Source organism: Variovorax palleresanus, from assembly GCF_051144945.1.
Lineage (GTDB): Bacteria > Pseudomonadota > Gammaproteobacteria > Burkholderiales > Burkholderiaceae_C > Variovorax > Variovorax paradoxus_S.
On the sequence record NZ_JBJNVP010000001.1, the window covers coordinates 279,106 to 334,279 of the forward strand.

A 55,174-nucleotide genomic window follows, 5' to 3' on the forward strand; every position below is an offset into this window, starting at 1 on the left:
CATCCTGCGCAACGTCAAGGTGCCGGCCCGCCTGCACTTCGGCACCATGGGCCTTGCGCCGTCGGAATCCGACTTCGTGAGTTCCATTCCGCCCAGCTACACCGGCGGGAACATTGATGACTGGCGGGTTGGCAAGGGCGCGCGCATGTACTACCCGGTGGCCGTGCCCGGCGCCTTCTTCTCGGTGGGCGACCCGCACGCCGCGCAGGGCGACAGCGAGCTTGGCGGCACCGCGATCGAGACCTCGCTGACGGGCGACTTCGAGTTCATCCTGCACAAGCAGTCCGGGTTGGGCGGCACCTTGCTCGAGGGCCTCGACCACCCGCTGCTGGAAACCGAAGAGCTGTGGTCGGTCTACGGCTTCACCTACCCCAACTACCTGGCTGCCCTCGGGCCGGACGCGCAGACGGTGATTGCCGGCAAGTCGTCGCTCGACCCGGCCATGCGAGATGCCTTTCGCAAGCTGCGCCGATTCCTGATGACCGTGCACCGCCTCAGTGAAGACGAGGCGATCGCGTTGCTGTCGGTGGCGGCCGACTTCGGCGTGACGCAGGTGGTTGATGCCAACTGGGGCGTCCATGGTTCGATCCGCAAGAGCATCTTCACGAACCGCTGACTGCGGGGTTCGGCTTACCGCGAACGCGACCGACATGAATACTTAGGTCGGCCACAGGCGATCGCGCTTTTCGCAAGGATTTCAGAGCGCTCGCCGCCAAGTATCGCGAGGATCCGAAGTAGGAGCCCACCGGCGGAATGCGGCCAACAGTAGACCTTCGACACCGCCTCCAGTTCAACGCAACCGCATGTCCGCAGGAACGCAGTTGTCCAGGCCCAAACCTCGCCCATGCTGAGCGTCAAGCCGGTGCGTAGGCACCTGTGCCTCCTGGCCAGGCCGTGAGCACTTCATATCCCCCGGGCGTCACAGCGACCATGTGTTCCCACTGCGCGGACAGAGACCTGTCCTTGGTTACGACGGTCCACCCGTCGGGCAGTTGCCTGGTTTCGCGCTTGCCGGCGTTGAGCATCGGTTCGATGGTGAAGACCATCCCCGGCTCCAACTCGAGGCCTTCCCCGCGCCGCCCGTAGTGCAGCACTTGCGGTTCATCGTGATAGACCTGCCCGATGCCGTGACCGCAGTATTCGTGCACCACGCTGAAATGCTCCCGCTGGGCGACCGTCTGGATGGCATGGCCAACATCGCCCAGCGTCGCACCAGGCTTGACCTGCCGGATGCCGGCCAGCATGGCTTCGTATGTCGTCTCCACCAAGCGCCGCGCCAGCACGCTGGGGGCTCCGACGAAGTACATGCGACTGGTGTCACCGAACCAGCCATCCTTGATGACCGCGACATCGATGTTGATGATGTCGCCCTTCTTCAGAATCTTGGTCAGAGAGGGGATGCCGTGGCAAACCACCTGATTGACGGAGGTGAGGATGGTCTTCGGATACCCCTGATACCCTACGTTGGCAGGAATGGCGCCCTGGACATTCACGATGTGGTCGTGGCAGATGCGGTCGAGTGCCTCCGTGCTCACCCCCGGCACGACGTAGGGCTCGACCATACCTAGAACCTCTGCGGCAAGGACGGCGGCCCGCCGCGCCATCTCGAGTTCCTCGGTGGACCTGATGGGAACACCGTGAGCCATCAGTGCTTCCCCGTCGAGGATGCGCGAGGCTTGCCAGGATCGGGCGTGACAGCCACGGTGATGTCCAGGCCCCCCGCGAGTTCGGCTCGTATCAACAGTTGGCAGATTTCCCGGTGGTCTAACTCCGGGTGCATTTCGGTCAGCATGCCGACGCGCATCCAGTGCTCTGCCTGCGCATTGATGGACCTGCTGAGCGCGTTCCCAGCCACGCGCAGGTTCTCGTGCATCAGGTCCGAAATTTTTACGATACCCATCAGTGATCTCTATATGAAATGTATATGAAGTATATACGTTTCGTATGGCGCAGCGCTAACAGTCGGTCCCAGGTAGGCATCAGTACAGCAAATTGCATCTACCCATCAAAGCGTCCATTCCAGGCCGTACACGATGCCTCGCCGGCGGGCCCTCGTAGCAATCATTGTTGGTCGAGGGCCGACGTCTGCATGGCCGGAGACGGGGCGGCAAGCACAAGGTGCTCAACCGTTCATGACCCGCGCAAAGATGGCCTGATGCAGCCATCGCGGTGTCGCCGATACCATCGCCACCGCGGCCTTGTTGTTGAAGCCTGGAACGACGCTCATGCGGCCGGTGTGCAGCGCATGAATCCCCGCCCGCACCACCGGCTCCGGCTTCATCATCAGCAGCTTGAGTCCCCAAGTAATCTTCTGCTTGGCGGCCTGCGCAAAGCCAGTGTCGGACATGCCGGGGCACAGCGAGGTAACAGTCACGCCGTCGCGCTTGAACTCACGGTGCAACGCATCGCCGAGGCGCAGCACGTAGGCCTTGGCTGCGCCATAGACGGCCATGTTTTCCACCCCAAAGTGAGCCAGCATGCTGGCGACGAGCAATATCTTTCCGTGGCCCCGCTCGCGCATGTCCTCGCCGAAGAGTCGCGTCATGACCGTCAGGCTCGCAATGTCCAGCTGCAACATGTCTAAGGCGCTTTGCATGGGCGTGTCGAGGAAGGGGCCTTGCAAGCCGTGGCCTGCGTTGTTGATCAGGATCTCAACCGCGATCGCGCGCTCGCGAAGACTGGCTTGCAACTCGTGGACGGCGGCCATGTCCGAGAGATTGACCTGCTGCACGATGACTTGGACCTTGTACTCCTGTTGCAGCGCTGCAGCCAAGGCTTGCAGCCGGTCGAGCCGACGTGCGATCAGAATGAGCGGGTGGCCCCTGGCCGCGTATTGCCTGGCGAATTCTTCGCCAAAACCACTGGACGCTCCAGTGATGAGAACCCAGGAGTCGACGGTGGTCGCCATGATGTTTTGCCTTTGTTGAAGTCGAGGTGAAGCAGAAGGTGGCCGGCACCCTTGCTTTCAGGCAAGATTGGAGACCGATGGTCTGTAATTTAGCAGACCAACGGTCTTTTAGCAAATGGAACGTGATCACCGCATGAATTCCCCCAGCTCATACGTACGCGCTCGATCCGCCGAGCAGAAGGAAGAGCGGCGCCGCCACCTGCTGGCCACAGCTCGAGAAATGCTGCGCCAGGACCCGGCCGCCCTCGATTTGGGGATCAACGAGCTAGCGCGCCAGGCGCAGATGACCAAGTCGAACGTCTACCGGTATTTCGAGAGCAGCGAGGCCGTCTTGATGGACTTGCTCGTCGAAGAATATGCAAGCTGGCATGCCGAGCTGAGCACGGCGCTGGCGCGCGGCGGCAAGGCCGGCGCTAGCGTCGAACACATTGCTCGCGTCTTCGCCTCGACGATTGCTACCCGGCCGTTGCTTTGCCGGCTGACCAGCATCCTGCCGTCCATCCTTGAGCGCAAGGTGTCGTTCGAACGCATGGTCGACTTCAAAGGCAACCTGCTGGCGGTTCGGCAACGGGCAGCGCAAGACTTCCATGCCCGCGTGCCCGGCATGCCGGTGCAAGCCTTCGAACTGGTGGTGAAGCATGCGGTGCCGCTGATCATCGGGCTCTGGCCGCTCAGCAACCCCGCAGAGATGGCCGCGCAAGTGGTCGAGCTGCCCGAGTTGGAGAGTCTGCGATACGACTTTGAGCAGGACCTCGAACATGCCCTGCTGATATTGATGCGGGGGTTGGCCACAGCGTAGAAGGCGTTCTCGAGCCTGGAATGTCACTGTTCGTTACTTCGCTGGACTGCTACGCCGGTGACTGGTCTTCGAAAACACCATGCATACCGGACTGCCGCAACTCGTGACTTCGCCGGTCGCCGAAAGGATTCCATCGAACTGTGAGACTTCCAAGGCGACGATGCTGTCGCTATCTTCATTGAGCACGAACAGCGTTTGCCCGTTCGGAGCGAGCGCGAGATACCTCGGAGTTCGCCCCTGTGACGGAAACGCACCGATGAATGCAAGGTGGCCCGATTCACCGTCGATACTGAAGACCGCAATGCTGTCGAAGCCACGGTTCGACGCGTACAGGAGCCTGTCGTTCGCATCCACAGCAATCTCCGACGCCCTGCTGTTTCCCGTGAACGTGTCGGGCAACGTTGAGAGAACTTGTCGCGGGACCAGGCCACCCCTCTTGGGATCGAACAGATACGTTGTGACCGTGGAGTCAAGTTCGTTGACGACGTATGCAAATGGCTTGGTGCCGTGGAACGCGACATGCCGCGGCCCAGAACCCGCGCGCGCGTCGACATATGGCGTTTCGGTCGGCTCTAGCCGACCATTCCGGAATCGAAAAATGAAGACGCGATCGAGGCCTTTGTCTGGTATTACAACGAAGTGCCCGCTCGGATCGAAAGGGTTGAAGTGTGGCTTTGAGAACGGCTGCTCTACGCGGTGTGGTCCCGGCTCACCCGGCAGTGCTATCAACTGGTTGAAATGCCCAATCGAGCCGTCCTCGAGAATTGGGAGCACTGCGGCCGTCCCGCTCAGGTGATTGGATACGACCATGAAGCGGCCTTTTGGGTCGAGCGCGAGATGCACCGGGTTCTTGCCGCCACACGTCCGCCGGTTGAGGAGTTCCAGTTCCCCGTCCGCAATGTTCACCCGAAACGATGAGACCTCATGCTCATCGCCGTGGACGGCGTAGAGCACATCGCCCGCCCGGTTCAGCGCCAGGAAAGATGGATTGACCAAGTCGCCGAGAACTTGGATCAACTCCAGCCTCCGCTGGTGACTGTCCAGGCGATAAACGCTGATCCCCTCGCCGCGCGCGTTGCGCATCCGGGTAGTGCGCGATCCAACGTATGCGTACATGCTTGAACGAGCGACTTACTGCGAAGATGAAAGCTGGATTGCCGCAGCCCAGCGCGCGGCCATGGCCGGCGAGTTGAAGCAGGTCGTGTCTTGGGTCGCCGTGCTTACGGCGCGCTCAAGCAACTGGATGTCTGCCTCGTGCTGGCGAGCCACATGTGGATCCTCGAAGAAGATGACCTTGCTACAGGTGCGATTGAGTACGAGTTCTGCGATCTGCGCATCGCCACCCATCGGACCGCTCCGGTAGCGTGTGACCCAAGGGCGATCCGTTGGCCAACCGCGGGCCAAGGCCATGTCGTTGAGTAGCCCGCCCGTCGTTCCGGTGCCCACGCGGGACGAAAACCGTGAGAGCAGATCAAAATGGGCGGCGGCGAACTCCACCATCTGATCCTTGAACGCATCGTGCGCGATCAGCGCGACGGTTTGACTTGCGACAGAACTCCCGAAGCCGGCGTCACCGGTTCCTGCATGGGCCAACTCGACCGCGATCCACTCCGCGGCGCCGGCAGCCGTCGATACGAACGGCTTGCCGTGAATCACGCACTGACGCTTCAGCGCCTGGGTCTCCGGGTAGAGGGACGATGGATCCACAGGGTCCACCAGGTAGATCACGCCATCGAGTTCGCTCTCCGTGGTCAGTCCTCCGGCGATGCACGACGCCAGGCGCATCACGCCGCCTTCGACACCGGAGGGAAGGCGAACCAGCGACCCGCTATTGCTGAGCACGCCCTCGCGGGCGAGCGCGTCGTAGGTGCCGCCTACTGCGTGCAGCTTGAGATTCAGCGAACGAATACTGTCTTCGTAGGCCTTCGCCCAGCGAAGCAGTGCGCCATCGACACTTTGTCGATGCAGCCGATTGGCGACGAGACCGAATCGCATGCGTTTTACCTATGCGCGCCGAACGTGGTGCGCAGCGAGTCAATATGTGCGTCAGGCAACGCCGACGCTTTCTGACCGCTCAGCATCCACAGACGCGCGGTCTCTTCGAGTTCCTCAAGCGTTGCCATGGCCCCCGCAGGTGTCTCGTGCCAGACGTTTGGGCCGAGTCGCTCTAGCATCACTGCCCGAATAGGGGTCGAATCAGAAAGCCGCCGCCGCTTTCATCCGAAAGCCGCACGCTGATGTTGCCCACCATCACATGGGCATAGCCGCGTTCGAAAAGGCTGCGGCCGACACGGCAGATTTCTTCACGTGCCGCGCTGTCGTTCATCGGCCGTTCCAATCTTGGTGATGCGCGCCGTGTTCAGGTGCTGGCGCAGGTACTGGGAGGCTTCCATCCGTTCGCCCTTGACGAGCAGATCGATCAGCACGAGATGCTCTTCGCATTGGCGATGCAGCCTGTTGCGGTCCAAGCGGGTGCCGTACTCGACTACGCGCCGCATCTGGTTCAAGGTGCGAAGCGAATCGAGCAAGAAGCGATTGTTTGCGCCGGCGATCACGGTCTCGTGAAAGTGCACGCCCGCACGGAACAGCTCGGCCGGCGTGCAGCGCTCGATACCGCCGGCCAGCAATTCGATCTGCTCGCGACGGCATTTTTCCAGCTCTGCCAGGTCGACCTCGTAGCCCGGCTCGAGAATGGCCGCCGGTTCGATGATCATGCGGTAGCGGTAACTTTCGCGGTGCGACTCCACGCTGCTGAGCAGCGGCCGGAAGATCCAGCCGCGGCCCGGTTTGCGGTCGATCATGCTTTCCCGAGCCATGCGGTTCAGGATGCGCTGGACCTGCAGGCGCGGGAGGCCATAGCGCTCCATCAGGTCGTTCTCGGCAACTTCATCCGGCAGCTCGCCATGGATGCGGTCGCTGGCGATGCGCATGTACAGCACCTCTTCGGACGCCGGGTTGGGCGCGAACTCCAGCTCGCCCAACTCGGACGGCATCTTCGCGACCTGAAAGCCACGGTTCGGCTCGGATGTCACCGCCCCGACGCCCTGCAGGTACTGCAGCGCCTTGCGCACCGGGGAGCGCGACACATCCAGTTCCTCGCACAGCGCCTGCTCGGTCAGCCGGTGGCCGACCGGGTAGCCCTCGCGGCGGATCATTTCGATGATTCTGCGGGCGAGCGTGGGCGTGAGCGCGCTGACGTTGGCTGGCGAGGCAGGCTTGGACATGGGCGGAGCAAGGTGTGGGAGATGCTGCACTTTACGACTCAATCGAGCAGACGAAACGCGCTGGTGAAGAAGTCGGTCGCCCCGAAGTTGCCCGATTTCAAGGCGATGTGCATCGTGCCCCCCTTTGCATGCCTGGATGCCGCTTGGCACCACGGCACGCCGGGAGCGATCTGTGGGCCGATGCGCATGCTGCGGATGTCCAGCGCCTGCACGCAAGCGCCGGAGCTCTCGCCGCCTGCCACGACCAGCTGGCCGACGCCGCGCTCGGCCAGGCCGCGGGCAATCGTCGCCAGGGCGTGCTCCACAATCTCGCCCGCGCGCGCGCTCCCCAGCTGCGCCTGTACCGCCTTGACGGTTTCGGGCCTGGCTGTGGCGTACACCAGCACCGGGCCTGCCGCGATCCGCGAGCTCGCCCAATCGAGCGCACGCGCCGCCACATCCACGCCTTCGGCAAGCTGGAGCGGATCGATGGCGAAGCCTTCGCCCCCGTTGGCGAGGAAATGCGCGACCTGGGCGTTCGTCGCCGTCGAGCAGCTGCCCGAGACAATGGCTCGCAGGCCGAGCGGCGGCGGCAGGCGCGCGGCATCGGCTGCCGGCGTGATGCCGAAGTTTTGCGGCAGCCCGATCGCAACGCCGGAGCCTGCCGTCAGCAGCGGCAGGTTCGCAGATGCGCGGCCCATGGCGATCAGATCGGCGTTGCTGATCGCATCGACGATGGCCATCGCCACGCCTTCGCTGCGCAACGCTGCGATGCGCTGGACGATGGCGGCTTCGCCCTGCGCCACCGTCCCTTGCTCGATCAGGCCGACCCGGCGTTGCGTTTGCGACTGCAGAACGCGCACGAGGTTGGCGTCGTGCATGGGCGTCAGCGGATGATTGCGCATGCCGGATTCGTGCAGCAGCTCGTCGCCCACGAAGAGATAGCCCTTGAACACCGTGCGCCCGGTCTCCGGGAACGCCGGACAGGCGATCGTGAAGTCCGCCCCGAGCGCATCCATCAGTGCATCCGTCACCGGACCGATGTTGCCTTCGGCCGTGGAGTCGAATGTCGAGCAGTACTTGAAGTAGAACTGCCGGCAACCTTCACCCTGGAGCCACCGAAGGGCTTGCAGGGACTGCTGCACGGCCTCGGCGGCGGCGATCGTGCGCGACTTCAGCGCGACCACGACCGCATCCGCCTCGTCATCCAGCGGCCCGGAGGGCACGCCGATGGTCTGCACCACGCGCATGCCGGCGCGCACCAGGTTGTTGGCCAGGTCGGTGGCGCCCGTGAAGTCGTCGGCAATGCAGCCCAGGACAGCTTGGCTCATGGTGGATCAGGCAGCGGCCACGGTCTTGACCACGGCCTCGGTGAAGGCCTTGCAACCGATGGTGCCGCCGATGTCCTTGGTGCGCGTGTCGGGGTTCTCCAGCACCTTGTCGACGGCGCGGACCATGGCGTCGCCCGCGTCCTGCAAGGCCTTGTTCTTCTGCTTGTCACCAACCCAGCGGACCATCATCGCCACCGACAGGATCATCGACGTGGGGTTGGCCAGGTCCTTGCCGGCGATGCTCGGCGCCGAGCCATGCTGGGCCTGGGCGCAGCACAGGTCGTCGCTGGCCATGACCGATCCCGCCAGACCCAGGCTGCCGGACAGTTCGCTGGCCAGGTCCGAGATGATGTCGCCGTAGAAGTTGGTCGCCACCAGCACGTCGAAACGCTCCGGCTCCTTGACCAAGTGCGCGGTCGAGGCATCGACCAGCAGATCGTCCAGCGCAACCTCTGGAAAGTCCTTGGCCACGTGGCGCACGGCTTCGAGGAACAGACCGTCGGTCATGTGGAAGCTGTTGGCCTTGTGGATCGCGGTGACCTTCTTGCGCCGCGTCATCGCCAGCTCGAAGGCGCGGCGCGCGATGCGCTCGCTGCAATGCCGCGTGATCTTGCGGACCGACAAGGCCATGTCCGGGCTGGGCATCATTTCGCCCCAGCCCCTGGACATGTTGCGATCGGGGTAGAAGCCTTCGGTCGCCTCTCGCATGATGACAAGGTCCATGCTGCGGCCTTCCCGCATGTTGGACTGCAGGTAGGGCCGCGTGCGGGCCGGACGCACGTTCGCGTACAGGTCCAGGCCGACGCGAAAGCCCGCGGACACATTGCGCCCGCCTTTTTCCGGCGCGGGGTAATCGGCATGCGACTGTGTGCCCAGGATGATGCCGTCATAGGTCCTGGCCTTGTCCAGCACCTCCTGGCGCAAGGTTGTGCCGTGTTTCTCCAGGCTCGTGAACCCGGCGTCTTCGTAGTCGTAGCTGATGTTGAGGTCGAAGCGCTTGTCAGCGGCTTTCAGCACTTCTACCGATGCGGCAACGATTTCCGGGCCAATGCCGTCACACGGCAGAACGATGAACTTCATGGGGTACTCCAGTGGTGGGTAGGGTGGTGTGAATCAACGATGCGAATCGGCCGGGGCCGTCGCGCAGAGACTTTTCAGAAGGCGAACAGCGCTGTCGGGGCTGGTAAGAACTGGCTTGCCAAGCGCGGCGTGGACCAATCGCTGGGCCCGCGCCATCGAGAACTGGCCGAGCATGACGACGTCGCAAGCTCGAAGGTCGGCCGCGCGCGAAGCAATCAGGCGGTCGTGCGCAGCGCCGTCTCCTTGTGCAAGGAGGCTCATCGCGTCCGGAACGAAGGCCGTCTTCAGTTCGATGGCGACGTCTTTCGCACGCGCGAGTTCGAGCAGTTCATCGGACATCGAGGCAACGGACGGTTCGAAGGTTGACAGGAGACCGATGCGCAAGACACCGGCAGCCGGTGTCGTCGAGATCGCTTCCAGAAACATCGCGTAGTTGGGCTTGTGCGTGGGAACTGCCACTGACGCGGCCGCCGCGTCGATCGCGGGCCCGAACGCCGAGCAGGTGAAAAGGATGGCGCGTGCCCCCGCTCGCTCGCTGTATTGCGCGAGTTGTACGAAACGCGTGACCAGCGCCTCGCCCAATTCGCCCGCAGCCGACAGGTCGGCAGACAGCGCGTCATCCAGCAAGTTGGCACGTTGCGCCTGCGGCCAAAGCCGTTCAAAGGCCTCGTGGACTGGTGCCATCGCCAAGGGCGTGGCGTGTATTAGGGAGATCCTTGGTGCAAGTATCTTTGTCATGGCTCATCTTGTAGGGGTTGATCCTGATTGTACTATGTATATGATGGATACAATCATGGAAAACCCGCCGCGACATGTTCGCCGCATCTTTTTGCCAACCCTGGAGACTCCATGAATCGCTTGCCGAACCGCCGCCAACCCCTCATTGCGGCCCTGTCCCTTGCCACGCTCGCCACCCTCCCGACCTTTGCCGCTGCACAGGGCGCAGCCGACTACCCGACGAAGACGATCACCTTCGTCGTCCCGTATGCAGCGGGCGGAAGCTCGGACATCCGCTCACGCCAGATCGCGCAAAAACTCTCGGTGTACTTCGGCAAGCCGGTCATCGTGGAGAACCGCCCGGGCGCGGGCGGAAACATCGGTACGGACTACATTGCCAAGGCCGCGCCGGATGGCCACGTGATCGGCCTGGGCAACTTTGCGCCACTGGCCGTCAACAAGGTACTGTTCGCAAAACTCCCGTTTGATCCGGCGACAGATCTGGTGCCGGTGGCAATGATCGAGCGTGGGCCGCTGGTTATGTCCGTCAGCCTCAACTCGCCCATGAATACGGCCCAGGATGTGGTCGCACGCGCCAAGGCCAAGCCCGGCACCATGACCTTCGCCTCCGGCGGCATCGGCGGCGCCCATCACCTAGCGGGAGAAGCCTTTCAGCAAAGCGCGAAGGTCGACATGGTGCATGTGGCCTACAAGGGCGGCGCGCCCGCGACCAACGACCTGATTGCCGGCAATGTCGACATCATGTTCGAGTGGATCTATGCGGTGATGCCGTACCTCAAGGGCGACTCGGCCAAGCTGCGCCCGCTCGCCATCACGAGCGACAAGCGCTCGCCGCTGCTGCCGGACGTGCCGACCTTCAACGAGATTGGCATCCAGGGCATGGAGATGTCCAACTGGTTTGGCGTCGTGGCGCCCAAGGGCACGCCACCGGCGGTCATCGCGAAGCTGAACCAGGCCATCAACAAGGCCATCCGCGAGCCTGACGTCGCCGAGAAGATCACCTCGCAAGGCAATGAAGTCGCCGGTGGCACGCCGGAGGCTTTTGCGACCTTCATCCGCTCCGAGTCGGACCGCTGGTCGAAGCTGGTGAAGTCGCACAACATCAAGCCCGAGTAAGCGTCCTCCGTTTCACGAGACGCCTCGAACATGAAGGGCTCATTCCTCCAGCGGCCGCTTGCCGGTCTTGCTATCGCCTGCGCGTTGGCAGCCCCCGCGTTGTCACCTGCTCAGACGCCAGCGGCATATCCTTCCAGACCCGTACGCCTCGTGGTGCCCTTTGCCGCGGGCGGACCCAACGACGTCATGGCGCGTGTGCTCGCGCAACGCCTGACGGCGGACACGGGCCAGCCTTTTGTCGTGGACAACAAGGCAGGGGCGGGCGGTGTGATCGGCACGGATGCCGTGGCCAAGGCGGCACCTGACGGATACACGCTCGGCTTCGTCAGTGCGCCGTTCACGATGTCACCGGCGTTGCAGGCCAAGATGCCTTACGACACCCAGAAGGACTTGGCGGCAGTGACCAAGGTCGCCGAATCGCCGATGCTGATGATGGTCCCGTCCGACTCGCGCTTCAAGAGCGCGGCCGAGCTCATCGAGTTCGCCAGCAAGAGTCCTGGCAAGCTCAACTACGGCTCCGGCGGCAACGGCAGCACACCCCACTTGACCACCGAGCTGCTCGCATCAGTGACGGGCGCAAAGTTCACCCACGTGCCCTACAAGGGTGGCGGCGAATCGATCAAGGCCCTGATGGGCGGCGAGGTGGATCTGCTGATCGATAGCATTACCAGCACCACGGCGCCCCTGGCGTCCGGCCGCGTCAAGGCCCTGGCCATCAGCGGAGCCAATCGATCGCCGCGAATGCCGAGCATCCCGACCTTTGAGGAGGCTGGCATCAAGAACTTCTCGATGACGCATTGGGTCGGCGTTGTAGCACCCGCCAAGACACCACCTGCCGTGCTGTCGTCGCTGCATGCGCAGATTGCAAAGGCTCTGCGCGCGCCGCAAGTGATTCAGAAGTACGCCGAACTGGGCGCCACGCCAGCGCCGACGTCGGCGCAGGATTTCCAGAAGTTCGTGAATGACGAAACAAAGAAGTGGCAGCAGGTCGTCAAGAGCGCCAACATCCACACGCAATAGAGATGCCGCCCTTCGAGTTGCCGCCGCTTGCGACGGACACGCATGTGCACCTGTTCGACCCCGCCAGCTTCCCCTACGCCGAGGGGCGTCGATACACACCACCGCCTGCGACCGTCGCCGACCTTCAGCAAGTGCATCGCGCGTTGGGGGTGGAGCGCGTCGTCCTTGTCCAGCCGAGCGTGTACGGCTTCGACAATGCCTGCCTGCTGGATGGACTTGCGCAACTTGGCGATCGCGCACGCGGCGTGGCTGTGATCAAGGAAGGCACCACGCGAGATGAACTTCTGCGCCTCTACCAAGTCGGTGTCAGAGGCGTTCGCTTGAATGTCGAGGTTGCAGGGAGAACAGACGCGCCCGCTTGCGCCGAAGCGCTGCGCACAATGGACGACGCCCTTGAGGACATTCCCATGCTGGTGCAGCTCTATGCCCCTGTCGAGGTCACGCTGGCATGCAGTGACGTCATTCGGGCCATGTCGCGTCCCGTGCTGATCGATCACTTCGGGCTTGTCCGAGCCTCCGTCGCCGGGCAGGTGAACTCATTGCCACAGCTCATCGAGTTGATGGGCGGCGCCAATGTCTGGATCAAGCTCTCCGGTCCCCATCAGATTTCCAGCGACACGCCGAACTACAGGGACGTTGCCCCTATTGCCCGAGCGTTCTGGGACGCAGCACCTGATCGCTCTGTCTGGGGATCAGACTGGCCCCATACGGGCGGGACATCTCGCCCCAAAGATGCACTAGCGGAGCAAGTCGAGTCCTTCAGACTTGTCGACGACCAACAGCAACTCGGCTTGGTTGCGCAGTGGGTGCCTGATGAATGGGCTCGCCGCGAGCTCATGGTGAGCAACCCGGAACGCCTGTTTGGATTCTAGAAAGCCTCGCATGCTCAGCTTTGCGAGGACCGCTTCGGATTTTGATCAGCGCGTAGTGGTTGACTCCAAAGTGACGCAGGGCTCATTCCTTCTGATAGTCAACACCCGGCGGCCGTTGCCGGCCGGCAAACAGCGACTTGCGGATGACCGCGTGCACGCCCCAGTTGCCGTCGACGACTTGCGTCACGCCAAAGTCGACAGCGACTGACATCAGGGAAATCGCCTCGTCCTCGGTCAGCCCCATCGCGGTCATCAGGAAGCGCCGGGTCTTGCGGAAGGCGTCGCGCATGGCCGGGTCGAGCGAAGACTTTTCGTAGATCGCGCTGCGTGCCTTGTCGCCGAATTCCTTTAAATAGTCCGCGTGGCTGAAGCCGTGGATCACCCACTCGTCGGCAGTTTCGACCAAGGGGTAGTCGATGTCGGCATAGGGTTCGCCCTGCAGCTGGTCCGCCTTGTGCAGGACGATTTGGAAAACGCCCGTCAGCGAGCATTCGATGGCCGTGCCGCACAGTTCGCTGTCGCCCTGCGAAGCGTGCGGATCGCCCACCGACAGCAGCCCGCCATCGACCCCGACACGCAGGTAGAGGGTGGCGCCCTTGGCAATGCGCCAGTTGTCGAGGTTGCCGCCAAAGCATGAGGGCGGCACCGAGTCGACGAGGCCCGTCTCGGCGGGCGCGACTGCGATCACGCCAAAGTGCGGTCGCACCGGAATGGTCACGCCCTGGAGCACGCCATGGTTCTCGACGATCGATGCGCGGTCGACCGGAATTCCGGGATAGTCGATGGTCGGGTGCAGCACGCCATTCGGATCGAGCTGCGGGGTCCAGCGAAAGTTGTAGACGGCATGAGCGCAGGCATCGCCCTGGCTGCAGTCGACCTCGTAGATCGTCACCACCTCGCGCTGCCTGGGCTCCTCGATCAGGTCGTCGTAATGGAAGCCCCACCACGCGGCGGCATTGCTGCCGAAGGCGCGTCCCTCGTACTTGGCATCTGCCGCCAGGCGCGGCGCGAGATCGAGGATGCGCACCTCCAGCACGTCGCCGGGCTGCGCGTCCTTCACGTAGATGGGGCCGGTGCAGATGTGCACCCCAAAGCCTTCGCCGCTGCCGCGGCCGTAGATCGATGCATCGGTGGGGCCCGCGCCGCGGCGGTCCACGGCCTTGTGCTCGCGCGTCCACTGGAAGACGCTCTCGGCGCCGGAGTCGCCCTTGATCATGCGCTCGTGGTCGTCGTAGGCGTGCTGCGTCAGCGTCTCGATCGTCACGATGTCGCCAGAGGCAATGGTCAGCACGGGCGGGATCGAGCGGCCAAAGTAGCCCCAGTGGATGGTCTGCGCGGTGGCCGGCAAGTGGTGATGGTGGCCGGCGAGGGCGCTGCTGACGTGCTGCGCGGCCGATGCCGCATGCGCGGTGGCCGCGGCGCCGTCATCGGCCACGGCCCGAGCGTTTACACGGGCGGTGGAAGCCACCGGGTCCTCGGCCGGCGTCTCGAAGTAGCCCGACGGCCAGCCCCGCCGGATGCGCTTGCGCAGCGACTGCTGGCTGGCCTCGTTGGCCTGCTGCCGGTATTGCCGCGGCGACATGCTGTAGCGGTCGCGAAAGCAATGGCTGAAATGCGCCGGATCGTTGAAGCCCCAGCGAAAGCAGATGTCCGAGATCGACAGGTGCCCGTACTGGCGGTTGGCGAGGTCGGCGCGGCAGCGTTCGAGGCGGCACTGGCGCACGTAGGCGGTGAAGGTCTGGCCGAGGCCCTCGAAGAGCTTTTGCACCAGCCGCTCCGACAGGCGCTCGTGCGCCGCCACGGCCGCCAGTGAGAGCGATGCATCGCTCAGATTGGCATCGACGTATTGGCACAGCCGGTGCACCGTGGCGGCGCGCGTGCTGCTGATGGCGGGCGAGGCCGGGTCCTGGTGAGCGGCCAGGCTTGTGGCAATGAACTCCGACAGGGCCGACTCGACTGGCGCCACGTCGTCATCGCTCAGGGTGTCGAAGGCGTCGGACAGGGCGGTCAGCGTGCCCGCAAACATGCGGCCCAAGCCCGCACGGCCCGACAGGTGGCCGAGCGCGAATCCTTGCCCGCCGGGCAGCCGCGCCTTCAGGCTGGCGCGCGGCATGGACACCATGAACTGCCGGAAGTTGGAGCGGAAATCCAGGCCCGCGCGCGCCTGGGCCGGTCCGAAGACGATGTCGCCGGGCGCCAGTTCGATGGTCCGCCGTCCGTCGTGCAGCGCCGCATCACCGCTCAGGTGCAGCGCGAGCCAGACGGCATCGGCTGCGTCGCCCAGCCGCTGGAGGGTCTGCGGCGACGAGGTGATGCGCGCCATGCCAACCCCGCGCGCAGTGCGCCCCGCGGTCAGCGTGCCATAAAGAGGTGCGGCCGCCAGCGCCATCTCGGGCCTGAGACGGTGCAGATGCAGGGCATCGCGCCAGGCGTGGGGCCGCTGGTGCACCGGGTAGGAGTCGGTCGAGAACTGTTCGAACTGCACGGCGGCGCTTTCTGGTTGCTTGCGCAGGGCGCGCAAGACACGTGCCACTTGCCGCGCCCCAGAAGAGTTGGCATGCAACTGGCTTGGCGTGATGCATGTCGAACTCCGTGGCCGGGCGGCAGCCGCGCCGACGCCGGCTCCCGCCTCGGCCTCAACTTGCCGCGATGTCTCCCATCTTTCACATGATCACCGGTGCACCAGAACCGGTCGCCCCGTTCAGCCACGCGGTCGAAGCTGACGGGTGGGTGTTCGTCACCGGACAGATGCCGTTCGTCGGCACCTCGCTGGACACGCCCTATCCCGAAGGCATCGAGGCGCAGACGCGGCAGGTGTTGAAGAACCTCCAGACGGTGCTGGCCGGTTGCGGCCTGGGCCTGGAGCATGTGCTGTCGGTGCGCGTGTACCTCACGCACTTCGACGAAGACTACGCGGCGATGAACGCGATCTACGCCCAACATTTTTCGGACGGAAGGCGGCCCGCTCGAACCTGCATTGGCGTGACCGGCCTGGCGAAGGGCGCCCGCATCGAGATCGATCTGGTCGCACGGCGCGGCGACGCGCCGTGCGCGACCGACCTGCCCGGCTGAAGCCAAGCCTCAGCCTTTGCTCCGATCAGCACTCAGGCGGCTGACCTGCGCGAGCAGCCACTCCGCGAGTTCAAACTCCACACCTTGCAGCTCGCTCGACCCCAACCATATCAATCCATATTGGCTGCCGTCAGGGTCAAAGCCGGCAGGTGCTGCCAAGCTTCCTCGTTCCACATCGTCAACGGCGAGTACGAGCGGACTCAGCGCTACACCCAGGCCTGCGGACGCAGCCTCGACAATCAGGGAGTGATGGTCGTAGTACCGAATCTCTGTGGGTCGGCGCGCCGAAGGATGGGTCTTCAGCCATTGCGCCCACGCGTCAGGTCGAGTCTTCGACCCGAGCGCGAGATAGTCACCGTGTTCGAACCTCGGCACCAGTTCCGGCCTCATGACGGGCCCGACCTTTTCGGGGAATAGGGCCCGGACGTTCCATGTCTCGGGCACAGCGAAGTCGAGCCGCCGAATTGCGAGATCGACGTGGTTCTTCCGAAAGTCCACGAGCCCTCCACCCACGGAGAGGTGGAGGGCAATGTCCGGATGCGCCGCTTGAAAACCGCCCAGCCGCGGAATGAGCCAGCGCATGGCCACTGAAGGCTCGCAGGAGAGCACCAGGGTAGTCTTGCCAGCACTGGTGGCACGCAGGCTCTGCACTGTGGCGGCCAGCTCACCAAAGAACCTGCTGAGGGTGAGATTGAGCGTCTCTCCGGCCGGTGTGAGCTTGAGGCCTCTCCCATTCTTTTCAAACAGCCTGACCCCGATGTCATTGGCAAGTTTGGTGATCCGGCGGCTGACGGCGCCGTGTGTGAGCGCAAGGGAGTCTGCTGCGAGGCGGACTGACCCCAGCCTCGCTGTTGCTTCGAACGCCCGCAGATCGTCGAGCGAAGGTATGTCTGATCGGTCCATTGGTGACAATGTATCACCGGTCATCTTCAGAAACTATCGCTTTTCATAGCTTGATGGGGTTCTGATAATTGATGCATGCGCACCGATCATCAACCCAACATAGCGGTCCTCGCCGATGACCTGACGAGTGCGGCGGATGGCGCGGCACCTTTCGTCGCTCGCGGCCTGACTGCGTCGATCGGAAGGGGCCAGCTTCCGCGCCAAGCGGTAGCGGTCGTCGCAGTCGATAGCGGTTCGCGGTCTGCCACTTCGTCGCAGGCATTCGAGCGGGTCGCTCGATTGACCGACCGGCTTGCCGGCTGTTCTGTGCTCTACAAAACGGTGGACTCCACGCTGCGCGGCCACATAGCGCAAGAGCTCGAGGCATGCTTTGCCGCGAGCGGCCGCACATCACTGGTGTTTGCGCCGGCATTCCCCCAGGCCGGGCGCACGACGGTAGGGGGAATTCAGTTCGTTGACGGCATTCCGGTTTCGCAGAGCGCGTATGCCCATGACCCCGTGCATCCCGCGCGGCATTCCGCGCTGGTCGACCTGGTCCCGAGCTCCATCAAGAATGTCACCTTCCTCGATGCGGTAACGCAGGAAGAACTCGACTCGCGGATTGCTTCAATAGAGGATCCAGAGTCGATCCTGTGGGTCGGCTCTCCCGGGATGGCTGCAGCCCTGTCGCGGCGTTTTGTGCCGGAGAAGACACCACCGTTATCGGTCGATGGCATCAGCAGCGATGTGCTGGTCGCCGTTGGAAGCGCGAATCTGCGCAGTCACATACAGGCCGATCAACTCCAGCAGGCCAGCGGCGTCATGCTGCTGCGCGGACCAAAGGCGCGAGAGCAGGATTCGGCGGCGGTGCTGCGCCGCATCGCAGAGGGGGCGGCGCTAGAGCTTCGCGACCCACGCTTCGGCGCATTGATCGCCACCGGCGGCGACACGATGGAAGCGATCCTGGATCTTCTCAACATCCGTGAGTTCGAGATTCTGCAAGAGCTCGATCCCGGATTCCCGCTGGGTCGCGCCAGGCTTGGCGATGGACGCTTGCTCCTGCTCGCCATGAAGGCCGGTGGCTTTGGCAGTGACGACGCTCTGGAGCGCGCTGTCGCGCGCATACGCGGAACAACTCAAACCTTGCGAACGGATTCACAGTGAAGAACATTTCTCCCCCGCTTGCCCTGACCATGGGTGATGCATCCGGCATTGGGCCGGAGATCGTGGCGAAGGTACTTGCGAAGGGCGGCGAACGCGTCGTCGTGTTCGGCAGCCATGTCGTCATGCAGAATATCGTGAGCCGGCTGGGGTTGAACATCGAGGTGCGACGTATCGATGCACCCGACGCGGCCCAGTTCCAGCCGCAGACCATCGAAGTCATCGAGACCACCCGGATTGCCGAGCTTCCACCCATCGGGCAGATCAGCGCGATCTCCGGGCAGGCGGCTTTCGATGCCATCGTTGCAGCGATCGCGGCAGCGAAGTCCGGAGAAGTGAGCGGTATCGTCACGGCGCCGATCAACAAAGAGGCGATGGCCAGTGCGGGAATCCGCTACCCCGGCCATACGGAAATCCTGGCGGACTTCGGCGGCGCCAAGCGCGTGGCGATGATGCTGGCGAATGACGATATCCGCACGGTGCTCGTCACGATCCACACGTCGCTGCGCAAAGCAATCGAACAAGGCGATTTCGACGCCCAGATGTCTGCCATACGCCTTGCCCACGAGGGTGGGAAGGCCCTGGGCTTCGCGGCCCCGCGCGTTGCCGTAGCGGGTCTCAACCCGCACGCAGGTGAAGGCGGCCTTTTCGGCGATGAGGAGATCAGGATCATCCGGCCCGCCATCGAAGCGGCCCGAGCCGAAGGCATCGATGCCAGCGGCCCTTACCCGGGCGATACGGTCTTCATGCAAGCACGTATGGGCCGGTTCGATGTTGTGGTGGCGCAGTACCACGATCAAGGGCTGATTCCTGTGAAGTATCTCGGGCTGGAAAAGGGCGTGAACATCACGCTGGGCCTGCCGTTCGTGCGCACCAGCCCGGATCACGGCACGGCATTCGACATCGCAGGCCGGGGGATCGCAGACCACGCAAGCCTGGAAACGGCGCTTGCCTATGCAAAGCGCCTTGTCGCTGCGCAAACCACGACGAACTAACTTCGAAAGGAACCAGCATCATGGGTCTACGTTTCATCTTCATGCTTACGCGCAACGACCGCACGGTTCCGGATGCGGCGCAGCAACTCCAGACTGCACTCGGCCTTGGCGTGCGGCACATTGGGTTCAAGGACATCGGCTTGCCGCTCGAGCAGCTGAAGGGTCTCAATGCGGCGATCAAGGCCGGCGGTGCAACCTCCTATCTGGAAGTGGTGTCGCTCGACCGTGAAAGCGAAATTGTTTCAGCAGGGGCAGCCGCCGAAATTGGCGTTGACATTCTTTTGGGTGGCACGCGGGTCGATGACGTGCTGCCCATCATCAAGGACACAGGCATTCAATACTTCCCGTTCCCTGGGCGGATTACCGGCCACCCGAGCGTGCTCGAGGGCACCATCGAAGAAATTGTCGAAAGTGCCCGGACGATTGCAGGGCGCGATGGCGTGCATGGCCTGGACCTGCTGGCATATCGTTCGGCCCAGAACGTACCCGAGTTGATGAAGGCCGTCTGCGCTGCGGTCTCGAAGCCTGTCTACGTTGCAGGCTCGATCGCCACCCCTGAACGAATTGCAGTCGTCCAGAGTGCTGGGGCAGCGGGTTTCACGATCGGGACTGCGGCACTGGACGGCAAATACCCGGCCCCTGGCAATGACGTGCCGAGCCAGCTCGCCGCAATCCTTCGCGACGTCGCTGCCCTGAACAAGCATCTTTCGACCATTCCCAAGAAGAATTTGTCGACTGCGTTTGCCGGCCAGGTCGAGGGGCAGGGCGACAACGTGCAAATCAAGGTCGCCAAGTTCGAGGGAGCCTCTCGCTGGTCATTCAGACAGCACGGCGATGAACTGTTCTTTGTTCATCGGGGGCGCCTGCTCATGAAATTTCGTGACCGCGAGGAGATCGTCGAGACCGGAGAGTTCATCGTCGTGCCGCATGGCGTTGAACATTGCGCAGTGGCTTTGGACGGGGAACCTTCCGAGGTGTTGCTGGCAACTGCGACTGCGTAGTTCCCGCCGGCGGTGGTTGCACACCGCATACCCTGGCAAACGCTCACGGTATCGGAACGCGGATTTATGCGGTCAAATACAGGTTTTGCCGCTCTTGATGCAGAACCGATATGAACTACCGCCAGATCGAGTGCTTCCGTGCCGTCATGCACACAGGCTCGATGACGCTTGCCGCGACGCAGTTGCACACGTCGCAGCCGAACGTGAGCCGTGCCATCGCGCTGCTGCAGGGCGAAACGCAGCTGAAGCTGTTCGAACGCGTCGGACAGCGCGTGGTCCCCACGCCTGAAGCGCACGCACTGCTGAAGGAAGTGGACCGCGTCTACGTCGGCCTGCAGTCCATCGGCGACGCGGCGGACCGCATCCGCACGCTGGGGGTCGAAGGCTTGCGCATCGCCGTATCACCGGGCATCGGCGTCAGCCCGGTGCCGCGCATATTGCAGGTCTTTCGCGGAATGCGCCCGCGCGTTCCGGTCGTGGTCCACACGGCCGATTCCGCGACCATCTGCAAGTGGGTGTCGTCCGGGTATTACGAACTCGGCCTGGTCGGCTATGTTGCGCTGCCGCAGGAGGTCGACACCACGCTCGTGCATTCGGATCGCGCGGTATGCATCGTGCCGCGGGGGCACCGCCTGGCGCGCAAGCGCAAGGTCGTTCCGGCGGACCTGGCCGGCGAGTCATTCATTTCGCATGCGTCTCCGGACGTGGTGCGTGCGGCCACCGACCGCGTCTTCGATCCCGAGGTGCGCAGGCTTGAGATCGAGACGACGCTGGGCACCACGATCTGCGCGATGGTGGCGCGTGGGCTGGGCGTGAGCATCGTGAATCCGGCGATGCTCAGCGAGCTTGCGCTCACGGGCGTGCATTCGCTGGCGTTCGAGCCTGCGATCCAGATCGAATGCCACTTGGTGCTTGCCCGCCAGCAGCCGGCGCAGGCGCTCGTCGCAGACTTCCTCGAGGCCATACGCGTCGTGACGCGCAGCCCCGACAACACAGAGCGCAAGAAGGTCAGCCGATTGCCTGCGTGACCAGTGCCCAGCCGCCGTGGGCAGGCCCGCGCTCCGGTACGCGACCGCGGACCATGACGGACCCTCCGCCGGCGCGTGGCAGCCCCAGGCTCTCCAGCCATTGGGCCAAGCCGCCCGTAGCGTGAACGTCAACGCGCATGAAGCCTTCGGCGTGACGGCAGCATTCGGCGATCAGCAGGCGTGCGGCATCGAGCTCGGGCGCTGCCACCGGTCCTACGGCATGGCCGCGGCCATAGCGGCGAAGCACCGCGAAGCCGGCGACATGGCCGCCTCGCTCGATGACGACTGTTTTCTCCTGAGAGAACAACCGGCAAAGCAGTTCGCCGCGGGCCATACCCGCGCCACGGGTGTCCATCGCGATCAGAGATTCGACGTCCGCAGCTGCTAGCGGCCGCAGCCGGTCGCCCTCGCGCTTGGCCAGCGCCGGAAAGGCCGCAAGCACGCCCTGGTGCTGGTCGATCTCCCCTGTGGCGACGAATCCCAGGCGCTCATACAGGCCACGGCCTGCTGCCGTCGCGTGCAGCAGCACATCTCGCGTGGCCAGGCGATCGAGCAGCGCCTCCATCATGCGGTTGCCGATGCGCTGACCCTGCAGTTCAGGCGCGACGATCACGAGGCCGATGGTGGCGTGTTTCGCGCCAAATTGCCACGACAACGCGGTTCCCAGCACTTTCCCGTCGCGTTCGGCGACCACGCCTTGCCCGAGCGACAGCGCGAACTGCCAGTCTTCGATCCGATGCGGCCAATTCAAGGTGCTGGACAACGCGTGCGCCGCCGGCAAATCGCTTGGTTCAAACGGGCGCAGTACGGCATCGGCCGTGACCGCCGTGGGCTCGACTGCGATTGTGGTGGAGGGGAACTTCATGCAGTCGAGTATGGGTATGGGGATGCATGCGGTCGAATAAAAATTCAGAGGTCGTTCATTCGGGTTTGATATGCAGGTCCGATGTACCGCAGACCCGCGACATGCGCGGTCACGCCTATCGGTGTGCAAGAGTGGTTCATATCAATGCTGTATGGATACCGCAAAAACTTGTATTTGACCGCATGTATCGGCCTTCCGATACTGCACGCACTAACTCGACTCCCCGCCATGACTTCAGCATTGCCCACGTCTGCCGCCCTAGTGGAAGGGGGCACGATCATTGAACGCTTCAGGCGCGCTGGCCACCTGGACCGCATCTTCATCGACGGCGAATGGGTGCTGCCCCAAGGGCAAGCTCGCGCCTCTGTCGTCGACCCGTCGAGCGAGGAGCCTGTCGCGGAAATCGCGCTGGGAACTGCCCAAGACGTGGCTACGGCGGTGGCTGCGGCACGGCGCGCTTTCACCACCTGGTCCGTGAGCCCCGCCCAGAACCGTGCCTTGCTGCTGGACCGCGTCCACACCCTGATCCTGGAACGCGCCGAACTGTTCGCCCAGGCCATCTCGCTGGAGATGGGCGCCGCCATCGGCTTCGCGCGCCTCACGCAGGTGCCCTCCGCGGCGGAGCACATCCGCGTGGCCAGTGACAATGCGCGCAGTTATGCGTTCGTCACCCATCGGGGAGACATGGCCCTCGTGCGCGAGGCCATCGGCGTGTGCGGCCTGATCACCCCCTGGAACTGGCCGCTCTACCAGATCACCGCCAAGGTCGGCGCCGCCCTGGCAGCGGGATGCACCGTCGTTTTGAAGCCCAGCGAGCTGTCGCCCCTGAGCGCCCTGCTCTTTGCCGAAGTGACGCACGACGCCGGCCTTCCGCCGGGTGTGTTCAACCTGGTGAACGGCAGCGGGCCGGAGGTCGGCGCCGCCTTGGCGGAGCATCCGGACGTGGACATGGTCTCGTTCACCGGTTCGACGAGGGCCGGCGTCCTGGTGGCCCAGGCGGCGGCCCCGACGGTGAAGCGCGTGGCCCAGGAGCTCGGCGGCAAATCGCCCAACCTCATCCTGCCGGATGCGGACCTGTCTGTGGCCATCCCCAAAGGCGTGGCGTCCGCCTTCCGCAACGTCGGCCAATCCTGCAGCGCACCGACACGCATGATCGTGCCGCGCGCGCGCCTGGCGGAGGTGGAACGGCTCGCGCGCGAAGCGGCCGCCGGCTTCGTCGTGGGCGATCCGCGCTCGCAGCAGACCACGCACGGCCCGGTGGCGAACCGCGCACAGTTCAACCGGGTGCAGGAAATGATCGATGTCGGCATCGCCGAAGGCGCGCAGCTTCTTTGCGGCGGCCTGGGACGGCCGGAGGGCCTGAGCCGCGGCTTCTACTGCCGCCCGACCATCTTCAGCGCAGTGCACTCCCAGATGCAGATCGCGCAGGAGGAGATCTTCGGGCCGGTGCTCGTGTTGATCCCCTACGACAGCGTGGACGAGGCAGTGGACATTGCCAACGACACCGTCTATGGCCTGGGCGCCCATGTGCAAGGCAAAGACCTTGGCGCGGCGCGCGCCGTCGCGGCGCGCATCCGCTCCGGGCAGGTGCACATCAACTATCCGGCCTGGAATCCCAACGCCCCCTTCGGTGGCTACAAGCGCTCCGGGAATGGCCGCGAATACGGCATCGAAGGCTTCGAGGAATATCTGGAAACCAAAGCCATTCTTGGCTTCAATGCTTAGGAGAAAAAATGACCGTGGCCATCGTGCTGCACCGTGCCAACGGCGCACCCGCTTCAACCGCTTTCCGCAGGGCGCCGTTCGGCAAAGACGATCCGTTTGCGCGGCATCGCGAGATCGCGTGGGAAGGAGCCCAATCGATGATCGCGGGCCGCACCAGCTTCATCGGCGAGCTCGACGTCGCAAGCTATCCCCATATCGAAACCATCGTCGTGTCGGAAGGCGAGCTGACCCTGATCGCGACCGGGGAGGCTCCGCTGGTGCTCGGTCCGCAAACAGGTGCCGTGATCGGATGCGGGACGTCGCTTCGCATCGCGGCTGCATCCCGCGTGCAGTTTTCTTTTTGCGCGGCCGCTTGCGACAAGCCGGCGAAGCGCGGCCTTGTCCCACTTCGCGCCGACGCCGACTTCAAGCCGTCCCGTTCACTACCGGCAGAGATGCTGCTAGGGCCGGCGCCGGAGTGTCGCAGCGACAACGTCTTCACGGACGACGCCGCGCAGTACAGCGCTGGCACGTGGGACTCGACCCCTTACCACCGGATCGTTCGCCCGCATCGCCAGAACGAGTTCATGCATCTCGTGGCCGGCAGCGTGCGGTTCGCAGCGCCGGATGGCAGCGTGCTGTCGATGGACACCGGCGACGCGCTTTTCGTGCCCCAGGGCGCGCCGATCGGATGGGAAAGCAGCGATCGCGTGGCGAAGTTCTACGTGGTCCAGGCCGTCCAAGCTTGAACGGGCGAGCGAGATTCATCATGTCCCCTCCGCTGAACCAGATTCAAACTTCCCCCACGCCGCCGGCTTCGGCGGACGTCGTCGTCATCGGCGGCGGCATCATCGGCGTCTTCACCGCCTACTACCTGGCCAAGCGCGGCCTTTCGGTTGCCTTGGTGGAAAAAGGCAGGATCGGCGCCGAGCAATCGAGCCGCAACTGGGGCTGGTGCCGGCAGCAGAACCGCGACGCCCGCGAACTTCCGTTGGCGACCAAGAGCCTCGACCTGTGGGAACAGTTTGCCGCGGAGACCGGTGAAGACACGGGCTTCCAACGCTGCGGGCTGCTGTATCTCAGCAACGACGAGGCTGAATTGTCTCAGTGGGCCGGCTGGCGCGATTTTGCGAAGACCGCCGGCGTGACGACCCACATGCTGAGCAGCCGCGAGGCCGCCGAGCGGGGGCAGGCGACCGGCCGCGCCTGGAAGGGCGGCGTCTTCTCGCCCAGCGACGGCACCGCCGATCCTGCCAAGGCCGCGCCCGCCGTGGCTGCTGCGCTCATCAAGCTCGGGGGCAGCGTCCACCAGAACTGCGCTGCCCGCGGCATCGAGACCGAAGCCGGACGCGTCAGCGGCGTCATCACGGAAGCGGGCGTCATCAAGACCCGGACGGTCGTGATGGCGGGTGGCGCCTGGGCGTCCTCGTTCTGCCGGCAGTTGGGCATCCGTTTTCCGCAGGCCTCGATCCGCCAATCCATCCTCAGTGTGTCCCCTGTGGAACATCGCTTGCCGGATGCTTTGGTTATCGCAGGCCTGTCCGCCACGCGCCGCAACGACGGACGCTATGCGCTGGCCATCAGCGGCCGTGCGCGCGTGGACCTGACGCCGCAGTTCATGCGCTTCGCGACGCAGTTCGTGCCCATGTTCGCCAAGCGCTGGCGCAGCCTTCTCCCGGGCGGCCTGGAAGGCATTCGTGGAGGCCATGAAACGCTGGGGCGGTGGCGGCTCGACGCGCCGACGCCCATGGAGCGCGTGCGCATCCTCGATCCGAAGCCCTGTTTGACCACGATCAGGGAGACCCACCGCCGCGCGGTCGAACTGCTGCCCCAACTTCGCGATGCAAAGATCACGCACGCCTGGGCTGGCTTCGTCGACAGCACACCGGACGGTGTTCCCGGCATCGGCGAGGTGCCGGGTCTGCCGGGATTCATTTTGGCCGCGGGCTTTTCCGGGCATGGTTTTGGCATCAGCCCCGGCGCGGGCCACCTGATCGCAGACCTTGCCAGTGGCGCCGAACCGATCATTGATCCCGTCCCATTCCGGCCTGGCCGATTCAGTGGCACTGCATGGGGCAAGGTCGCTGATTTTTAGATCCTGAACAGGAGATAACCATGAATGATCACAGCAGCAACTTGAAAGGTGGCGACATGAAGCGGACGAACAAGATTGGCGATGCCCCCATGGGCAGACTGACACGGCGAGACGCCGTATTTGCCGGCGCAGCCACCTTTGCCCTGGGTTCCCTGGGCTCCTTGGGTTTGGCGACGAGTGCTCGCGCTGCCGCGCCGGCCGCGAAGCCAACGGGCCAGGCCATCCTCGGCTTCTCGCAGGAAGTGACCGTCCTGCATCCGCTGATGACCGCCAACGAGGTGGACCAGGGCGTCTGGTGGAACCTCTTCAGTCCGCTGTGGATGCTTGATGCGGAAGGGAAGTTCGTGCCCCTGCTGGCGAAGTCGGTTCCCACCATCGAGAACGGCGGCATCTCGGCCGACGGCCTGACCTGGCGCGTCGAATTGCGCAACGACGTGAAGTGGCACGACGGCAAGCCGATGACGGCGGAGGACGTCAAGTATTCGATCAATCTGATGAAGAACCCGGCCTTCCGCGCCCGCAACCGCACGGCCTTCGAGTACATCGCGTCCGTGGGCGTCGAGGGCGACCACGTGATCACGTGGAAGCTGAAGGAACCGTACGCACCGCTGACATCCGTGCTGAGTTGGACCTTCATCGTGCCCGCGCACATTCTTTCGCAGAACCCGGACCCGAACTCTCCGCTGTTTGCCGCTGCGCCCGTCGGCACCGGGCCGTTTAAGTTCGTCAGCCGCAAGACCGGCGACCACGTGATCCTCGAAGCCAATCCGAATTACTTTGGAAAGGGTCCGTCGCTGAACCGGCTCATCTTCAAGTACGTGCCGGACCTGAATGCGATGTACACGCAGTTCAAGACCGGGGAGATCGACTACGTCGGCCTGCAGGGCATTCCGGCCAACTTCTACAAGGAAGCAACCGCGCTGCGTGGCCGCCGCGTCCATGCAGCGCCCCGCGGCGCGGTGGAGAACCTGACGCTCAACCTCGCTCACCCGGCACTCGCGGACAAGGCGGTTCGCAAGGCGCTGAACATTGCGATCGACCGGCAGTCGATTTGCGACCTCGTCTATTACGGCGTGCCCAAGCCGGCGAACAACTACCTCGTCCCGACGCACTGGGCTTCCAATCCCAACCTGCCGAAGCCCGAGTACGACCCGAAAAAAGCTTCCGCGATGCTGGACCAAGCCGGCTGGGTGCGCGGCCCGGACGGTATTCGCATCAAGAACGGCGTGCGGCTGTCCTTCACGAATTCGACGACGACGGGCAACCAGCTGCGCGCGCAGACGCAACAGCTCATTGCCGACGACTTCAAGAAGATCGGCGTCGAGATGCTTATCAAGAACCTGGTAGCGGCGGTGCTCTGGGCAGACTTCTGGCGAAACTCCGAGTTCGACAGCCTGATGACCGCGCCGACCTACACGATCGCATCGGATCCGGACATCACGCACCGCTTCGGCTCCGCAAGCATCCCCAAGGAGACCAAATCGGGTTCGAACGTGAGCCAGTACAAGAACGTCGGGGTGGATACGCTGCTCGCCCGGGGCCGCCAGGAATACAACCTCGCCAAGCGCAAGGAGATCTACGCCAAGGTCCAGGAGCTGATCATGGATGACCTGCCATTCCTGCCGCTGTTCTACGAGGTGCAGATCGAAGGTACGAAGACCGGTCTGGACGGCTATGCGAACAACGTGAATGCGCTGGCCAACAGCTGGAACGCGGCCAGCTGGCGCTGGACGGCCTGACGCATCATGGCTCGCTACCTTCTGCGCCGCCTGCTGCAGTCGCTGCTGCTGCTCGCGCTCGTCTCGATGATCGCCTTTGCCATCCTGCATCTTGCGCCGGGGGGGCCGCTGGCGCAGTTTGTCGCCACAGGCGATCTCGGCCAGGAAGACGTCGACCGGCTGATGAAGCAGTACGGGTTGGATAGGCCCGTGCCGATCCAATATCTGGACTGGGCCGGAAGCATTGCCACAGGCGATTGGGGCAACTCTTACCGGGACCAGTTGCCGGTGCTGAAGAAGATCGGCATGCACGTCGGACCCACGCTCGAACTCATGGTGAGTTCGACCCTGCTTGCGATGTTCATCGGCGGCATGATCGGCATCCTGGGTGCGGTGCGGCGCTATTCGTTCTTCGACCACCTGGCCACCATCGGCGCGATGGTCGCGCTGTCGATCCCCACGTTCTGGTTCGGCCTGGCCGTCATCTATGTGTTCTCGGTGAACCTGGGCTGGCTGCCGGCCGGCAACCGCGAAACGATCGGTGACGGCTCCTTCATCGACCGTCTGCAGCACCTGGTGGCGCCATGCATCGTGCTGGCGCTGGTGTCCACCGCCGTGTGGAGCCGCTACATGCGCTCCTCCATGCTTGACGTGGTGAATCAGGATTACATCCGTACCGCCAAGTCCAAGGGCGTACCCGCCATGCAGATCCTGCTGCGCCACGCGCTGCGCAACGCGCTGCTGCCCATGATCACGATCACGGGCTTGCACGTGTCCACGCTGCTCAGCGGCGCGCTCGTGACGGAGACCGTGTTCACCTGGCCGGGCATGGGCCGGCTCTTTCTCGACAGCGTCAGCAACCGGGACTACCCCGTGGTGATGGGAATGCTCATGTTCACGGCCTGCATGGTTCTCTTGGGCAGCTTGGTCGCGGACCTTCTCTATTCCGTCGCGGACCCGCGCATCAAAGGAGCGTCGAAATGAGCACCGTCCCGACCGTACCGCTGGTTCCGCCACGCCGCACGCTCGCCGAACGCTATCCGGCCCTGAGGCGCTTCCTGCACCATCGGGCGGCGCTCCTGGGCGTAGGCATCGTGCTGTTCATGACGCTCTTGAGCTTCATCGGCCCGTTGCTGATGCCGTTCAATGCCACCGATACCGACATCCGCGCGCGGTTGGCGGAGCCGTTCGGGGGCCCGCACGTGCTCGGAACCGATCCCTTGGGCCGCGACGTTTTGGCGCGCCTGATGTATGCCGGGCGCATCTCTCTGGCTGTCGGCTTCGCGGCCACGGCACTGTCGGTGGTGGTGGGCGTCCTGGTGGGTCTCGTGGCCGGGTTCTACCGCGGCGCGATCGGTGCTGCGCTGATGCGTTTCGTGGACGCGATGCTGTGCTTTCCGACCATCTTCCTGCTGCTGGCCGTCGCGGCCCTGATCGAGCCGTCGGTCACGTCCATCGTGCTGCTGATTGCCTTGGCGAGCTGGATGGAGGTGGCGCGTGTGGTGGAAGGGCAGATCCGATCGCTGCGCGAACGCGATTTCGCGCTCGCCGCCGAATCGCTCGGCGCCAGCGACAGCCGCATCATGTTCCGCGAGCTCCTGCCCAACGCGGTCGCGCCCATTGTGGTCGCAGCGACGCTGAACATTGCGCACGCCATCCTGGCCGAGTCGTACATCAGCTTTCTCGGCTTCGGCATCCAGCCACCGACGCCGAGCTGGGGAAACATGCTGGAGAACGCGCAGAGCTACCTGACCAACGCGCCCTGGCTCGCGATCGTACCGGGGCTGGCCATCACGCTGACCGTCACGAGCTTCAACTTCATTGGTGACGGCCTGCGCGACGCGCTGGACGCGAAACTGGATCGATGAAATGCTTGATATGAACCGTTTTGAGCCGATCACCGCCGAGCATGCCGAAGCCGCCATTGGTGCGGAGAACATCCTGGACGTGCGCGATCTGAACGTCGCGTTTCGCACAGCAGCCGGAACCGTGCATGCCGTGCGCGACGTCAGCTTCTCGGTGCGCCGCGGCGAGACACTGGCGCTGGTGGGAGAAACCAGTTCGGGCAAGAGCGTGACCTGCCTAGGGTTGCTCGGCCTCACCCCGCCCGCTCCGTACTGCACGATCAGCGGGTCCGCGCGGCTTGCGGCGCGCGATGGCCAGACGTACGAGCTGGTCGGCTCGCCTGAGCGTGTGATGCGACGGGTGCGAGGTGGCGTCGCTTCGGTGATCTTCCAGGAACCGATGACGTCGCTGAATCCGGTGCACACCGTCGGCGCTCAGATCTGCGAGAGCTTGCGCATCCACCTTGGGATGCGCGGGCGTGCTGCCACGGACCGCGCTGCCGAACTCTTGAACCAGGTCGGCATCTCAGATCCGAAGCGCCGTTTGACGAACTACCCGCACGAGCTGTCCGGTGGCATGCGGCAGCGCGTGATGATCGCCATGGCGATTGCGTGCGAACCTTCGCTGCTAATCGCGGACGAGCCCACCACCGCGCTGGACGTGACCATCCAGGCGCAGATTCTCGAACTGCTGCAGAAGCTGCAGTCTGAGACCCGGATGGCCATGATCTTCATCACGCACAACCTCGGCACAGTGGCCGAGATCGCCGATCGCGTGATGGTGATGTATGCAGGCCGGATCGTCGAGCAGGCCGATGTCGTTACGCTGTTCACGGAGCCCCGGCATCCCTATAGCCGCGGCCTGATCAACTCGGTTCCTCGGCTTCATTCGAATCGTGCCCGCAAGACGCCGCTGTTCGCGATTCCGGGCAACGTGCCCGATCCGGCCTCGCACCCGCCGGGCTGCACCTTCGGGCCGCGCTGCCGGCACTTCGAGCCAGGTCGCTGCGATGCCGCGGTGCCCAGCCTGGATAGCGCAAAGCCGGGCCATCTGGTGCGATGCGTCCGTTGGCCGGAAATTGAAGGAGCCGCGTGATGCTGCAAAAACAACTTACTCCCCCTTTGTTGCAAGTCGAGGGATTGCGCAAGTGGTATCCGCTCGGCGGCGGCTGGTTTGGCAAGCCGGCACAGAACGTCAAGGCAGTCGACGGCGTCAGTTTCGAGATTCGCCGAGGCGAGGTGCTGAGCCTAGTGGGCGAAAGCGGCTCGGGCAAAAGCACGATCGGCCGCGCCATCCTGAACCTGGACCCGCCGACGGCAGGGCAGGTGCACTTCGACGGAGAACCCCTGGTGGGTCTCTCGCGGCGCCAGATGCGGCCGCTGCGGCGCGCGATGCAGATGGTGTTCCAGGACCCGTACTCGTCCCTGAACCCGAAACACACTGTCGAGGAACTGCTCTCGGCGCCGCTCGAAATCCACATGCCCGAGCTGACGGTGCAGGAACGGCGGGATCGCATCGATGCCGTGCTGAAGACGGTGGGGCTCAACCCCGCGCATCGTTCGCGCTATCCGCACGAGTTCTCCGGTGGTCAGCGCCAGCGGATCGGCATTGCCCGTGCGCTCATGACCGAGCCGCAGCTGCTGGTGGCCGACGAGCCGGTGTCTTCCCTGGACGTCTCAGTGCAGGCCCAGGTGATCAACCTGCTGCTGGAGCTGAAGCAGCGGCTCGGCCTCACGATGCTGTTCATCAGCCACGACCTCGCGGTGGTGGGCCATATCTCAGACCGGATCGCCGTGATGTACCTCGGCCGTCTGGTGGAGATCGGCGACGCCGAATCGCTGTTGAACAACCCGCGGCATCCGTATACGCGTGCCCTGATGGCCGCCGTTCCGAACATCGATCCGCGGCAGCGGCGCCCGCGCGAACTGCTCAAGGGCGACATTCCCAGCCCGCTGTCTCCCCCGTCGGGCTGCGCGTTCCGCACGCGCTGCCCCCACGCCCAGTCGGCGTGCGCGAGCGGGGTGCCCGAACTCCGGCTCATCGAGCGCAATCACGCGACCGCGTGCATCCGCGACGACATCTGACGCAGGCGCAGCTCGATCGGCCCTTCCGCTTTTCGCCTTTTGGCGCGTTCCGACCATGGGCGCCATCTGAATCTTCTCCATTCAACAAAGGATCATTTCTCATGAGCAATCTCACCTTCTTCAAATATGACGACCTGGGTACCGCGCGTGAGGGCGGCCCGCTGCCCGAGCGCGTCATCGAAGGCGACGCCAAGTTCAAGAATTGGGACGTCGAACGTTCTGCCGACGAAAAGGTGCGCGCCGGCGTCTGGGAGACGACGCCGGGCACCTTCCGGTCCATCAAGGGGGGCACCATGGAGTTCTGCTACATCCTCTCGGGCGTGTCGGAAATCACGGAAGACGGAAAGCCGCCGGTGCGGGTCCAGGCAGGCGACGCGTTCGTGATGAAGCCTGACTTCACCGGCGTGTGGTGCTGCATCGAGACTACCCGCAAGATCTGGGTCGTCTACCAGTAGGCCGCATGTCTTTCTTGTACAAGGCCGACCCCGTGCGCGGGGCGGAATGGGCACGCCTGTTCGCCACGCAGGCGCCCGACATTCCGTTTCATATCTGGCCCGACACCGGAAAGGCGGACCACGTGCGCTATCTTGCCGCGTGGGTGCCACCGCAGGACATAGAACGGCAGTTCCCCAACCTGGAGCTCTTCTTCTCCACCGGCGCGGGGATCGACCAGTTCGACCTCGCCGCGCTGCCCCCGGAGTTGCCGGTGGTGCGCATGGCGGAGCCCGGCGTCGTCGCGGGCATGGTGGAGTACGCCACGATGGCCGTGCTCGCGCTTCACCGGGATCTGCCAACCTACATCCGGCAGCAGCGCGAGGGCTGTTGGGCTGCGCACCGCGTCTATCCCGCGTCGAAGCGGCGCGTGAGCGTCCTCGGCCTGGGCGTGCTCGGATGCGCTGTGCTGGACCAGCTGCGCACACTCGGCTTCCAGCTTGCCGGATGGAGCCGAACGCGCCGCCAGATTGACGGCGTGGCGTGCTACGCGGGTCGGGAAGAACTGGCGGCGATGCTGGCCGGCACCGACATCCTCGTGTGCCTGCTTCCCCTTACCCAGGAGACGCGCGGCATTCTCGACTCCAAACTGTTTCAGCATCTGCCGCGCGGTGCATCGCTTGTGCATGTCGGCCGAGGGGCGCATCTTGACCATCAGGCGCTGCTCGATGCGCTGGAGAGCGGCGGGCTGTCGGGCGCGGTCGTCGATGTCACCGATCCAGAGCCGCTGCCGCAGGGCCACCCCTTCTGGGCGCACCCGAAGATCCTGCTCACGCCGCACATCGCGAGCATGACGCAGCCGGAGACGGCCGTGGAACAGGTGCTCGACAACATCCGCCGACACGAGGCAGGCGCGCCGCTGATGGGGCTGGTTGATCGTTTGCGGGGATATTGAGACCCCCTCGTCAAGAAAATGAAACCCTCGATGCTGTACTTGTCCACCCGCGGCCATCCCGACCGCAAGCACTTCTGCCAAATCCTGCTGGAGGGCTTGGCGCCCGACGGTGGCTTGTACCTGCCGGAGCAATACCCGCAGGTCACTCCCGAGCAGTTGTCCAGGTGGCGCGATCTGCCGTATGCTGAACTCGCCTTTGAAGTGCTCTCGCTCTACATCGACGACATCCCGGCGGAGGACCTGCGCGCAATCTGCCGCAAGACCTATACCGAAGAGGTGTTCGGCACGGAGGCGATCGTGCCGCTCAAGCCGCTGGAAGACGGTCTCTACCTTGAAGCCTTGTCCAACGGCCCGACGCTGGCCTTCAAGGACATGGCGATGCAGCTGCTGGGCAACCTGTTTGAATATGAGTTGGCGCGCCGCGGCGAAGAGCTCAACATTCTGGGCGCCACTTCAGGTGACACCGGCAGCGCTGCCGAATACGCGATGAAGGGCAAGAAGGGCGTTCGAGTTTTCATGACCTCGCCCAATGGCCGCATGAGCCCTTTCCAGCAGGCGCAAATGTTCAGTCTGCAGGACGCGAACATCCACAACCTCGCCATCGAAGGCGTGTTCGACGATTGCCAAGACCTCGTCAAGGCCGTGTCCAACGATCTCGAGTTCAAGCACAAGTACAAGATCGGCACGGTCAACTCGATCAACTGGGCGCGGCTCGTGGCCCAGGCTGTGTACTACTTCGCCGGCTACTTCCAGGCCACGCAGTCCAACACCGAACAGGCGAGCTTCACCGTGCCGTCGGGCAACTTCGGCAACATCTGTGCTGGCCATGTAGCGCGCATGATGGGCCTGCCCATCGACAAGCTCGTGCTCGCCACGAACGAGAATGACGTGCTGGACGAGTTCTTCCGCACCGGGGTCTATCGGGTCCGCGGCAGCGCCGACACCTACGAAACCTCCAGTCCATCGATGGACATTTCCAAAGCCAGCAACTTCGAGCGTTTCGTGTTCGACCTGCTGGGCCGCGATGCGGGCATGGTCAAGCGCCTGTTTGGCGAGGAACTCGCGAAGAACGGTCGTTTCGATCTGAGCGCCGACCCGGTGTTCACGCTGGCCCGTGCGCGCTACGGGTTCCTCAGCGGCAAGAGCACGCACGCCGACCGGCTGACGATGATCCGCGACACGCACCAGCGCTTTGGCGTGACGATAGACACCCACACGGCCGACGGCCTCAAGGTGGCGCGCAACTTCGTGCAGCCTGGGGTGCCGATGATCGTGCTGGAGACGGCGCTGCCGATCAAGTTCGCCGCGACCATCGCCCAGGCCTTGGGCCACGAGCCAGACCGGCCAGCGCAGTTCCAGGGTATCGAAGACCTGCCCAAGCGCGTGACGGTGCTTGCGGCCGACGCGGCGCAGGTGAAGGCGTTCATCGCCGCCCACCTGTCCTGATCGCAGCATGGCTGTCTTCACCGAAGTTCCGTACGAGGAGGCTGCCGCCTTCCTGCGGCGGCTGGGCCTTGGCAACTTGCAGGCTATGGCCGCCTGCAGTGGCGGCATCGAGAACACCAACTACTTCGTCGACACGGATCGCGGCGAGTACGTGCTGACGCTGTTCGAGCGCCTGGCATGGGAGCAATTGCCGTTCTACCTGCACTTGATGCAGCATCTGGCCAGTCGCGGCGTTCCGGTGCCAAGGCCGGCGCCAGATGCCGACGGTCGCATCCTGCACCGTCTCAGGGATAAGCCCGCCGCAGTGGTGGGAAGGTTGCGCGGAAAGAATGAACTGGCGCCGGATGTGCAGCAATGCGGCGCAGTGGGCGAAATGCTGGCGCGAATGCACTTAGCCGGCAGAGACTATGCCCGCCACCAGCCCAACCTGCGTGGCCTGCCGTGGTGGAAGGAAACCGTGCCGGTTCTGCTGCCACACGTCGGCAACGACCAACGCACGCTGATGCTGGATGAACTGGCCTTCCAGACACGTATCGCCGCATCGCCCGGCTACGCAGCCCTCCCGCGAGGGCCGGTTCATGCCGACCTGTTTCGCGACAACGTGATGTTCGAGGGCAGGTGCCTGAGCGGCTTCCTCGATTTCTACTTTGCGGGTTGCGACACCTTTCTGTTCGACATCGGGGTCTGTCTCAACGACTGGTGCGTGGATCTGGACAGCGGACGCGCCGACGGCGTCCGGGAGGCAGTATTTCTGACAGCCTACGAGTCGGTGCGCCCGCTCGTGCTTGAAGAACGTCGTCTGTTGCCTGCCCTTCAGCGAGCCGCGGCATTGCGCTTCTGGGTATCGCGGCTCCGGGATTGCTACATGCCCCGCGAAGCCGCCGCTCTGAAGGCTCATGACCCCAGCCACTTCGAACGCGTTCTGCTCCATCGCGTGAGCGACGCCGCCGGCGCAGGCATTTTCTAGAAAGGACTTTGGGCCGCCCTGGGCCCTGATGATCAATCATGAGAACCACCGCAGATTTCTACGCCTCGCTCCGAACCGAACTCGAGCAAATACAGGCCGCTGGCCTGTTCAAGCTTGAACGCACGATCCAATCGCCACAAGGAAGCCAGATCGCCACCGCCGATGGACGGGAAGTGATCAATCTCTGCGCGAACAACTATCTGGGCCTGTCATCTCACCCCAGCGTCATCGAGGCCGCCCATGACGCGCTGGCTGCGCGCGGGTTCGGTTTAAGTTCCGTCCGCTTCATCTGCGGAACGCAGGATGTCCACAAAACGCTTGAAGTGCGCCTCTCGCAATTTCTCGGCACGGAGGACACCATCCTGTACGGGTCGGCATTCGACGCCAATGGCGGCTTGTTCGAGACGCTGCTCGGACCCGACGATGCCGTGATCAGCGACGAGCTGAATCACGCGTCCATCATCGATGGCATCCGCTTGTGCAAGGCCAAGCGATACCGCTATCGGCACAACGATGTGATGGACCTGCGCGAGCAACTGAAAGCGGCGGATGAAGCAGGAGCCCGGTACAAGCTGGTGTTCACCGACGGGGTCTTTTCGATGGACGGGACCATTGCCCGCCTGGACGAAATCCGTGATGTCTGCGACGAGTTCGGAGCCTTGCTGGGCGTTGACGACTCACACGCTACCGGTTTTCTGGGCAAGCGAGGGCGCGGAACCCATGAATATCGCGGTGTCTTCGGCAAGATCGACATCATCACCGGCACCCTCGGCAAGGCGCTCGGCGGTGCATCCGGCGGATTCACGAGCGCCAGAGCGGACGTCGTTCAATTGCTGCGCCAGCGCTCGCGGCCCTATCTGTTCTCGAACAGCCTGGCCCCGGTGATCGTTGGCGCGACCTTGAAGGTGCTCGATCTCCTGGAAGCCGACACAAAGCTGCGCGACAGCCTGGAGGACAACACACGGTACTTCCGCGCCGGGCTCGCGGCACGCGGTTTCGAACTGAAGCCAGGCGAACACCCGATCATTCCGGTAATGCTCTATGACGCGGAGCTCTCTCAGATGTTGGCTCGTCGGTTGCTCGAACTGGGGGTTTACGTGACTGGATTCTTCTACCCCGTCGTGCCCAAGGGCCAGGCGCGCATCCGCGTTCAGATCAGCGCGCAGCACACCGTTTCCCAACTGGATGTTGCATTGAGCGCCTTCGCGCAAGCCGGCAAAGAACTGGGGGTAGTCGCATGACCGGGCTCCCTCGCATTCTGGTCATCGGCGCTAACGGCCAGTTGGGCACCGAGCTTTCCCTTGCTCTGGCGGACCGCTACGGCGGGGACAACGTGGTGGGCAGCGACCGTCTGGAGGTGGGCCGGCACGCCAATCTCCGCTATGAGATGCTGGACGCCACGGACTTTGGCCAACTCACGAAGGTGGTCGAGAAGCATCGAATCACCCAGATCTACCATCTCGCGGCGGCCTTGTCGGCAACGGGCGAGACTGCACCCGACTGGGCGTGGAAACTCAATATGGGCAGCCTGTTGAACGTCCTGGAGGTCGCACGGCAACGCAAGCTGGACAAGGTGTTCTGGCCGAGCTCCATCGCCGCCTTTGGTCCGACGACACCTGCCGATGCCACACCTCAGCGAACGGTCATGGAGCCCAGCACCGTCTACGGCATCTCCAAGCTGGCCGGCGAGGGCTGGTGCCGCTGGTACTTCGAGAACCATGGCGTCGATGTCCGTGGCCTGCGCTATCCGGGACTCATCTCCTACAAGGCGAGCCCCGGCGGTGGGACCACCGATTACGCGATAGACATCTTCCACGCGGCCCTTAAAGGAGAACGCTACACCTGCTTTCTTGCCGAAGATGAACCGCTGCCCATGCTCTACATGGACGACGCGGTGCGCGGGACCCTGGAGTTGATGGAAGCCCCCAGTGCGGCCATCTCCGAACGCGGCAGCTACAACCTCGCTGGCGTGAGCTTCACGCCCCGCGAGATCGCGCAGGAGATACGCAAGCATCTGCCCGACTTCGAAATCGTGTATCAGCCTGATTTCCGACAGGCGATCGCCAGCGGGTGGCCCGATTCGATCGATGACAGCTGTGCACGTCGCGACTGGGGCTGGGCTCCGAAGTACGACCTTGCGGCCGCTGTCCGCGACATGCTGAAGAACCTGTCTCCCATGTCGATGCCAAGCGCAGAGCTCGGTGTGGCAAATGGTGAGCAAGTGGCCGCAAATTGACAACCCCTGAATGACAAGCACCATGACACTGACTCTCGAACGCACGGACCTGATGCCCGGACGCCAATTGATCGGCACCGAATGGCGCGAGGCGAGCGACGGACGCCGCCTCGACGTCACCGACCCCGCCACCGACGACGTCTTCGCCAGCGTGCCCGACGGCAGCGCCGCCGATGCGCGCGCCGCCGTCGATGCCGCCCATGCCGCCTTCCCGACCTGGCGGGCGGTGCCCGCCAAGCAGCGCGCCCAGATCATCAAGCGCTGGAACGACTTGGTGATGGCGCACCAGGAGGACCTCGGCCGACTGATCTCGCGCGAGCAGGGCAAGCCGCTGGCCGAGGGGCGAGGGGAGGTGGCCTATGCCGCCAGCTACATCGAGTGGTTTGCCGAGGAAGCCACCCGCGCCAACGGCGACGTCATTCCCGCGCCGGTGCCTGGCCGGCGCATGTTCGCGCTGAAGGAGCCGGTGGGCGTGGTTGCCACCATCACGCCCTGGAATTTCCCGGCCGCCATGATCGCCCGCAAGATCGCGCCGGCCCTCGCGGCCGGTTGCACCGTGGTGTGCAAGCCGGCCGAAGACACGCCGCTGACCTCACTCGCCTTGGTCAAGCTGGCCCAGGAGGCGGGGGTGCCGGCGGGCGTGATCAACATCGTCACCGCGTCGCGCGAACGCACGCCCGAGGTGGTGGACGTGTGGCTGGACGACGCGCGCGTGCGCAAGATCAGCTTCACCGGCTCTACGCCAGTGGGCCAGCACTTGGCGCGCCGTTCGGCCGACACGCTGAAGAAGCTGTCGCTCGAGCTGGGTGGCAACGCGCCCTTCATCGTGTTCGAGGACGCTGACATCGATGCCGCTGTCGAAGGCCTGGTGGCGGCCAAGTTCCGCAACGGCGGCCAGACGTGCGTCTCCCCGAACCGTGTGTTCGTGCACCAGCGCCTGCACGACGATTTCGCCGACAAGCTGGCCAGGCGAGTCGGAGCACTCCAGGTTGGCCCGGCGAGCGACCCGCGCTCGCAGATCGGTCCGATGATCAACGCGCGCGCGGTCGAGAAGATCGAGCGCCATGTGCAGGATGCTGTCGCCAGGGGCGCCAAGGTGCTCACCGGCGGGAAGCGACTTGTCGATCTGGGCCCGAACTATTACTCGCCCACGGTGATGGTGAACGCCGATGCCACCATGGCCTGCAGCTGCGAGGAGACCTTCGGGCCGGTGGTGCCGATCACGCGCTTCGACAGCGAGGCCGAGGTGATCGCCGCCGCCAACGACACGCCCTTCGGATTGGCCGCGTACTTCTATTCGCAGGACGTGCGCCGCATCTGGCGCGTGGCCGAGGCGCTGGAGACAGGCATCGTCGGCATCAACGAAGGCGCGCTCGCCGCGGAGGCCGCCCCCTTCGGCGGCGTCAAGGCCTCAGGCTACGGACGCGAGGGCTCGGTGCACGGACTCGACGACTACCTGCACATCAAGTACGTGTGCCAGGGGCAGCTGTAGCAGCTTACGGTCCCAACCTGGAATGCGGGTGTGCGCGTCCAACGAAGTGGCCGTGCCCGGCGAACTGATCGGTCGTCGCGGTCCGACCGCGCTAAAGCGCCCTCGCGCCTGTCTGGCCGCGCTGCATCTTAATCAGTGGCCGCCGAGTTCTTCGCCAAGCTGGGCTTCCGCGCCTCGCCGGCGGCGATGGAGCGCCCGCGGTCGAAATCGTCCGCGGATTGATGGGGGATGCAAAAGGCAGAATGCGGCAGATCGCCCCGTGTCGATTTGCTGCGGGCTCGTTCGTCGTGTCAGTTGAGGGTCATCCTCTGCACTTCAGGAGAACGCCACCATGGCAACCAACACCGTCCGCCTGCATCGCGTGCTGCGCGCCCCGCCGGAGCGGCTTTATCGTGCCTTCGTCGAACCCGGCGCGTTCGAGCGCTGGCTGCCGCCCTTCGGATTCACCGGCAAAGTCCACAGCATGGAGCCGGTGGTCGGAGGTGCCTGGCGCATGTCCTTCACCGCCTTTGGTACCGGCCACAGCCACTCGTTCGGCGGGAAGTACCTGGAACTCGTTCCCGGCCAGCGCATTGCCTACGATGCGGCGTTCGACGACCCGAACCTGCCGGGCACCATGAAGACCACCGTGACGCTGACCGCGGTGTCCTGCGGCACCGACATGTCCGTCGTGCAGGAAGGCATTCCCGACGTGATTCCTGCGGAGATGTGCTATCTGGGCTGGCAGGAGTCGCTTGTGGCACTGGCCCAGTTGGTCGAGCCGAATATTCCGGGTTGAGCGGCAGCGCACGGCCAACGCCGTGTCTTCCGGTATCGGCGAAGTACCCGCCGAGTTCGGCCGACACATCGACGTTCAGAACGTCGCCGACCCGGATGAAGGCATGAGCGATCGCGGTGGCCCCGGCGCGCCGTCCGTGCGAACATCCGCGCCCATGAGCGACATTCATTTCGGTATCGACCGCTTTTCGCACTTTCAAGGCGTGCTGCGCCTTGCAGGCCATGCCTTCTCGCGCAGCGCCGAGGTGCAGGCCATCGAATTGCTGCTGGGCGACGGGCAGGTGGCGGTCCTCGCGCGCATCCGGCTGCCGAGCGTGGACCTGGCAGGGCGCTACGGCCGGGTCGCGGTGGCCTGCCGCTTCGACGAGACGCTGGTGGTGGGCGAGGACATCGCGCCGCTGCTGTCCGCGCGCTTGCGCATCCGTCTGAGCGACGGGCGCGAGCACCTGGTCGACGCCCCCGGCTCGCTCGGCCGTGAGAACCGGGTCGAGACCCTGTTCGATCGCTTCAAGTCGATGGTGTGCACGCGGCCGCCCGGGCACCTGCTGGAGGTGGGCTCGCGTGCGCGAATGGGCGTGACGCGGCGAGATTGGCTGCCGGAGGGCTGGCACTACACGGGAATGGACGTGGTACCGGGACCGAACGTGGACGTGGTGGGCGACATCCACCTGGCCAGCAGCTTCCTGCCGGCCGAAGGCTTCGACGCGGTGATGTCGCACGTGGTGTTCGAGCACCTGATGATGCCCTGGAAGGCGGCGGTCGAGATCAACCGCGTGATGCGCACGGGGGGCGTCGGCGCCATCCTTGCGCCGCAGACCTGGAGCCTGCACGAGGAGCCGTGCGACTACTTCCGGTTTTCGCGCCATGCGTGGCAGGCGCTCTTCAATGCCGCCACGGGCTTCGAGATCATCGAAGCGCAGCACGACATGCCGGCCTACATCGTCGCGCAGCACCTGATGGCGGAGACGGCCTTTCGCGAACTGCCGGGCATGCTGAGCTCGGGCGTGCTCTTTCGCAAGACCGGGCCCAGCACGGTCGACTGGCCGGTGGATCCGTGCCAGATCAGCGACGACCGCTACCCGGTGGTCTGAGCCGCGACGCTGCGCCGCGCGAGGATCGACAGCGCGGGCCCGGCCGGGTGGTCGGGCTCGTCATTGGCGATGCGCACGTCGTCGAAGCCGAGCGTGGCCAGCACCTGCAGCAGCGCGTCGCGTTCCATCCAGGCCGGTGCGTGCACGAGCCCGCCGCAGAAGATCGGGTCCTGCTGCTGGCCCGGGCCGTAGGGCACGCGCCGGTGGTAGCGCACGGTGCGGCCGCGCCAGGCGATGTTCTCCACGCCGGCGACCAGGTCGCGGCGGGCGTCGCCCTGCGGCATTGCGGCGTCGTCGATCACGTGTGTCCAGAGAAACAAGGTGTCCGTGCGCTCGGCCAGCGCCTCCAGCAGCTGGAGCGGATTGGCCATGTGATAGAGCACGCCGCTCGCGACGATGAGAGGCCAGCGGCGCGCATCGGCAGCGAAGAAGCCCATGAAGTCGCCCAGCACGAACGAGGCGTCCCGCAAGCCGCACAGTTCCTTGACGATCAGGCACTTGAGAAAGGCCTGCCTGTTGGCCTCGATCGCAAGTACCGAGCGCGCGCCTGCCTGCAGCAGCGCGGCGGTGTGCGCGGCCTCCAGCGGGCCCAGCTCCAGCACGTCGCGACCCTGCAGCCCGCCGAGCGTTTCGGCCAGCCAGCGCATGCGCACGTCGTCCCAGAGGTCGCTGCGCGTGCCGGCGCTCAGGCCGAGCGCGGGTGGCAGGCTGCCGACCCAGCTGCCTCGCATCAGGTCCAGCGCGTTCTGCGGATGAGGCGAGCGCAGTTCGTAGGCGGCCTGTTCGGGCGCGCCGCCGTCATGCTCGATGTTTTCGCGCATCGCCTGTTGTGCCAGGGCCAACCGGTCCAGGCCGCTGCCGCGCGCCCCGCGCTGCAGCACCATCAAAAACTCGCAACCCAGGCAGTCATGGAAGAAGGTCTCGCCCAGCGAGATCAGGCCGAGCTCGCGCAGCTCCTGCATGATCAACCGGAAGCTGGAGGCCGTGAACACCCAGGCATGGCAATCGCGGTAGGTGGCAGGGTCGGCGCCCAGCGCGTTGTCGTAGCCCGCATGCGCCACGCCGGGCATGCCGAAGGGGCCCGGCGAGCCCGGTCCCCACACGGCTGCGCCGCCGCGCGTGGCGCTGTAGGCCGCCTGGTCGTAGAGCGCGCCCACGTTGTGCCGGCGGCGTCCGTCGACGAAGGCCTGCAGCACCTGGCCGGTGGTCGAGACCGGGCGGAAGTAGTCGAAGGTGTAGCGGCGATCGGGGATCAGCAGGTACAGGCGGCCCGTGTCCGACAGCGCGCGCTCGCAGCGCTGCAAGAAATGGATCGGGTCGGTCAGGTGCTCGAACACGTGGCTGGCAACGATGTGCGCGAAGCGCTCGCCGGGCGGCAGCAGCACATCGAGTTCGGCACCGTCGTCGATGGCGTCCACCTCCTCGATCATCGCGACGTCCACGTTCGGATCGTCCGCGTACTTGCGCCGCAGATCGTCCGCGCTTGCATGGTCGACCACCGACACGTTGAAGCCGGCGGACTTGCGCAGGATGGGCGAGTAGGAGGCCCCGAACTCGAGGGCCCGTTCACCGGGCGCGATGTGGGAACGGATGTGGTCGCGGAAGTTCATGGGTGAAGCACGGCTGTGCGCGGGGCGTTTCAAGATGTATAAGACCCGCAGTGTGGCCCAGAAGGGCCGGCTTTGACCAACCGGTGTGCGGAGACCTCATGCGATTGATCCATTCCCTCCTGTCCTTCGCGCGTCGCCGCACCGTCCAGACGGTTCTTGGCTGTTACACCGCGGGTTCGAAGCTGCTGCAGCAGCCGGCCGTGCGCCGCGAGCGCCGGCCGCGCTTCGAATCCGACAAGGTCGTGGTGCCGCCGCATGGCGAGGTGTATGCGATCGTGGTCAAGTACGCCGGCCATGGCGAATCGGCCAATCTGCATGTGCTGCTGGACGCATTGCGGCGCGCCAAGGTGAACACGGTGCTCGTGTGCAACGGCGAGGTGCCCGCGGAGGAGCTGGGTGCGCTCTCGCAGCGGGTTCACCGGGTGATGGTCCGGCGCAACGTCGGGCGCGACTTCGGCGCCTACCGCGCCGCCACGCTGAGCCTGCTGTCGCAGGGCGTGAAGCCGGAACGGATGATGTACTTCAACGACAGCCTGCTCTACATCGAGGGCACCGAGCTGGACCGCCTGGTGGCCGAGTTCATTTTCAGCGAGTTCGACGTGGTCGGCCTGGGCGAGAACCAGTACCAGCATCACATCGGCTCCTTTGCGCTGTCCGTGTGTGGCGCCGCATTCGTACATCCAGAATTCCGCCGATTCTGGCAGGACTACACGCCTTACGACCTGCGCAAGCACACGATCCACGCCGGCGAATTGGGCCTGACGGCCATGCTCAAGAGGCTGGCCTGCTCGATCGACGTGATCTACGACGCGACGCGGCTCGCCCGCAAGCTGCGCGACATGCCCCTGCACGAAGTGGTGGACGCCACGCGATGGCTGCCTTACGGCTTTCGCCGGCATGTGCTGATGACCGTGCTGGGCCAGTCCTTCAGTGCGCGCGAACTGATCCTCAACGCCGACGTGCCTAGCGGCGGCGTTGCCGCAAGCGACGCGGCGATGGCCGATCCGGGGCCCGCCGGCACGCCGACGCTCGGTGCATTGCGCAGCCTGCGCGAAGCGGACGGACGCGTCGCCTTGCTGGGCCGGGATGCGCCCGCGTACGCGGCGCCGAAGACGAGCGAAGCGCACGCCATGGCACAAAGCGCGCAGCGGTTGTCGCGCCAGCTGCTGATCGATCACATCCTGGAGCACGTGACCAACGGCAGCCAGCTGCATTTCGGCTTCGGCCTTTTCTATCGCCTGCTGGGCTGCCCGGTGGTCAAGCGCGACCTGTTCTCGCGCGGCCTGTATCGCGAGCACGACTGCGCGGACATCCTGGACAACGTGCCCGCACCGACCCGCCAGCGCCTGCTGCGAGACCTCATCAACCGGGGTCGCCTCGACATGCAGCTGGGCTTCTGGCGCGGGCTGCTCTTTCGCAACGGCATGCTCTGAGCCCGCGCAGCGGTTCTCGAAGCCGCAACCGGTCGCCGCAAGAAAACTACATCGCCATCACGACGAAGACCTTGCGCAGGGTCTCGTGCACGTGCCACTCGCCGGTGGTATTGGCCGGAAAGAACAGCGTGTCGCCCGCGCGGATGTTCAAAGGTTCGCCGGCGGTCGGCGTGAAGGTGCAGGCACCAGTGAGGATGTGCATGACCTCGGCGTTGGGCAACTGGCGTTCGAAGCGGCCGGGCTCGCATTCCCAGATGCCGCTGTCATTGCCCCCTGCACCCGCCAGCTCGACGTCGATGCCGCGTAGGCGGCAGGGCGGCTGGCTCAGCGGGCGCGCGGGCGTGCCCTGGTCTTGCAGGCCGCCGATGGTGGCGGACTGCTGCAGAACGGTGATGCTCATGGTCAGCGCCCCGCCTCGACGGCATCGGCCAGCTCGGCCAGCGTGTGGAAGTGGTAGTCGGGTTCGGTGCGCTTCGACTCGATGGTGCCGCCCGATCCTTTCTGCGCGTGGCGACGCTCGATCCAGCAGGTGGTGATGCCCAGTTGCTTGGAGATGCCGATGTCGTGGTACTGGCTTTGCGCCACGTGCAGGTTGTCGGCCTGCTTGTAGCCCCATGCGCCTTCGAAGCGGCCGCGCGCATAGGCGAAGTAGCGCGCGTCGGGCTTCTCGCACAGCGCATCGTCGCAGCTCAACAGCATGTCGAAGGGCGAGCCCAGGGTCTTGTCGAAATGGGCCAGGGCCCAATGCTGCGCGTTGGTCATCGTGACCAGCTTGAAGCGCTTGTGCAGCCGCTGAAGTGCTTCCACCGAATCCGGAAACGCGGGCCACTGCGCCACCGAATCGCGCAGGCCTTTTGCCAGCGCATCGCTGTCGGGCAAGCCCAGTGCGGGTGCGATGGCGTGCCAGCAGCGCTCCAGGTCATCGGGGTACCAGCCCGCGTTGCCGTCGGCGCGGGCGGCCCGGTAGGCGGCCAGAAAGTCGTCGTCGCTCACGGCGGCATCGGGCACCGCCGAGCGCAGGTAGGCGAGCATGCCGCCTTCGAAATCGATCAGCGTGCCGACCACGTCGAAGGTGAGGACCTTGAAATCTTGCAGGGACATACGAGAGAAGCTCCGGTGGAAAGGGGAGGAAGGCGCCGCCGCGGCGACAGGCGAGGGGGTCGTGCGCTACAAGCATAGGAGCCATCGCGTTCCCGTTCACATCGAATTGGGCTTGCGATCCAGCACAGGATTTCGCAGTCGTGCCGATGTCAGCATCTTCTTCGGCGCGACGCCTTCGCGACGCGGAACTGCCTGAAGTTCGGATGGAGCGTTGCACTGTCCCTTTTCGTGACAGGTGCTCGCCGCAGCACGCATCTCTGTTGCAGTCTGGCGCAGAAAACCGATCCGTTTGCTGCGCCAGATCGGGCCCATTGCGTTCAAGCCCAGGTGGCACGGCGCGTGCAATGCAGCACACCAGCGGCTGCGCGGCATCTGGTTTGCGCGGTCGCCTTCCACCCCTACCCAACGGAGACGAAAAGACCATGCAATACGCCAGCCCCAACGCCCCCGGCGCGAAGATCGAGTTCAAGCCGGCCTACGACAACTTCATCAACGGCAAGTTCGTGCCGCCGCTGAAGGGCCAGTACTTCGACGTCATCACGCCGATCACCGGCCAGCCCTACACCCGCGCGGCCCGCTCGGGCGCGGAAGACATCGAGCTGGCCCTGGACGCGGCCCACGCGGCCAAGGGCCAATGGGGCCGCACCTCGGCGGGCGAGCGCGCCGGCGTGCTGCTGAAGATTGCCGACCGCCTGGAGCAGAACCTCGAGTTGCTTGCCTACGCGGAAACCGTGGACAACGGCAAGCCGATCCGCGAGACACTCAATGCCGACATTCCGCTGACCATCGACCACTTCCGCTACTTTGCCGGCTGCCTGCGCGCGCAGGAAGGCGCACTGAGCGAGATCGACGAGAACACCATCGCCTATCACTTCCATGAACCGCTGGGCGTGGTGGGGCTGATCATTCCGTGGAACTTCCCGATCCTGATGGCCGCATGGAAGCTCGCGCCCGCCATTGCCGCGGGCAACTGCGTGGTGCTCAAGCCGGCCGAATCGACGCCCGTGAGCATCATGGTGATGGCCGAGCTGCTGGCCGACCTGCTGCCGCCCGGCGTGCTCAACATCGTCAACGGCTACGGCCGCGAAGCCGGCATGGCGCTGGCGGGCAACAAGCGCATCGCGAAGATCGCATTCACGGGCTCCACAGCCACGGGCCGGGTCATCGCGCAGGCCGCGGCCGGCAACCTCATTCCCGCCACGCTGGAACTGGGCGGCAAGAGCCCCAACATCTTCTTCGAGGACATCGCCGATGCGGACGACGACTTCTTCGACAAGGCCGTCGAAGGCCTGGTGCTGTTTGCCTTCAACCAGGGCGAGGTCTGCACCTGCCCGTCGCGCGCGCTGATCCAGGAGTCGATCTACGACAAGTTCATGGCGCGCGCGCTGGAGCGCATCAAGGCCATCAAGCAGGGCCATCCGCTGGACACCGACACCATGATGGGCGCCCAGGCGTCGGCCATGCAGATGGACAAGATCATGAGCTACCTTGCGCTCGGCAAGGAAGAGGGTGCGCAGTGCCTCACCGGCGGCGGCCGCGCGCAGCTCGGCGGCGAGCTGGCGGGCGGCTACTACATCCAGCCCACGCTGTTCAAGGGCCACAACAAGATGCGCATCTTCCAGGAAGAGATCTTCGGCCCGGTGCTCGCCATTGCCACCTTCAAGACCGAAGCCGAGGCGCTGGAGATTGCCAACGACACACCCTACGGCCTGGGCGCCGGCGTGTGGACGCGCGACGGCAGCACGGCCTACCGCATGGGCCGCGCGATCCAGGCCGGCCGCGTGTGGACCAACTGCTACCACGCCTATCCGGCGCATGCCACGTTCGGTGGCTACAAGGAGTCGGGCATCGGCCGCGAAACGCACAAGATGATGCTCGACCACTACCAGCAGACCAAGAACCTGCTCGTGAGCTATTCGCCGAAGAAGCTCGGGTTCTTCTGAGCGCGCAGCGGCCGCGCGCGCATCCGGCGCGCGGCTTGCTGCACGAGGAGCGCTGCCGCTACTTGCCGGCGGCCGCGTGCGGCTTGCTCAAGGAACTGGATGCGTTCACGCCGGCATCCTCGTCGACGCCGACCGCGAGCCGGTCCACCAGTTCACCGCCGAGCCAGGCCGTGACCAGCGCGATGGCGGCACCCGCGAAGGCCCAGACCATCTGGCTTGGCACCGGGGCATAGTCCCTGTCCCGCAGCAAGAAGCTCACGGCGAAGAGAAGCAGCACCACCACGTTGCCGGCTCCGTGCATGGCGCCGATGCGCTTGGCGCGCGTTCCCGCTGGAATGCCCAGCCAGTCGATGGTGCCGAAGGGCGCGGCGAGAACACCGCCCACCAGGCCAGCCGCGATCATCCAATAAGACACGGCCGCCATGACCTGGCTCCTGCCCCCCAGGTAGATGAGGTCGAAGACCACCGCCGTGGCCAGCAGCCCCAGCGGAAAGACCACCAGCATCTGGTGCACCGAGTGGCCGAGGAAACGAACTCTTGCATGCATGGGATTACCTCCATTGCCTGACTGAGCCCTCATCTGAGCCACAACCACCGACATCCCGCGCGGGCCGGGGCCGCCAGTCGGGGTCGGTACTTTCCTACTAGCGAAGGCGCCAGGCGCCGACTGGATAGACCTACAGCGTAGACGGATGCACCGCTCTATCTACAATGGAGCCCATGCACCGGGTTCGCCTTTTCGTCCTTTGGATCATGATGTTTGCCGTGCCTTTCCAGGCCTACGCGGCGGCAGCCATGGTCTTTTGCGGACCGGGCCATGAGGGTGCGGTGGCCGCGGCGCCGGCCGGACCGGCGGTGCACGGCGATGGGCATGCGGACCATCGTCACCCCCACGAAGCCGCCGCGCAAGATGCCACGCAGCCCGCGCACGACAGTGCCGACACCACCGCCCATGCAGCGCCCGATGCCATGCACAAGTGCGGCACCTGCGGCGCCTGCCATGGCACCGCCCTGATCAGCACGCTGGAACTCGCGGTGTTCCAGGGCCTTCCCCGCGCCGACCTGACCGAGCCCGCCAGCACGGTGGCCACGGTCCCGCCGCGCCTTCTCGACAAACCTCCTCGCGCCTGAAGCGTTCGTGCGCCTGCGTGCGGCCCGGTCACGGGCTGCCGCGAGCGCGCATGCATCGCCTGCGTCATGCCTGCCCCATGGGCAGCTTCGACGCACTCGTTCATGAACTCGCGAGGACGCCATGTTCCATTCATTGCCGGCCGCTTGGCTGGCCGCACTTTCCGCTTTCGCGGCGCTTTCCGCCGCGGCGCAACCCGCGCCCACCGTCCTGGACTACAAGTCTGCGCTGGAGGGCTACCGGCCCTTTGCCGACGTAAAGCCGATCCCGTGGAAGGAGGCCAACGAGACGGTCTACCGCCGCGGCGGCTGGCAGGCCTACGCCAAGGAGGCCGCCGAAAGCACCCCACCCGCTGCGGCCGAACCGCCCAAGGGCGCAGCCGCTGAACCTCAGGCGCAGCCAGGCCATGCGATGCCGATGCCTGCGGCCAAGGAGAAGCCATGACGCGCGCCTTGCGCCTGACGGCCGTCGCCGTTGCGGCCGCCTTCCTGGCCGGCTGTGCTTCGGTGGGCATCGACGATGCCCTGCAGGACACGAACATCCAGGCGCAGCAGTTCACCGGCGGCAAGCTCGAACTCAGCCGCACGCAGGAACAGCGTGACCGCCGCTCGGCGCTGGCGCAGGAGCTGCTGTCCAGGCCGCTCTCGCAGAGCGACGCGGTGCAGCTCGCCCTCGCCAACAGCCCGGCCGTGCAGGCGCTGGTCGCCCAGAGCTGGGGCGACATGGCCGCGGCCGACCAGGCGGGCAGGCTGCCCAACCCGGTCTTCAACTTCGAGCGCATGCGCATGAACAGCGAGCTCGAGATCGGGCGGCTGCTGTCCTTCGGCCTCGTCGATCTCATCCTGCTGCCGCAGCGCCTGTCCATCTCGCGCAGCCAATCGACCCAGGCCAAGGTGCAGCTCACCGGCGCCGTGGTCGACCAGGTGACGCAGGTGCGCCAGGCGTGGGTCCGCGCCGTCGCCACGCAGCAGATGCTGCAGTACGCCGAGCAGGTCAATCGCTCGGCCGAGGCCAGCGCGGAACTCGCGCGGCGCATGCAGCAGATCGGCAACTTCAGCAAGCTCCAGCGCGCGCGCCAGCAGGTCTTCTATGCCGACGCGACCACGCAGCTGGCGTCGGCGCGGCATGCCGCCACCGCCGCACGGGAGGAGTTGGTCCGCGCACTTGGCCTGGACGACGCGCAGGCCGTCCGGCTGGCCTTGCCCGATCGGCTGCCCGATCTGCCGAAGGCACCGCGCGAGGCCAGGGAAGTGGCCGCCACCGCGACCGAGCAGCGCCTCGACGTGCAGCTTGCGCGCGCGCAGCTGGACGTGGCGGGCAAGTCGCAAGGCATCAATCTGCTGTCGACCTTCATCGACGTGGAGGTGGGCGGCCGGCGCGACACGGTGTTCGACAACGCCGAAGGCACCAAGAGCACGCGGCGTGGCTTCGAGCTCGACATTCGGCTGCCGCTGTTCGACTGGGGATCGGCGCGGCGCGATGCGCTGAATGCGCAATCGCTGGCCGCGGCCAATCGCTACGACGCCACGGTGCGCGGCGCCTCGTCGCAGCTGCGCGAAGGCTATTCGGCCTACCGCACGGCCTACGACATCGCGCGGCACTACCGCGACGAGATCGTGCCGCTGCGCCAGGCCATGGCCGACGAGAACGTGCTTCGCTACAACGGCATGCTGATCGGCGTCTTCGAGCTGCTGGCCGAAGCGCGCGACCAGATCGCGAGCGTGAGCAACGCCATCAATGCCCAGCAGCAGTTCTGGCTGGCCGATGCCGCGCTGGCGGCCTCGGTGATCGGCAAACCCACGGCCATGGGTGCTTCGACCGCCAGCGCGGGTGGCGAAGCCGCCTCCGGCGGTGCGGCCCACTGAGCGCAGAACGTGCGCTCATCAACGATTCGAACGACATGACAAACAGACGCAATTTCCTGAGCGGCGCAGGTGCCATCACGGGTGCCATCGCGGCCGCGAGCGTGAGCAAGGTGGCCATGGCCGCCTTGCCCGAGCCCGTGCTCCAGACCAAGCCCGACACCATGCCGCCGCTCGTGCCATCGGGCGGACGCCCCTACAACCCCGTGGTCACGCTCAACGGCTGGACGCTGCCTTGGCGCATGAACAACGGCGTGAAGGAGTTCCACCTCGTGGCCGAGCCGGTGGTGCGCGAAATGGCCCCTGGCTTCAAGGCCAACCTGTGGGGCTACAACGGCCAGTCGCCCGGCCCCACCATCGAGGTGGTGGAAGGCGACAGGGTGCGGATCTTCGTGACCAACAAGCTGCCCGAGCACACCAGCGTGCACTGGCACGGGCAGCGCCTGCCCAACGGGATGGACGGGGTCTCCGGCCTTACGCAGCCGCCGATCAAGCCCGGCAAGACCTTCGTCTACGAGTTCGTCGCACGCCGGCCCGGCACCTTCATGTACCACCCGCATGCCGACGAGATGACGCAGATGGCCATGGGAATGATGGGCTTCTGGGTGACGCATCCGAAGGCCGAGCATCCGCTGATCGAGAAGGTGGACCGCGACTTCGTGTTCTTGCTCAACGCCTACGACGTGGAGCCCGGAAGCGCCACGCCCAAGATCATGACGATGCTGGACTTCAACCTCTGGTCCTGGAACAGCCGGATCTTCCCGGGCATCGATTCGCTCAACGTGAGGTTGAACGACAAGGTGCGCATCCGCATCGGCAACCTGACGATGACGAACCATCCGATGCATCTGCACGGGCACGAATTCCTCGTCACCGGCACCGACGGCGGGCCGACGCCCAAGAGCACGCGCCACTACGAGGTGACCACCGACGTGGCGGTCGGCCAGATGCGCCAGATCGAGTTCCTGGCCGACGAGGAGGGCGACTGGGCCTTTCACTGCCACAAGAGCCATCACACGATGAATGCGATGGGCCACGACGTGCCCACGCTGATCGGCCTCGACCACAAGGACGTGGTCAAGCAGATCACGAACCTGGTGCCCGACTACATGGTGATGGGCGAGCGCGGCATGGCCGACATGGGCGAGATGGAGATGCCGATTCCCGACAACACCGCGCGAATGATGACCGGCGAAGGACCGTTCGGCTCGGTCGAGATGGGCGGCATGTTCAGCGTGGTGAAGGTGCGCAAGAACCAGAAGGCCGGGGACTATTCGAACCCCGGCTGGTTCAGGCATCCCAAGGGCACCGTGGCCTACGAGTTCGACGGCTCGCCGCCCGAAACCGCGCGTCGGCGCGATGGCGGCGCGGCCGCGATGCCGGCGCAGAACATGCCGGCAAAGAACATCGAAGTGAAGGTTCGCAAGCCCGGCAGCGGGCATGCGGGGCACTGACTCCTTTTATCCGTTTCTCTCTCTCTCTCTTTTTCACCAACCCCCAACTCTCAGAAGGAAATCATGAAGCACATCCTCCGCAACACCGCCTTCACCGCGCTCTTCGCTCTTGCGGCCGCAGCCGCCTCTGCCACCGGCAATCACGCCGGCGGCCATGGCGACGGCGACGAAGCCATCGGCAAGCCCGGCACGGCCGCCAAGGCCACGCGAACCATCCACGTCGACATGACCGACGGCATGCGCTTCACGCCCGCTGACATCCGCGTGAAACAGGGCGAGACCGTTCGCTTCGCAGTCAAGAACTCGGGGCAGCTGAAGCACGAGCTCGTGCTCGGCACCGAGAAGGAGCTCAAGGAGCACTACGAAGCCATGAAGAAGAACCCGGAGATGGAACATGCCGATCCCAGCATGGTGACCCTGGCCGCCGGCAAGAGCGGCGAGATCGTGTGGCAGTTCACCAAGGCCGGCAAGGTCGACTTTGCATGCCTCCAGCCGGGCCACTACGACGCCGGCATGAAGGGCGCCGTGACGGTCGCCAAGACTGCGGCCAAGTAAACCCGACAAACTTTCAGGAGATACACATCATGTCGAAGATTCGCATTTCACTCATGGCGGCCATGGCCGCATTGGCATTCGGGGGCACGGCCCATGCGCAGTCGCCCAAGTCCGACACGCCCGGCACAGCCCAGGCCGCGGCCCCGGAACTCACCGACGGCGAGATCCGCAAAGTCGACAAGGACAGCAAGAAGCTCACCATCAAGCACGGCCCGCTGAAGAGCCTGGACATGCCCAGCATGACCATGGTCTTTGCAGTGAGCGACGAATCCGTGCTGGACAAGTTCCAGGCCGGCGACAAGGTGCGCTTCGATGCCGGAAAGATGGACGGCAAGATCGTCGTCACGCGCATCGAACCTGCGCGCTGAGCTCCAAAACAAACGCGCCTTCGGGGAAGGCCGCTTCGCATACGAAATCGTCCCACCGTGAAGAATTGCGGACCCCTGCATTATTTGGCGTCCTGATTGGCTTGTCGCCGACGTGGCGCAAAGAGTAGGCTTCTTTCCGGATCTCGAGATCCGGAACAGACGCTGACTTTGAGCCAACGTCGTGTCCTCCAAAAAGGCACCCAACCGATCGAAGACTTTCTGTCATCGATCTTGGGTTGCGATAAGAAATCAGGGTGAACCAACAATGAAGAAATGCAATGTTCGGCGTGCAGCCGCCGTGCTGGCCGCGAGCGCGTGTGTGAGTCTGGGCGCTTGCGCCGCGACCCCTCCGGAGCCGGCCGCCGGGAACTCATGGGAGCTGGTGGTGGCCCCCTTCACGCACCATTGGCACAAGGACGCAGAACACCGCAACGTCGTTCTTCTCGGGCTGGAGCGGATTTCACCTGACGGGTCGGCGGTGGGCGGTGCGCTCTTCAAAAATTCCTTCGGCCAGGTCTCGGCCTATACGTACTACGGCCATGAGTGGCATGGACTGCTGGGCTCCGACTCGCTGTACTTCAAGTTGTCCGGCGGCATCATCTACGGCTACCGTGGGCGCTTCAAGGACAAGGTGCCATTCAACGTCGGAGGCTTCTCCCCGGCCATCATTCCGGCCATCGGCTGGCGCCTGACGCCCAGGGACGCGATCCAGGCCGCGGTTCTTGGCAAGGCGGGGGTGACCTTCTCCTACAACCGCCGCTTCTGACGGACCGGTGCCCGACCGGGCACCGCACGCTACCCCGCCAACGCGCACATCTCGGCAATGAGATCGGCCTTGCCCTCGAAGCCGATGCCCCGGCAGCGGCGGCAGCATGACGTAGCCGTTCTGCACCTTCACGCCGTCGGCGTTCAGCCCCCAGGCTCTGGAACCGTGGAGATGGCGCTTCGGCGGTCTATCTTCCGGCTCAGCACGATGGACGTCTGCGTCTGGTTGATGCCGTCGAGCTGGCCGAGCTGGTCCAGCAGGACGTCCAGCTTTTCGGGCGTGTCGCAGCGCAGGAAGAGCATGTAGTCGAACTGGCCGCTCACCGCCGAAAGTTCTTCCACTTCCGGCACGCGTTCGAGCGCCCGGATCACGGCCGGAGCACTCTTCGCATTGACGCTGATGCCGCAGATCGCGCGCACCGCGGCATGCTCCAGCTTCTGTCCGAGGCGCACGCCATAACCCGCGACCACGCCCTCGCGTTCGAGCCGGGCGATGCGCGCGACGACGGTGGTGCGTGCGATGTTGAGCTTTCGCGCCAGGTTGGCCGCAGGCTCGCGGGCGTTGGCCTGCAGCAGGCTCAACAGGTGGCGGTCGAGATCATCCAGTCTTCCATCCATCGAACGGTCTCCTCAAATCGGAAGTGATTTGACCGGCATGCTACGGCAGTGCGTGCATGGACAGACATGCGGCGGCCCGCCGCGGCGGTCCGCCACCCGCGCGGAGCGCGCTCAGGCTTCGGCGGCTTCTTTGTGCGCGGGGCTCGACGCGCTCACGCCAAGGCCCTGGTAGTAGTGGCCCACGCGCGTCGCGAGAAACTCCTCGAGCGGTGCCTGCTCCTGCCCGACGAATCCGCGCTGCGGCAGCTTGCCCTGCAACAGCAACTCGAGCACGCCGACCACGCCGGCGGCCGTGGTGAGCTCGATGGCGGTGCGTTCCTTGCCGCGAAGCGTGGCGCCGAAGACGCGGCCCACGCGGGTTTCCTGCTCGAAGCGCCCCTCGCGCAGCCCCGAGGCCGAAGCGAACACGATGACGATGTCCTCGCGGCTGTGCGGCACCGCGTGCTCGAGCACCTGGCGCAGCAGGTCGCGGCGCTCGATCAGGCGCAGGTCGTGCAGCAGGAAGTTCATCGCATCGCGATGGCCCGGATAGCGGATGGTCTTGTAGTCGAGATTGCGCACCTTGCCCCGCAAGGTCTCGCACAAGGTGCCGAGCCCGCCCGAGGTGTTGAAGGCCTCGAAGGCTTCCGCGTCGAGCGTGAAGGTCTCGTGGCCTTCGAGCGGCTGCACCGAAACGAGCTGGCCGTTCACGATCGCGTCGCAGGCGTTGCAGTATTCGTTGATGACGCCGTCGATGCTCCAGGTGAAGTTGTAGCGAAGGCTGTTGGTGGCATTGCGCGTCAGCGCGCCGACGCGAAGGCGCAGGTCGTACAGCTCGTCGAAGTGTCCCGCCAGATGGCCGCCGAGCATCCCGATCACGCCGGGCGCCAGGCCGCTTTGCGGCATCAGCACCGAGATGGCTTCGCTGGACAGCTGGCGGATGGCGTGGGTCGCGGCCACATCCTCGGTGAGGTCGAAGTAGTGCACGCCCAACTTGGCCGCCTGCGTGGCGACGCGCGCGGCGAGGAAGAAGGGCAATGCGTTGATGACCACGGTGTGCGATGCCAGCTCGCTGGCGAGCGCGGTGTCGTCTTCCACGTTCAACGTGATCCGCCGGACCAGCGGGTCGCTGGAGGGCTTGCCCGCCAGTTGGTCGGCCAGCGTCACGGGCACGCGGTGGTATTCGGCCACCATGTCGGCCACCGTGCTGCCCACCTTGCCTGCGCCCAGAACCAGAACGTTCCTGAGTTGTAGCTGCTTCGACATTTTGTTTCTCCAAGGAGCAAAGAGAGAGGGCTCCGTGAAGAAAAATATAGAAGCAATGGCTGGCAGCTGCCAGAGCGCAGAACGTCGAAAGCGCTGGCCGTTTCGCCGCTTCGACCAACTCGGGTGACGATTCGAGGTGCCGCCTCGTTCGATCCATCTTCGAATCAGGAACCCGGAG

The 55,174-nt window shown here is 64.9% G+C and carries 55 protein-coding genes and 2 pseudogenes (1 of these 57 cut by a window edge); 36 read left to right on the plus strand and 21 right to left on the minus strand.

Annotated elements, in window-relative coordinates:
- Positions 1–616 (plus strand): annotated as a pseudogene (locus ACJ7Z0_RS01265) (acetamidase/formamidase family protein) (its annotated part extends 653 nt beyond the left edge of the window); the annotation flags it as partial.
- 238 nt (positions 617–854) lie between these two features.
- Here ACJ7Z0_RS01265 and map read toward each other — a convergent pair.
- The 3 genes from map to ACJ7Z0_RS01280 all read right to left on the minus strand — a co-directional run bounded on the left by map (position 855) and on the right by ACJ7Z0_RS01280 (position 2,908).
- Positions 855–1,646, minus strand: a complete 792-nt coding sequence (gene map / locus ACJ7Z0_RS01270) for a type I methionyl aminopeptidase (RefSeq protein ID WP_434788308.1) — start codon at positions 1,644–1,646, stop codon at positions 855–857.
- Positions 1,646–1,900 (minus strand): ParD-like family protein, encoded by a 255-nt coding sequence (locus ACJ7Z0_RS01275; protein WP_434788309.1) that lies wholly within the window; start codon positions 1,898–1,900, stop codon positions 1,646–1,648. The genes map and ACJ7Z0_RS01275 overlap by 1 nt, the downstream gene beginning before the upstream one ends.
- 222 nt (positions 1,901–2,122) lie before the next feature.
- Positions 2,123–2,908 carry an SDR family NAD(P)-dependent oxidoreductase gene (locus ACJ7Z0_RS01280; RefSeq protein ID WP_434788310.1) on the minus strand — a complete coding sequence of 262 codons (786 nt, stop codon included), beginning with the start codon at positions 2,906–2,908 and terminating at the stop codon, positions 2,123–2,125.
- Positions 2,909–3,041: 133 nt separating this feature from the next.
- On the opposite strand from ACJ7Z0_RS01280, the gene ACJ7Z0_RS01285 reads away from it, so the two are divergent.
- Positions 3,042–3,707, plus strand: coding sequence for a TetR/AcrR family transcriptional regulator (locus tag ACJ7Z0_RS01285; RefSeq protein WP_434788311.1), 666 nt, complete (start codon positions 3,042–3,044; stop codon positions 3,705–3,707).
- Positions 3,708–3,740: 33 nt separating this feature from the next.
- Here the strand turns inward: ACJ7Z0_RS01285 and ACJ7Z0_RS01290 are convergent, their stop codons facing one another.
- From ACJ7Z0_RS01290 to ACJ7Z0_RS01325, 8 genes and pseudogenes are all read right to left on the minus strand, one after another.
- The gene (locus ACJ7Z0_RS01290; RefSeq protein WP_434788312.1) at positions 3,741–4,823 is read right to left on the minus strand and encodes a lactonase family protein; all 1,083 of its coding nucleotides are present in this window, start codon (positions 4,821–4,823) and stop codon (positions 3,741–3,743) included.
- 15 nt (positions 4,824–4,838) lie between these two features.
- Entirely contained in the window at positions 4,839–5,702 is an 864-nt protein-coding gene (locus tag ACJ7Z0_RS01295; RefSeq protein WP_434788313.1) for a methylglyoxal synthase, read from the minus strand.
- A 5-nt stretch (positions 5,703–5,707) separates the two neighbouring features.
- Positions 5,708–5,899: pseudogene (locus ACJ7Z0_RS01300) on the minus strand (aldolase); the annotation flags it as partial.
- A complete protein-coding gene (locus ACJ7Z0_RS01305) occupies positions 5,881–6,033 on the minus strand; it encodes a class II aldolase/adducin family protein (protein WP_434788314.1) in 153 nt (50 codons plus the stop codon). The gene ACJ7Z0_RS01305 and the pseudogene ACJ7Z0_RS01300, both read right to left, overlap by 19 nt.
- Positions 6,011–6,931 (minus strand): GntR family transcriptional regulator, encoded by a 921-nt coding sequence (locus tag ACJ7Z0_RS01310; RefSeq protein ID WP_434788315.1) that lies wholly within the window; start codon positions 6,929–6,931, stop codon positions 6,011–6,013. Before ACJ7Z0_RS01310 ends, ACJ7Z0_RS01305 begins: the two co-directional genes overlap by 23 nt.
- A 38-nt stretch (positions 6,932–6,969) precedes the next feature.
- The gene (gene otnK / locus ACJ7Z0_RS01315) at positions 6,970–8,241 is read right to left on the minus strand and encodes a 3-oxo-tetronate kinase (RefSeq protein ID WP_434788316.1); all 1,272 of its coding nucleotides are present in this window, start codon (positions 8,239–8,241) and stop codon (positions 6,970–6,972) included.
- A 6-nt stretch (positions 8,242–8,247) separates the two neighbouring features.
- A complete protein-coding gene (locus ACJ7Z0_RS01320) occupies positions 8,248–9,321 on the minus strand; it encodes an isocitrate/isopropylmalate dehydrogenase family protein (protein ID WP_434788317.1) in 1,074 nt (357 codons plus the stop codon).
- A 33-nt stretch (positions 9,322–9,354) separates the two neighbouring features.
- A complete protein-coding gene (locus ACJ7Z0_RS01325; protein WP_434788318.1) occupies positions 9,355–10,059 on the minus strand; it encodes an aspartate/glutamate racemase family protein in 705 nt (234 codons plus the stop codon).
- Positions 10,060–10,170: 111 nt separating this feature from the next.
- Between ACJ7Z0_RS01325 and ACJ7Z0_RS01330 the strand changes: the two genes are divergently transcribed.
- From ACJ7Z0_RS01330 to ACJ7Z0_RS01340, 3 genes are all read left to right on the plus strand, one after another.
- On the plus strand, positions 10,171–11,175 hold the full coding sequence (locus ACJ7Z0_RS01330) for a Bug family tripartite tricarboxylate transporter substrate binding protein (RefSeq protein ID WP_434788319.1): 1,005 nt from the start codon (positions 10,171–10,173) through the stop codon (positions 11,173–11,175).
- A 150-nt stretch (positions 11,176–11,325) separates the two neighbouring features.
- Positions 11,326–12,195: a tripartite tricarboxylate transporter substrate binding protein gene (locus tag ACJ7Z0_RS01335; RefSeq protein ID WP_434788320.1), complete on the plus strand. Its 870-nt coding sequence runs from the start codon at positions 11,326–11,328 to the stop codon at positions 12,193–12,195.
- A 2-nt stretch (positions 12,196–12,197) separates the two neighbouring features.
- Positions 12,198–13,067 carry an amidohydrolase family protein gene (locus ACJ7Z0_RS01340; protein ID WP_434788321.1) on the plus strand — a complete coding sequence of 290 codons (870 nt, stop codon included), beginning with the start codon at positions 12,198–12,200 and terminating at the stop codon, positions 13,065–13,067.
- 82 nt (positions 13,068–13,149) lie between these two features.
- On the opposite strand, the gene ACJ7Z0_RS01345 is transcribed toward ACJ7Z0_RS01340, so the two are convergent.
- Positions 13,150–15,552: an acetamidase/formamidase family protein gene (locus ACJ7Z0_RS01345; RefSeq protein WP_434788322.1), complete on the minus strand. Its 2,403-nt coding sequence runs from the start codon at positions 15,550–15,552 to the stop codon at positions 13,150–13,152.
- Between the two features lie 164 nt (positions 15,553–15,716).
- Here ACJ7Z0_RS01345 and ACJ7Z0_RS01350 point away from each other — a divergent pair, with 164 nt between their 5' ends.
- Complete coding sequence (locus tag ACJ7Z0_RS01350; protein ID WP_434788323.1) at positions 15,717–16,139, plus strand: RidA family protein; 423 nt, start codon at positions 15,717–15,719, stop codon at positions 16,137–16,139.
- A 9-nt stretch (positions 16,140–16,148) separates the two neighbouring features.
- Here the strand turns inward: ACJ7Z0_RS01350 and ACJ7Z0_RS01355 are convergent, their stop codons facing one another.
- Positions 16,149–17,042 carry a LysR family transcriptional regulator gene (locus tag ACJ7Z0_RS01355; protein WP_434788324.1) on the minus strand — a complete coding sequence of 298 codons (894 nt, stop codon included), beginning with the start codon at positions 17,040–17,042 and terminating at the stop codon, positions 16,149–16,151.
- A 75-nt stretch (positions 17,043–17,117) separates the two neighbouring features.
- Between ACJ7Z0_RS01355 and ACJ7Z0_RS01360 the strand changes: the two genes are divergently transcribed.
- The 4 genes from ACJ7Z0_RS01360 (at position 17,118) to ACJ7Z0_RS01375 (ending at position 21,206) form a co-directional block, all read left to right on the plus strand.
- A complete protein-coding gene (locus ACJ7Z0_RS01360; protein WP_434788325.1) occupies positions 17,118–18,185 on the plus strand; it encodes a four-carbon acid sugar kinase family protein in 1,068 nt (355 codons plus the stop codon).
- Positions 18,186–18,214: 29 nt separating this feature from the next.
- The gene (pdxA, locus tag ACJ7Z0_RS01365; protein WP_434788749.1) at positions 18,215–19,177 is read left to right on the plus strand and encodes a 4-hydroxythreonine-4-phosphate dehydrogenase PdxA; all 963 of its coding nucleotides are present in this window, start codon (positions 18,215–18,217) and stop codon (positions 19,175–19,177) included.
- A gap of 20 nt (positions 19,178–19,197) precedes the next feature.
- Positions 19,198–20,178 (plus strand): cupin domain-containing protein, encoded by a 981-nt coding sequence (locus ACJ7Z0_RS01370; protein WP_434788326.1) that lies wholly within the window; start codon positions 19,198–19,200, stop codon positions 20,176–20,178.
- A gap of 110 nt (positions 20,179–20,288) precedes the next feature.
- Positions 20,289–21,206 carry a LysR substrate-binding domain-containing protein gene (locus ACJ7Z0_RS01375; RefSeq protein WP_434788327.1) on the plus strand — a complete coding sequence of 306 codons (918 nt, stop codon included), beginning with the start codon at positions 20,289–20,291 and terminating at the stop codon, positions 21,204–21,206.
- Here the strand turns inward: ACJ7Z0_RS01375 and ACJ7Z0_RS01380 are convergent.
- Positions 21,187–22,071, minus strand: coding sequence for a GNAT family N-acetyltransferase (locus ACJ7Z0_RS01380; RefSeq protein WP_434788328.1), 885 nt, complete (start codon positions 22,069–22,071; stop codon positions 21,187–21,189). The genes ACJ7Z0_RS01375 and ACJ7Z0_RS01380 overlap by 20 nt on opposite strands.
- Positions 22,072–22,299: 228 nt before the next feature.
- On the opposite strand from ACJ7Z0_RS01380, the gene ACJ7Z0_RS01385 reads away from it, so the two are divergent.
- The 17 genes from ACJ7Z0_RS01385 (at position 22,300) to ACJ7Z0_RS01465 (ending at position 40,913) form a co-directional block, all read left to right on the plus strand.
- Positions 22,300–23,796, plus strand: coding sequence for an aldehyde dehydrogenase family protein (locus ACJ7Z0_RS01385; RefSeq protein ID WP_434788329.1), 1,497 nt, complete (start codon positions 22,300–22,302; stop codon positions 23,794–23,796).
- Between the two features lie 8 nt (positions 23,797–23,804).
- Complete coding sequence (locus ACJ7Z0_RS01390; protein WP_434788330.1) at positions 23,805–24,524, plus strand: cupin domain-containing protein; 720 nt, start codon at positions 23,805–23,807, stop codon at positions 24,522–24,524.
- A gap of 20 nt (positions 24,525–24,544) precedes the next feature.
- Complete coding sequence (locus ACJ7Z0_RS01395; protein WP_434788331.1) at positions 24,545–25,870, plus strand: NAD(P)/FAD-dependent oxidoreductase; 1,326 nt, start codon at positions 24,545–24,547, stop codon at positions 25,868–25,870.
- Positions 25,871–25,926: 56 nt separating this feature from the next.
- Complete coding sequence (locus ACJ7Z0_RS01400; RefSeq protein WP_434788332.1) at positions 25,927–27,609, plus strand: peptide ABC transporter substrate-binding protein; 1,683 nt, start codon at positions 25,927–25,929, stop codon at positions 27,607–27,609.
- Positions 27,610–27,615: 6 nt separating this feature from the next.
- Positions 27,616–28,572: an ABC transporter permease gene (locus tag ACJ7Z0_RS01405; protein WP_434788333.1), complete on the plus strand. Its 957-nt coding sequence runs from the start codon at positions 27,616–27,618 to the stop codon at positions 28,570–28,572.
- Entirely contained in the window at positions 28,569–29,456 is an 888-nt protein-coding gene (locus tag ACJ7Z0_RS01410) for an ABC transporter permease (protein WP_434788334.1), read from the plus strand. Before ACJ7Z0_RS01405 ends, ACJ7Z0_RS01410 begins: the two co-directional genes overlap by 4 nt.
- A gap of 1 nt (position 29,457) precedes the next feature.
- Positions 29,458–30,528, plus strand: coding sequence for an ABC transporter ATP-binding protein (locus tag ACJ7Z0_RS01415; RefSeq protein ID WP_434788335.1), 1,071 nt, complete (start codon positions 29,458–29,460; stop codon positions 30,526–30,528).
- Positions 30,528–31,517 (plus strand): ABC transporter ATP-binding protein, encoded by a 990-nt coding sequence (locus ACJ7Z0_RS01420; RefSeq protein ID WP_434788336.1) that lies wholly within the window; start codon positions 30,528–30,530, stop codon positions 31,515–31,517. Before ACJ7Z0_RS01415 ends, ACJ7Z0_RS01420 begins: the two co-directional genes overlap by 1 nt.
- A 101-nt stretch (positions 31,518–31,618) precedes the next feature.
- Positions 31,619–31,972 (plus strand): cupin domain-containing protein, encoded by a 354-nt coding sequence (locus ACJ7Z0_RS01425; protein WP_434788337.1) that lies wholly within the window; start codon positions 31,619–31,621, stop codon positions 31,970–31,972.
- 5 nt (positions 31,973–31,977) lie between these two features.
- Positions 31,978–32,904 carry a 2-hydroxyacid dehydrogenase gene (locus ACJ7Z0_RS01430; RefSeq protein ID WP_434788338.1) on the plus strand — a complete coding sequence of 309 codons (927 nt, stop codon included), beginning with the start codon at positions 31,978–31,980 and terminating at the stop codon, positions 32,902–32,904.
- A 30-nt stretch (positions 32,905–32,934) separates the two neighbouring features.
- Complete coding sequence (gene thrC, locus ACJ7Z0_RS01435) at positions 32,935–34,350, plus strand: threonine synthase (protein WP_434788339.1); 1,416 nt, start codon at positions 32,935–32,937, stop codon at positions 34,348–34,350.
- Positions 34,351–34,357: 7 nt separating this feature from the next.
- Positions 34,358–35,317, plus strand: a complete 960-nt coding sequence (locus ACJ7Z0_RS01440) for a homoserine kinase (protein ID WP_434788340.1) — start codon at positions 34,358–34,360, stop codon at positions 35,315–35,317.
- A gap of 38 nt (positions 35,318–35,355) precedes the next feature.
- On the plus strand, positions 35,356–36,558 hold the full coding sequence (gene kbl, locus ACJ7Z0_RS01445; protein WP_434788341.1) for a glycine C-acetyltransferase: 1,203 nt from the start codon (positions 35,356–35,358) through the stop codon (positions 36,556–36,558).
- Complete coding sequence (locus ACJ7Z0_RS01450; protein WP_434788342.1) at positions 36,555–37,553, plus strand: NAD-dependent epimerase/dehydratase family protein; 999 nt, start codon at positions 36,555–36,557, stop codon at positions 37,551–37,553. The genes kbl and ACJ7Z0_RS01450 overlap by 4 nt, the downstream gene beginning before the upstream one ends.
- Before the next feature lie 22 nt (positions 37,554–37,575).
- On the plus strand, positions 37,576–39,045 hold the full coding sequence (locus tag ACJ7Z0_RS01455) for an NAD-dependent succinate-semialdehyde dehydrogenase (protein ID WP_434788343.1): 1,470 nt from the start codon (positions 37,576–37,578) through the stop codon (positions 39,043–39,045).
- 331 nt (positions 39,046–39,376) lie between these two features.
- Positions 39,377–39,823 (plus strand): SRPBCC family protein, encoded by a 447-nt coding sequence (locus ACJ7Z0_RS01460; RefSeq protein WP_434788344.1) that lies wholly within the window; start codon positions 39,377–39,379, stop codon positions 39,821–39,823.
- A gap of 22 nt (positions 39,824–39,845) precedes the next feature.
- The gene (locus tag ACJ7Z0_RS01465; protein ID WP_434788345.1) at positions 39,846–40,913 is read left to right on the plus strand and encodes a methyltransferase domain-containing protein; all 1,068 of its coding nucleotides are present in this window, start codon (positions 39,846–39,848) and stop codon (positions 40,911–40,913) included.
- Here ACJ7Z0_RS01465 and ACJ7Z0_RS01470 read toward each other — a convergent pair.
- A complete protein-coding gene (locus tag ACJ7Z0_RS01470) occupies positions 40,898–42,523 on the minus strand; it encodes a class I SAM-dependent methyltransferase (protein WP_434788346.1) in 1,626 nt (541 codons plus the stop codon). The two genes, ACJ7Z0_RS01465 and ACJ7Z0_RS01470, sit on opposite strands and share 16 nt — an antisense overlap.
- Positions 42,524–42,621: 98 nt before the next feature.
- On the opposite strand from ACJ7Z0_RS01470, the gene ACJ7Z0_RS01475 reads away from it, so the two are divergent.
- Entirely contained in the window at positions 42,622–43,956 is a 1,335-nt protein-coding gene (locus tag ACJ7Z0_RS01475) for a hypothetical protein (protein ID WP_434788347.1), read from the plus strand.
- Between the two features lie 46 nt (positions 43,957–44,002).
- Here ACJ7Z0_RS01475 and ACJ7Z0_RS01480 read toward each other — a convergent pair whose 3' ends face one another.
- The 3 genes from ACJ7Z0_RS01480 to ACJ7Z0_RS01490 all read right to left on the minus strand — a co-directional run bounded on the left by ACJ7Z0_RS01480 (position 44,003) and on the right by ACJ7Z0_RS01490 (position 45,429).
- Positions 44,003–44,356: a cupin domain-containing protein gene (locus tag ACJ7Z0_RS01480; protein WP_434788348.1), complete on the minus strand. Its 354-nt coding sequence runs from the start codon at positions 44,354–44,356 to the stop codon at positions 44,003–44,005.
- A 2-nt stretch (positions 44,357–44,358) separates the two neighbouring features.
- Entirely contained in the window at positions 44,359–45,057 is a 699-nt protein-coding gene (locus ACJ7Z0_RS01485) for an HAD-IA family hydrolase (RefSeq protein ID WP_434788349.1), read from the minus strand.
- 96 nt (positions 45,058–45,153) lie between these two features.
- Positions 45,154–45,429, minus strand: a complete 276-nt coding sequence (locus ACJ7Z0_RS01490) for a hypothetical protein (protein WP_434788350.1) — start codon at positions 45,427–45,429, stop codon at positions 45,154–45,156.
- Positions 45,430–45,479: 50 nt separating this feature from the next.
- Here ACJ7Z0_RS01490 and exaC point away from each other — a divergent pair, with 50 nt between their 5' ends.
- On the plus strand, positions 45,480–47,000 hold the full coding sequence (exaC, locus tag ACJ7Z0_RS01495; RefSeq protein WP_434788351.1) for an acetaldehyde dehydrogenase ExaC: 1,521 nt from the start codon (positions 45,480–45,482) through the stop codon (positions 46,998–47,000).
- Positions 47,001–47,058: 58 nt separating this feature from the next.
- Here exaC and ACJ7Z0_RS01500 read toward each other — a convergent pair whose 3' ends face one another.
- Entirely contained in the window at positions 47,059–47,547 is a 489-nt protein-coding gene (locus ACJ7Z0_RS01500) for a DUF2231 domain-containing protein (protein ID WP_434788352.1), read from the minus strand.
- A 173-nt stretch (positions 47,548–47,720) separates the two neighbouring features.
- On the opposite strand from ACJ7Z0_RS01500, the gene ACJ7Z0_RS01505 reads away from it, so the two are divergent.
- The 7 genes from ACJ7Z0_RS01505 (at position 47,721) to ACJ7Z0_RS01535 (ending at position 53,134) form a co-directional block, all read left to right on the plus strand.
- Positions 47,721–48,131 (plus strand): hypothetical protein, encoded by a 411-nt coding sequence (locus ACJ7Z0_RS01505; RefSeq protein WP_434788353.1) that lies wholly within the window; start codon positions 47,721–47,723, stop codon positions 48,129–48,131.
- A 121-nt stretch (positions 48,132–48,252) separates the two neighbouring features.
- Positions 48,253–48,573, plus strand: a complete 321-nt coding sequence (locus ACJ7Z0_RS01510; RefSeq protein ID WP_434788354.1) for a hypothetical protein — start codon at positions 48,253–48,255, stop codon at positions 48,571–48,573.
- Positions 48,570–49,994, plus strand: coding sequence for a TolC family protein (locus ACJ7Z0_RS01515; protein WP_434788355.1), 1,425 nt, complete (start codon positions 48,570–48,572; stop codon positions 49,992–49,994). The genes ACJ7Z0_RS01510 and ACJ7Z0_RS01515 overlap by 4 nt, the downstream gene beginning before the upstream one ends.
- Before the next feature lie 35 nt (positions 49,995–50,029).
- A complete protein-coding gene (locus ACJ7Z0_RS01520) occupies positions 50,030–51,445 on the plus strand; it encodes a multicopper oxidase family protein (RefSeq protein ID WP_434788356.1) in 1,416 nt (471 codons plus the stop codon).
- Positions 51,446–51,508: 63 nt separating this feature from the next.
- Positions 51,509–52,000, plus strand: coding sequence for a cupredoxin domain-containing protein (locus ACJ7Z0_RS01525; RefSeq protein ID WP_434788357.1), 492 nt, complete (start codon positions 51,509–51,511; stop codon positions 51,998–52,000).
- Between the two features lie 29 nt (positions 52,001–52,029).
- Positions 52,030–52,368, plus strand: a complete 339-nt coding sequence (locus ACJ7Z0_RS01530; protein ID WP_434788358.1) for a copper-binding protein — start codon at positions 52,030–52,032, stop codon at positions 52,366–52,368.
- Positions 52,369–52,753: 385 nt separating this feature from the next.
- Entirely contained in the window at positions 52,754–53,134 is a 381-nt protein-coding gene (locus tag ACJ7Z0_RS01535; protein WP_434788359.1) for an ABC transporter ATP-binding protein, read from the plus strand.
- A gap of 143 nt (positions 53,135–53,277) precedes the next feature.
- On the opposite strand, the gene ACJ7Z0_RS01540 is transcribed toward ACJ7Z0_RS01535, so the two are convergent.
- Positions 53,278–53,751 (minus strand): Lrp/AsnC family transcriptional regulator, encoded by a 474-nt coding sequence (locus tag ACJ7Z0_RS01540; protein ID WP_434788360.1) that lies wholly within the window; start codon positions 53,749–53,751, stop codon positions 53,278–53,280.
- Positions 53,752–53,862: 111 nt separating this feature from the next.
- Positions 53,863–54,996 (minus strand): saccharopine dehydrogenase family protein, encoded by a 1,134-nt coding sequence (locus ACJ7Z0_RS01545; RefSeq protein ID WP_434788361.1) that lies wholly within the window; start codon positions 54,994–54,996, stop codon positions 53,863–53,865.
- Positions 54,997–55,174 lie beyond the last annotated feature (178 nt).

Bases quoted from the DNA above. Each gene is read 5' to 3' on its own strand.
- ACJ7Z0_RS01310 (WP_434788315.1), bottom strand. From the start codon at position 6,931: ATGTCCAAGCCTGCCTCGCCAGCCAACGTCAGCGCGCTCACGCCCACG.
- ACJ7Z0_RS01275 (WP_434788309.1), bottom strand. From the start codon at position 1,900: ATGGGTATCGTAAAAATTTCGGACCTGATGCACGAGAACCTGCGCGTG.
- ACJ7Z0_RS01480 (WP_434788348.1), bottom strand. From the start codon at position 44,356: ATGAGCATCACCGTTCTGCAGCAGTCCGCCACCATCGGCGGCCTGCAA.
- ACJ7Z0_RS01510 (WP_434788354.1), top strand. From the start codon at position 48,253: ATGTTCCATTCATTGCCGGCCGCTTGGCTGGCCGCACTTTCCGCTTTC.
- pdxA (WP_434788749.1), top strand. From the start codon at position 18,215: ATGGGTGATGCATCCGGCATTGGGCCGGAGATCGTGGCGAAGGTACTT.
- ACJ7Z0_RS01490 (WP_434788350.1), bottom strand. From the start codon at position 45,429: ATGCCGCGCAGCCGCTGGTGTGCTGCATTGCACGCGCCGTGCCACCTG.
- ACJ7Z0_RS01530 (WP_434788358.1), top strand. From the start codon at position 52,030: ATGTCGAAGATTCGCATTTCACTCATGGCGGCCATGGCCGCATTGGCA.
- ACJ7Z0_RS01280 (WP_434788310.1), bottom strand. From the start codon at position 2,908: ATGGCGACCACCGTCGACTCCTGGGTTCTCATCACTGGAGCGTCCAGT.
- ACJ7Z0_RS01370 (WP_434788326.1), top strand. From the start codon at position 19,198: ATGGGTCTACGTTTCATCTTCATGCTTACGCGCAACGACCGCACGGTT.
- ACJ7Z0_RS01485 (WP_434788349.1), bottom strand. From the start codon at position 45,057: ATGTCCCTGCAAGATTTCAAGGTCCTCACCTTCGACGTGGTCGGCACG.
- ACJ7Z0_RS01360 (WP_434788325.1), top strand. From the start codon at position 17,118: ATGCGCACCGATCATCAACCCAACATAGCGGTCCTCGCCGATGACCTG.
- thrC (WP_434788339.1), top strand. From the start codon at position 32,935: ATGCTGTACTTGTCCACCCGCGGCCATCCCGACCGCAAGCACTTCTGC.
- ACJ7Z0_RS01515 (WP_434788355.1), top strand. From the start codon at position 48,570: ATGACGCGCGCCTTGCGCCTGACGGCCGTCGCCGTTGCGGCCGCCTTC.
- ACJ7Z0_RS01330 (WP_434788319.1), top strand. From the start codon at position 10,171: ATGAATCGCTTGCCGAACCGCCGCCAACCCCTCATTGCGGCCCTGTCC.
- ACJ7Z0_RS01525 (WP_434788357.1), top strand. From the start codon at position 51,509: ATGAAGCACATCCTCCGCAACACCGCCTTCACCGCGCTCTTCGCTCTT.
- ACJ7Z0_RS01390 (WP_434788330.1), top strand. From the start codon at position 23,805: ATGACCGTGGCCATCGTGCTGCACCGTGCCAACGGCGCACCCGCTTCA.
- ACJ7Z0_RS01285 (WP_434788311.1), top strand. From the start codon at position 3,042: ATGAATTCCCCCAGCTCATACGTACGCGCTCGATCCGCCGAGCAGAAG.
- ACJ7Z0_RS01380 (WP_434788328.1), bottom strand. From the start codon at position 22,071: ATGAAGTTCCCCTCCACCACAATCGCAGTCGAGCCCACGGCGGTCACG.
- ACJ7Z0_RS01290 (WP_434788312.1), bottom strand. From the start codon at position 4,823: ATGTACGCATACGTTGGATCGCGCACTACCCGGATGCGCAACGCGCGC.
- ACJ7Z0_RS01400 (WP_434788332.1), top strand. From the start codon at position 25,927: ATGAAGCGGACGAACAAGATTGGCGATGCCCCCATGGGCAGACTGACA.
- ACJ7Z0_RS01395 (WP_434788331.1), top strand. From the start codon at position 24,545: ATGTCCCCTCCGCTGAACCAGATTCAAACTTCCCCCACGCCGCCGGCT.
- ACJ7Z0_RS01430 (WP_434788338.1), top strand. From the start codon at position 31,978: ATGTCTTTCTTGTACAAGGCCGACCCCGTGCGCGGGGCGGAATGGGCA.
- kbl (WP_434788341.1), top strand. From the start codon at position 35,356: ATGAGAACCACCGCAGATTTCTACGCCTCGCTCCGAACCGAACTCGAG.
- ACJ7Z0_RS01540 (WP_434788360.1), bottom strand. From the start codon at position 53,751: ATGGATGGAAGACTGGATGATCTCGACCGCCACCTGTTGAGCCTGCTG.
- ACJ7Z0_RS01340 (WP_434788321.1), top strand. From the start codon at position 12,198: ATGCCGCCCTTCGAGTTGCCGCCGCTTGCGACGGACACGCATGTGCAC.
- otnK (WP_434788316.1), bottom strand. From the start codon at position 8,241: ATGAGCCAAGCTGTCCTGGGCTGCATTGCCGACGACTTCACGGGCGCC.
- map (WP_434788308.1), bottom strand. From the start codon at position 1,646: ATGGCTCACGGTGTTCCCATCAGGTCCACCGAGGAACTCGAGATGGCG.
- ACJ7Z0_RS01475 (WP_434788347.1), top strand. From the start codon at position 42,622: ATGCGATTGATCCATTCCCTCCTGTCCTTCGCGCGTCGCCGCACCGTC.
- ACJ7Z0_RS01470 (WP_434788346.1), bottom strand. From the start codon at position 42,523: ATGAACTTCCGCGACCACATCCGTTCCCACATCGCGCCCGGTGAACGG.
- ACJ7Z0_RS01505 (WP_434788353.1), top strand. From the start codon at position 47,721: ATGCACCGGGTTCGCCTTTTCGTCCTTTGGATCATGATGTTTGCCGTG.
- exaC (WP_434788351.1), top strand. From the start codon at position 45,480: ATGCAATACGCCAGCCCCAACGCCCCCGGCGCGAAGATCGAGTTCAAG.
- ACJ7Z0_RS01440 (WP_434788340.1), top strand. From the start codon at position 34,358: ATGGCTGTCTTCACCGAAGTTCCGTACGAGGAGGCTGCCGCCTTCCTG.
- ACJ7Z0_RS01545 (WP_434788361.1), bottom strand. From the start codon at position 54,996: ATGTCGAAGCAGCTACAACTCAGGAACGTTCTGGTTCTGGGCGCAGGC.
- ACJ7Z0_RS01455 (WP_434788343.1), top strand. From the start codon at position 37,576: ATGACACTGACTCTCGAACGCACGGACCTGATGCCCGGACGCCAATTG.
- ACJ7Z0_RS01420 (WP_434788336.1), top strand. From the start codon at position 30,528: ATGCTGCAAAAACAACTTACTCCCCCTTTGTTGCAAGTCGAGGGATTG.
- ACJ7Z0_RS01320 (WP_434788317.1), bottom strand. From the start codon at position 9,321: ATGAAGTTCATCGTTCTGCCGTGTGACGGCATTGGCCCGGAAATCGTT.
- ACJ7Z0_RS01295 (WP_434788313.1), bottom strand. From the start codon at position 5,702: ATGCGATTCGGTCTCGTCGCCAATCGGCTGCATCGACAAAGTGTCGAT.
- ACJ7Z0_RS01385 (WP_434788329.1), top strand. From the start codon at position 22,300: ATGACTTCAGCATTGCCCACGTCTGCCGCCCTAGTGGAAGGGGGCACG.
- ACJ7Z0_RS01520 (WP_434788356.1), top strand. From the start codon at position 50,030: ATGACAAACAGACGCAATTTCCTGAGCGGCGCAGGTGCCATCACGGGT.
- ACJ7Z0_RS01460 (WP_434788344.1), top strand. From the start codon at position 39,377: ATGGCAACCAACACCGTCCGCCTGCATCGCGTGCTGCGCGCCCCGCCG.
- ACJ7Z0_RS01410 (WP_434788334.1), top strand. From the start codon at position 28,569: ATGAGCACCGTCCCGACCGTACCGCTGGTTCCGCCACGCCGCACGCTC.
- ACJ7Z0_RS01405 (WP_434788333.1), top strand. From the start codon at position 27,616: ATGGCTCGCTACCTTCTGCGCCGCCTGCTGCAGTCGCTGCTGCTGCTC.
- ACJ7Z0_RS01425 (WP_434788337.1), top strand. From the start codon at position 31,619: ATGAGCAATCTCACCTTCTTCAAATATGACGACCTGGGTACCGCGCGT.
- ACJ7Z0_RS01350 (WP_434788323.1), top strand. From the start codon at position 15,717: ATGTCTCCCATCTTTCACATGATCACCGGTGCACCAGAACCGGTCGCC.
- ACJ7Z0_RS01450 (WP_434788342.1), top strand. From the start codon at position 36,555: ATGACCGGGCTCCCTCGCATTCTGGTCATCGGCGCTAACGGCCAGTTG.
- ACJ7Z0_RS01355 (WP_434788324.1), bottom strand. From the start codon at position 17,042: ATGGACCGATCAGACATACCTTCGCTCGACGATCTGCGGGCGTTCGAA.
- ACJ7Z0_RS01325 (WP_434788318.1), bottom strand. From the start codon at position 10,059: ATGACAAAGATACTTGCACCAAGGATCTCCCTAATACACGCCACGCCC.
- ACJ7Z0_RS01375 (WP_434788327.1), top strand. From the start codon at position 20,289: ATGAACTACCGCCAGATCGAGTGCTTCCGTGCCGTCATGCACACAGGC.
- ACJ7Z0_RS01305 (WP_434788314.1), bottom strand. From the start codon at position 6,033: ATGAACGACAGCGCGGCACGTGAAGAAATCTGCCGTGTCGGCCGCAGC.
- ACJ7Z0_RS01500 (WP_434788352.1), bottom strand. From the start codon at position 47,547: ATGCATGCAAGAGTTCGTTTCCTCGGCCACTCGGTGCACCAGATGCTG.
- ACJ7Z0_RS01415 (WP_434788335.1), top strand. From the start codon at position 29,458: ATGCTTGATATGAACCGTTTTGAGCCGATCACCGCCGAGCATGCCGAA.